The organism is Geodermatophilus sp. SYSU D01180 (genome assembly GCF_054050415.1).
This window is the reverse complement of record NZ_JBJGZH010000008.1, coordinates 1-54,452: the sequence shown is the minus strand read 5'-3', so window position 1 is coordinate 54,452 and position 54,452 is coordinate 1. Positions and strand designations below refer to the sequence as shown.

General features: G+C 76.6%; 59 protein-coding genes and 2 tRNA genes (1 of these 61 running past the window's edge). 27 read left to right on the top strand and 34 right to left on the bottom strand.

Annotation, left to right across the window (positions count from 1 at the left end):
- On the bottom strand, nt 1-780 hold the 5' portion of the coding sequence (sepH, locus tag ACI8AA_RS09595; RefSeq protein ID WP_457044242.1) for a septation protein SepH. 99 nt of this gene lie to the left of the window's left edge; the window shows 780 of its 879 coding nt (coding positions 1-780); its start codon is at nt 778-780; its stop codon lies beyond the left edge, outside the window.
- Between the two features lie 153 nt (nt 781-933).
- On the opposite strand from sepH, the gene ACI8AA_RS09590 reads away from it, so the two are divergent.
- Nucleotides 934-2,175, top strand: a complete 1,242-nt coding sequence (locus ACI8AA_RS09590; protein WP_457044241.1) for an osmoprotectant NAGGN system M42 family peptidase — start codon at nt 934-936, stop codon at nt 2,173-2,175.
- A gap of 70 nt (nt 2,176-2,245) precedes the next feature.
- On the opposite strand, the gene serC is transcribed toward ACI8AA_RS09590, so the two are convergent.
- Both serC and ACI8AA_RS09580 read right to left on the bottom strand, forming a co-directional pair.
- Nucleotides 2,246-3,361, bottom strand: coding sequence for a phosphoserine transaminase (gene serC / locus ACI8AA_RS09585; protein ID WP_457044240.1), 1,116 nt, complete (start codon nt 3,359-3,361; stop codon nt 2,246-2,248).
- Nucleotides 3,362-3,399: 38 nt separating this feature from the next.
- Nucleotides 3,400-4,530: a citrate synthase 2 gene (locus tag ACI8AA_RS09580; RefSeq protein ID WP_457044239.1), complete on the bottom strand. Its 1,131-nt coding sequence runs from the start codon at nt 4,528-4,530 to the stop codon at nt 3,400-3,402.
- A gap of 162 nt (nt 4,531-4,692) precedes the next feature.
- Here ACI8AA_RS09580 and pdxH point away from each other — a divergent pair, with 162 nt between their 5' ends.
- Both pdxH and ACI8AA_RS09570 read left to right on the top strand, forming a co-directional pair.
- Entirely contained in the window at nt 4,693-5,340 is a 648-nt protein-coding gene (pdxH, locus tag ACI8AA_RS09575; protein WP_457044238.1) for a pyridoxamine 5'-phosphate oxidase, read from the top strand.
- The gene (locus ACI8AA_RS09570; RefSeq protein WP_457044237.1) at nt 5,337-6,653 is read left to right on the top strand and encodes an MFS transporter; all 1,317 of its coding nucleotides are present in this window, start codon (nt 5,337-5,339) and stop codon (nt 6,651-6,653) included. The genes pdxH and ACI8AA_RS09570 overlap by 4 nt, the downstream gene beginning before the upstream one ends.
- Here ACI8AA_RS09570 and ACI8AA_RS09565 read toward each other — a convergent pair.
- Nucleotides 6,650-7,327, bottom strand: a complete 678-nt coding sequence (locus tag ACI8AA_RS09565) for a UdgX family uracil-DNA binding protein (protein WP_457044236.1) — start codon at nt 7,325-7,327, stop codon at nt 6,650-6,652. The two genes, ACI8AA_RS09570 and ACI8AA_RS09565, sit on opposite strands and share 4 nt — an antisense overlap.
- An 84-nt stretch (nt 7,328-7,411) precedes the next feature.
- Nucleotides 7,412-7,864: an SRPBCC family protein gene (locus tag ACI8AA_RS09560; protein ID WP_457044235.1), complete on the bottom strand. Its 453-nt coding sequence runs from the start codon at nt 7,862-7,864 to the stop codon at nt 7,412-7,414.
- Nucleotides 7,865-7,996: 132 nt separating this feature from the next.
- Here ACI8AA_RS09560 and ACI8AA_RS09555 point away from each other — a divergent pair, with 132 nt between their 5' ends.
- The 3 genes from ACI8AA_RS09555 (at nt 7,997) to ACI8AA_RS09545 (ending at nt 11,061) form a co-directional block, all read left to right on the top strand.
- Nucleotides 7,997-8,926 (top strand): ABC transporter ATP-binding protein, encoded by a 930-nt coding sequence (locus ACI8AA_RS09555; RefSeq protein ID WP_457044234.1) that lies wholly within the window; start codon nt 7,997-7,999, stop codon nt 8,924-8,926.
- Nucleotides 8,923-10,095, top strand: a complete 1,173-nt coding sequence (locus ACI8AA_RS09550; RefSeq protein ID WP_457044233.1) for an ABC transporter permease — start codon at nt 8,923-8,925, stop codon at nt 10,093-10,095. The genes ACI8AA_RS09555 and ACI8AA_RS09550 overlap by 4 nt, the downstream gene beginning before the upstream one ends.
- Before the next feature lie 105 nt (nt 10,096-10,200).
- Complete coding sequence (locus ACI8AA_RS09545) at nt 10,201-11,061, top strand: tetratricopeptide repeat protein (RefSeq protein WP_457044232.1); 861 nt, start codon at nt 10,201-10,203, stop codon at nt 11,059-11,061.
- On the opposite strand, the gene ACI8AA_RS09540 is transcribed toward ACI8AA_RS09545, so the two are convergent.
- Nucleotides 11,058-11,966, bottom strand: coding sequence for an SMP-30/gluconolactonase/LRE family protein (locus tag ACI8AA_RS09540; RefSeq protein WP_457044231.1), 909 nt, complete (start codon nt 11,964-11,966; stop codon nt 11,058-11,060). The two genes, ACI8AA_RS09545 and ACI8AA_RS09540, sit on opposite strands and share 4 nt — an antisense overlap.
- A 57-nt stretch (nt 11,967-12,023) precedes the next feature.
- Between ACI8AA_RS09540 and ppc the strand changes: the two genes are divergently transcribed.
- The gene (ppc, locus tag ACI8AA_RS09535) at nt 12,024-14,831 is read left to right on the top strand and encodes a phosphoenolpyruvate carboxylase (RefSeq protein WP_457044230.1); all 2,808 of its coding nucleotides are present in this window, start codon (nt 12,024-12,026) and stop codon (nt 14,829-14,831) included.
- Between the two features lie 11 nt (nt 14,832-14,842).
- Here ppc and ACI8AA_RS09530 read toward each other — a convergent pair whose 3' ends face one another.
- Complete coding sequence (locus tag ACI8AA_RS09530) at nt 14,843-15,781, bottom strand: glycosyltransferase (protein ID WP_457044229.1); 939 nt, start codon at nt 15,779-15,781, stop codon at nt 14,843-14,845.
- 67 nt (nt 15,782-15,848) lie between these two features.
- On the opposite strand from ACI8AA_RS09530, the gene ACI8AA_RS09525 reads away from it, so the two are divergent.
- A complete protein-coding gene (locus tag ACI8AA_RS09525; RefSeq protein WP_457044228.1) occupies nt 15,849-16,913 on the top strand; it encodes an inositol monophosphatase family protein in 1,065 nt (354 codons plus the stop codon).
- Here ACI8AA_RS09525 and ACI8AA_RS09520 read toward each other — a convergent pair.
- The gene (locus ACI8AA_RS09520) at nt 16,910-18,316 is read right to left on the bottom strand and encodes an FAD-dependent oxidoreductase (protein WP_457044227.1); all 1,407 of its coding nucleotides are present in this window, start codon (nt 18,314-18,316) and stop codon (nt 16,910-16,912) included. The two genes, ACI8AA_RS09525 and ACI8AA_RS09520, sit on opposite strands and share 4 nt — an antisense overlap.
- A 74-nt stretch (nt 18,317-18,390) precedes the next feature.
- Here ACI8AA_RS09520 and ACI8AA_RS09515 point away from each other — a divergent pair, with 74 nt between their 5' ends.
- Entirely contained in the window at nt 18,391-18,699 is a 309-nt protein-coding gene (locus tag ACI8AA_RS09515; protein WP_456928114.1) for a putative quinol monooxygenase, read from the top strand.
- A 63-nt stretch (nt 18,700-18,762) separates the two neighbouring features.
- On the opposite strand, the gene ACI8AA_RS09510 is transcribed toward ACI8AA_RS09515, so the two are convergent.
- The 7 genes from ACI8AA_RS09510 to ACI8AA_RS09480 all read right to left on the bottom strand — a co-directional run bounded on the left by ACI8AA_RS09510 (nt 18,763) and on the right by ACI8AA_RS09480 (nt 22,675).
- Nucleotides 18,763-19,572: an Fpg/Nei family DNA glycosylase gene (locus ACI8AA_RS09510; protein ID WP_457044226.1), complete on the bottom strand. Its 810-nt coding sequence runs from the start codon at nt 19,570-19,572 to the stop codon at nt 18,763-18,765.
- Nucleotides 19,565-20,938 (bottom strand): cryptochrome/photolyase family protein, encoded by a 1,374-nt coding sequence (locus tag ACI8AA_RS09505; RefSeq protein ID WP_457044225.1) that lies wholly within the window; start codon nt 20,936-20,938, stop codon nt 19,565-19,567. The genes ACI8AA_RS09510 and ACI8AA_RS09505 overlap by 8 nt, the downstream gene beginning before the upstream one ends.
- Nucleotides 20,939-20,986: 48 nt before the next feature.
- Complete coding sequence (locus tag ACI8AA_RS09500) at nt 20,987-21,307, bottom strand: GNAT family N-acetyltransferase (protein ID WP_456941788.1); 321 nt, start codon at nt 21,305-21,307, stop codon at nt 20,987-20,989.
- A gap of 123 nt (nt 21,308-21,430) precedes the next feature.
- Nucleotides 21,431-21,601, bottom strand: a complete 171-nt coding sequence (locus ACI8AA_RS09495; protein WP_457044224.1) for a hypothetical protein — start codon at nt 21,599-21,601, stop codon at nt 21,431-21,433.
- Nucleotides 21,602-21,647: 46 nt separating this feature from the next.
- The gene (locus tag ACI8AA_RS09490) at nt 21,648-21,944 is read right to left on the bottom strand and encodes a hypothetical protein (protein WP_457044223.1); all 297 of its coding nucleotides are present in this window, start codon (nt 21,942-21,944) and stop codon (nt 21,648-21,650) included.
- A gap of 75 nt (nt 21,945-22,019) precedes the next feature.
- A complete protein-coding gene (locus ACI8AA_RS09485) occupies nt 22,020-22,544 on the bottom strand; it encodes a hypothetical protein (RefSeq protein WP_457044222.1) in 525 nt (174 codons plus the stop codon).
- Nucleotides 22,545-22,602: 58 nt separating this feature from the next.
- Nucleotides 22,603-22,675, bottom strand: a tRNA-Arg gene (locus tag ACI8AA_RS09480).
- Between the two features lie 95 nt (nt 22,676-22,770).
- On the opposite strand from ACI8AA_RS09480, the gene ACI8AA_RS09475 reads away from it, so the two are divergent.
- The 6 genes from ACI8AA_RS09475 (at nt 22,771) to ACI8AA_RS09450 (ending at nt 26,362) form a co-directional block, all read left to right on the top strand.
- A complete protein-coding gene (locus ACI8AA_RS09475) occupies nt 22,771-23,094 on the top strand; it encodes a hypothetical protein (protein WP_457044221.1) in 324 nt (107 codons plus the stop codon).
- A gap of 44 nt (nt 23,095-23,138) precedes the next feature.
- Nucleotides 23,139-23,576 carry an SRPBCC family protein gene (locus ACI8AA_RS09470; protein ID WP_457044220.1) on the top strand — a complete coding sequence of 146 codons (438 nt, stop codon included), beginning with the start codon at nt 23,139-23,141 and terminating at the stop codon, nt 23,574-23,576.
- A 41-nt stretch (nt 23,577-23,617) separates the two neighbouring features.
- Nucleotides 23,618-24,472, top strand: coding sequence for an NAD-dependent protein deacetylase (locus ACI8AA_RS09465; RefSeq protein WP_457044219.1), 855 nt, complete (start codon nt 23,618-23,620; stop codon nt 24,470-24,472).
- The gene (locus ACI8AA_RS09460) at nt 24,469-24,768 is read left to right on the top strand and encodes a biopolymer transporter Tol (RefSeq protein ID WP_457044218.1); all 300 of its coding nucleotides are present in this window, start codon (nt 24,469-24,471) and stop codon (nt 24,766-24,768) included. The genes ACI8AA_RS09465 and ACI8AA_RS09460 overlap by 4 nt, the downstream gene beginning before the upstream one ends.
- Before the next feature lie 31 nt (nt 24,769-24,799).
- On the top strand, nt 24,800-25,762 hold the full coding sequence (locus tag ACI8AA_RS09455) for an MSMEG_6728 family protein (RefSeq protein ID WP_457044217.1): 963 nt from the start codon (nt 24,800-24,802) through the stop codon (nt 25,760-25,762).
- Nucleotides 25,763-25,951: 189 nt separating this feature from the next.
- Nucleotides 25,952-26,362 (top strand): nuclear transport factor 2 family protein, encoded by a 411-nt coding sequence (locus tag ACI8AA_RS09450; RefSeq protein ID WP_457044216.1) that lies wholly within the window; start codon nt 25,952-25,954, stop codon nt 26,360-26,362.
- A gap of 230 nt (nt 26,363-26,592) precedes the next feature.
- Here the strand turns inward: ACI8AA_RS09450 and ACI8AA_RS09445 are convergent, their stop codons facing one another.
- The 3 genes from ACI8AA_RS09445 to ACI8AA_RS09435 are packed head-to-tail and all read right to left on the bottom strand — an operon-like array spanning nt 26,593 to nt 28,231.
- A complete protein-coding gene (locus tag ACI8AA_RS09445; protein WP_457044215.1) occupies nt 26,593-27,456 on the bottom strand; it encodes a phosphotransferase family protein in 864 nt (287 codons plus the stop codon).
- A complete protein-coding gene (locus ACI8AA_RS09440) occupies nt 27,453-27,872 on the bottom strand; it encodes a PaaI family thioesterase (RefSeq protein ID WP_456928127.1) in 420 nt (139 codons plus the stop codon). The genes ACI8AA_RS09445 and ACI8AA_RS09440 overlap by 4 nt, the downstream gene beginning before the upstream one ends.
- Nucleotides 27,869-28,231 (bottom strand): VOC family protein, encoded by a 363-nt coding sequence (locus ACI8AA_RS09435; RefSeq protein ID WP_387987966.1) that lies wholly within the window; start codon nt 28,229-28,231, stop codon nt 27,869-27,871. Before ACI8AA_RS09435 ends, ACI8AA_RS09440 begins: the two co-directional genes overlap by 4 nt.
- An 89-nt stretch (nt 28,232-28,320) precedes the next feature.
- On the opposite strand from ACI8AA_RS09435, the gene ACI8AA_RS09430 reads away from it, so the two are divergent.
- Nucleotides 28,321-29,019 carry a YbaK/EbsC family protein gene (locus ACI8AA_RS09430; RefSeq protein ID WP_457044214.1) on the top strand — a complete coding sequence of 233 codons (699 nt, stop codon included), beginning with the start codon at nt 28,321-28,323 and terminating at the stop codon, nt 29,017-29,019.
- Here ACI8AA_RS09430 and mscL read toward each other — a convergent pair.
- The 3 genes from mscL to ACI8AA_RS09415 form a co-directional block, all read right to left on the bottom strand.
- A complete protein-coding gene (mscL, locus tag ACI8AA_RS09425) occupies nt 29,016-29,408 on the bottom strand; it encodes a large conductance mechanosensitive channel protein MscL (protein WP_457044213.1) in 393 nt (130 codons plus the stop codon). The two genes, ACI8AA_RS09430 and mscL, sit on opposite strands and share 4 nt — an antisense overlap.
- 12 nt (nt 29,409-29,420) lie before the next feature.
- Complete coding sequence (cpaB, locus tag ACI8AA_RS09420; protein ID WP_457044212.1) at nt 29,421-30,038, bottom strand: Flp pilus assembly protein CpaB; 618 nt, start codon at nt 30,036-30,038, stop codon at nt 29,421-29,423.
- 85 nt (nt 30,039-30,123) lie between these two features.
- Nucleotides 30,124-30,459 (bottom strand): FmdB family zinc ribbon protein, encoded by a 336-nt coding sequence (locus tag ACI8AA_RS09415; RefSeq protein WP_457044211.1) that lies wholly within the window; start codon nt 30,457-30,459, stop codon nt 30,124-30,126.
- A 208-nt stretch (nt 30,460-30,667) separates the two neighbouring features.
- On the opposite strand from ACI8AA_RS09415, the gene ACI8AA_RS09410 reads away from it, so the two are divergent.
- Nucleotides 30,668-31,699 carry a class I SAM-dependent methyltransferase gene (locus ACI8AA_RS09410; RefSeq protein ID WP_457044210.1) on the top strand — a complete coding sequence of 344 codons (1,032 nt, stop codon included), beginning with the start codon at nt 30,668-30,670 and terminating at the stop codon, nt 31,697-31,699.
- Nucleotides 31,700-31,756: 57 nt separating this feature from the next.
- Here ACI8AA_RS09410 and ACI8AA_RS09405 read toward each other — a convergent pair whose 3' ends face one another.
- Nucleotides 31,757-32,554: a bestrophin-like domain gene (locus ACI8AA_RS09405; RefSeq protein ID WP_457044209.1), complete on the bottom strand. Its 798-nt coding sequence runs from the start codon at nt 32,552-32,554 to the stop codon at nt 31,757-31,759.
- 222 nt (nt 32,555-32,776) lie between these two features.
- Here ACI8AA_RS09405 and ACI8AA_RS09400 point away from each other — a divergent pair, with 222 nt between their 5' ends.
- A complete protein-coding gene (locus ACI8AA_RS09400) occupies nt 32,777-33,229 on the top strand; it encodes an SRPBCC family protein (RefSeq protein ID WP_457044208.1) in 453 nt (150 codons plus the stop codon).
- Nucleotides 33,230-33,237: 8 nt separating this feature from the next.
- Here ACI8AA_RS09400 and ACI8AA_RS09395 read toward each other — a convergent pair whose 3' ends face one another.
- The 3 genes from ACI8AA_RS09395 to ACI8AA_RS09385 form a co-directional block, all read right to left on the bottom strand.
- Nucleotides 33,238-34,137 carry an alpha/beta fold hydrolase gene (locus tag ACI8AA_RS09395; protein ID WP_457044207.1) on the bottom strand — a complete coding sequence of 300 codons (900 nt, stop codon included), beginning with the start codon at nt 34,135-34,137 and terminating at the stop codon, nt 33,238-33,240.
- 74 nt (nt 34,138-34,211) lie between these two features.
- Nucleotides 34,212-34,619: a YkvA family protein gene (locus tag ACI8AA_RS09390; RefSeq protein WP_457044206.1), complete on the bottom strand. Its 408-nt coding sequence runs from the start codon at nt 34,617-34,619 to the stop codon at nt 34,212-34,214.
- A gap of 26 nt (nt 34,620-34,645) precedes the next feature.
- Nucleotides 34,646-36,727: a SpoIIE family protein phosphatase gene (locus ACI8AA_RS09385; protein ID WP_457044205.1), complete on the bottom strand. Its 2,082-nt coding sequence runs from the start codon at nt 36,725-36,727 to the stop codon at nt 34,646-34,648.
- Nucleotides 36,728-36,874: 147 nt separating this feature from the next.
- On the opposite strand from ACI8AA_RS09385, the gene ACI8AA_RS09380 reads away from it, so the two are divergent.
- Nucleotides 36,875-37,378, top strand: a complete 504-nt coding sequence (locus ACI8AA_RS09380; protein WP_457044204.1) for an SRPBCC family protein — start codon at nt 36,875-36,877, stop codon at nt 37,376-37,378.
- Here ACI8AA_RS09380 and ACI8AA_RS09375 read toward each other — a convergent pair.
- Entirely contained in the window at nt 37,345-38,625 is a 1,281-nt protein-coding gene (locus tag ACI8AA_RS09375; protein ID WP_457044203.1) for an aminotransferase class I/II-fold pyridoxal phosphate-dependent enzyme, read from the bottom strand. The two genes, ACI8AA_RS09380 and ACI8AA_RS09375, sit on opposite strands and share 34 nt — an antisense overlap.
- 229 nt (nt 38,626-38,854) lie before the next feature.
- Between ACI8AA_RS09375 and ACI8AA_RS09370 the strand changes: the two genes are divergently transcribed.
- A complete protein-coding gene (locus ACI8AA_RS09370; RefSeq protein ID WP_457044202.1) occupies nt 38,855-39,349 on the top strand; it encodes a MarR family winged helix-turn-helix transcriptional regulator in 495 nt (164 codons plus the stop codon).
- A 266-nt stretch (nt 39,350-39,615) separates the two neighbouring features.
- A complete protein-coding gene (locus ACI8AA_RS09365) occupies nt 39,616-40,017 on the top strand; it encodes a VOC family protein (protein ID WP_457044201.1) in 402 nt (133 codons plus the stop codon).
- Nucleotides 40,018-40,021: 4 nt separating this feature from the next.
- Here ACI8AA_RS09365 and ACI8AA_RS09360 read toward each other — a convergent pair whose 3' ends face one another.
- From ACI8AA_RS09360 to ACI8AA_RS09345, 4 genes are read right to left on the bottom strand one after another with little or no spacing between them, the layout of a single operon-like run.
- On the bottom strand, nt 40,022-41,542 hold the full coding sequence (locus tag ACI8AA_RS09360; RefSeq protein ID WP_457044200.1) for a carboxyl transferase domain-containing protein: 1,521 nt from the start codon (nt 41,540-41,542) through the stop codon (nt 40,022-40,024).
- Nucleotides 41,539-42,717: a CaiB/BaiF CoA transferase family protein gene (locus ACI8AA_RS09355; protein ID WP_457044199.1), complete on the bottom strand. Its 1,179-nt coding sequence runs from the start codon at nt 42,715-42,717 to the stop codon at nt 41,539-41,541. The genes ACI8AA_RS09360 and ACI8AA_RS09355 overlap by 4 nt, the downstream gene beginning before the upstream one ends.
- A 21-nt stretch (nt 42,718-42,738) precedes the next feature.
- On the bottom strand, nt 42,739-44,097 hold the full coding sequence (locus ACI8AA_RS09350; RefSeq protein ID WP_457044198.1) for an SLC13 family permease: 1,359 nt from the start codon (nt 44,095-44,097) through the stop codon (nt 42,739-42,741).
- 42 nt (nt 44,098-44,139) lie between these two features.
- Complete coding sequence (locus ACI8AA_RS09345; RefSeq protein WP_457044197.1) at nt 44,140-44,733, bottom strand: 5-formyltetrahydrofolate cyclo-ligase; 594 nt, start codon at nt 44,731-44,733, stop codon at nt 44,140-44,142.
- 57 nt (nt 44,734-44,790) lie between these two features.
- Between ACI8AA_RS09345 and galU the strand changes: the two genes are divergently transcribed.
- The 5 genes from galU (at nt 44,791) to ACI8AA_RS09320 (ending at nt 48,790) form a co-directional block, all read left to right on the top strand.
- The gene (gene galU, locus ACI8AA_RS09340; protein WP_457044196.1) at nt 44,791-45,708 is read left to right on the top strand and encodes a UTP--glucose-1-phosphate uridylyltransferase GalU; all 918 of its coding nucleotides are present in this window, start codon (nt 44,791-44,793) and stop codon (nt 45,706-45,708) included.
- Nucleotides 45,709-45,739: 31 nt separating this feature from the next.
- Nucleotides 45,740-47,134, top strand: coding sequence for a molybdotransferase-like divisome protein Glp (gene glp / locus ACI8AA_RS09335; protein ID WP_457044195.1), 1,395 nt, complete (start codon nt 45,740-45,742; stop codon nt 47,132-47,134).
- A gap of 10 nt (nt 47,135-47,144) precedes the next feature.
- Entirely contained in the window at nt 47,145-47,753 is a 609-nt protein-coding gene (locus ACI8AA_RS09330) for a GNAT family N-acetyltransferase (RefSeq protein ID WP_457044194.1), read from the top strand.
- Between the two features lie 177 nt (nt 47,754-47,930).
- Entirely contained in the window at nt 47,931-48,644 is a 714-nt protein-coding gene (gene sepX / locus ACI8AA_RS09325) for a divisome protein SepX/GlpR (RefSeq protein ID WP_457044193.1), read from the top strand.
- A gap of 72 nt (nt 48,645-48,716) precedes the next feature.
- Nucleotides 48,717-48,790 (top strand) — tRNA-Ala (locus ACI8AA_RS09320).
- A gap of 77 nt (nt 48,791-48,867) precedes the next feature.
- On the opposite strand, the gene ACI8AA_RS09315 is transcribed toward ACI8AA_RS09320, so the two are convergent.
- Both ACI8AA_RS09315 and ACI8AA_RS09310 read right to left on the bottom strand, forming a co-directional pair.
- Entirely contained in the window at nt 48,868-49,662 is a 795-nt protein-coding gene (locus ACI8AA_RS09315) for an ArsR/SmtB family transcription factor (RefSeq protein WP_457044192.1), read from the bottom strand.
- 195 nt (nt 49,663-49,857) lie between these two features.
- Nucleotides 49,858-51,390 (bottom strand): dolichyl-phosphate-mannose--protein mannosyltransferase, encoded by a 1,533-nt coding sequence (locus tag ACI8AA_RS09310; RefSeq protein WP_457044191.1) that lies wholly within the window; start codon nt 51,388-51,390, stop codon nt 49,858-49,860.
- A gap of 54 nt (nt 51,391-51,444) precedes the next feature.
- Between ACI8AA_RS09310 and rsmI the strand changes: the two genes are divergently transcribed.
- Complete coding sequence (gene rsmI, locus ACI8AA_RS09305; protein ID WP_457044190.1) at nt 51,445-52,281, top strand: 16S rRNA (cytidine(1402)-2'-O)-methyltransferase; 837 nt, start codon at nt 51,445-51,447, stop codon at nt 52,279-52,281.
- A gap of 74 nt (nt 52,282-52,355) precedes the next feature.
- Here the strand turns inward: rsmI and ACI8AA_RS09300 are convergent, their stop codons facing one another.
- Nucleotides 52,356-53,228 carry an endonuclease domain-containing protein gene (locus ACI8AA_RS09300; protein WP_457044189.1) on the bottom strand — a complete coding sequence of 291 codons (873 nt, stop codon included), beginning with the start codon at nt 53,226-53,228 and terminating at the stop codon, nt 52,356-52,358.
- A 126-nt stretch (nt 53,229-53,354) separates the two neighbouring features.
- Nucleotides 53,355-54,449, bottom strand: a complete 1,095-nt coding sequence (corA, locus tag ACI8AA_RS09295) for a magnesium/cobalt transporter CorA (RefSeq protein ID WP_457044341.1) — start codon at nt 54,447-54,449, stop codon at nt 53,355-53,357.
- Between the last annotated feature and the right edge of the window lie 3 nt (nt 54,450-54,452).

The following is a 54,452-nucleotide window of genomic DNA, read 5'->3' as shown; positions in this document are numbered from 1 at the left end:
GACGGTGTCGTGCTCGGAGACGTCCTCGTCCTCGGCGGGGTCGGTGCGCCGCTCGCCCGGGCCGGTGCGCGGCTCGTCGGCCGGCGGGACGGGCCGCTCGGTGGTGGGCCGCTCGGCGGCCGGCCGCTCGGGGGCGGCGGCGCTGCGGTGCACGGGCAGCGCCGGCCGCTCGGCGGGCACCCCGGGGACCACGCGGACCAGCCGGGTGCCCTCCGCGAAGTCGCGGGTGGCGGCGTCCAGGGGGCTGACCGCGCGGCCGGCGAGGTCGTAGGCCCACTGCGTGGTGCCCTCCTTGGTCCCGGCGCGCCAGGCGGCGGTGACCACCCAGGTGCCGTCCTCGGAGCGGGCGGCGTCCCAGCGGACGGCGTCGAGGTCGGCGCCGAGCAGCCGCAGCCGCTCGGCCATGAACTGCTGCAGCGGCTCGCCGGAGGTGCCCTCCGACAGCCGGACCCGGGCCTGCCGGGCCTGCTCGGCCATGCGGGCGCGCTCCTGCAGCACCGTGTGCGCGAAGCGCATGATCCGCTCCACCCGGGTGCCCGAGGCGGCCGCGACCTGCTCGGGGGTCTCGCCGGCGCGGATGCGGGACTGGATCACCCGCGGCGACAGGCCGCCGTCGGACTCCATCTGGCCCAGCCGGCGGGTGTCCCCGCGGGCCGCGGCGCGCACCCGGTCGTCGATCGGCAGCTCGAAGCGCTCGCCCTCGTCGCCGTCCCCGCCGTCGAGGGCGAGGACCAGGCTGCGGCCGTCGTCGGACAGGCCCACGAGACGCAGCGAGCGCACGGGACCTCCTCGGGCGGACGGCGGGACGACGGGGACCCCTCGTCACAGGGGACCACGCGCGAGGCTATCCGCGGCAGCCGGGTCCGTGCCGGACGTGCTCCGGCGTGGCGGGCCGCGGGGGCGTCCGCCGGGACCGCCTTAGACTCGACCTCCATGCTGACCGGTCCCCGGGACGACGCCGGCCTCGTCCGCGACGACGGCGAGCTCAACCCCCGTTTCCTGCCGAGTCCGGTCGACGCGGGACAGAAGCGCCTGCCCATCGACATGGACTACGTCCAGCGCGTGCTGCTGGAGATGCTCGACATCCCGAGCCCTTCCGGGCGCACCGACCACGTGATGCAGCTCATCGGCGGTGAGCTGCGCGCCCTGGGCATGGACTTCGAGGTCACCCGCCGCGGCGCGCTGCTGGCCGAGCTGCCCAGCGCCTCGCCCGGCGCCGACCGGACCGTGGTGGTGCACGCCGACACGATCGGCTGCATGGTCAGCGGGCTCAAGGACAACGGCCGGCTGGCGATCGTGCCGGTGGGCACGCACAGCGCCCGCTTCGCCGAGGGCGCGCGGGTGATCATCTTCTCCGACGACGTGTCCGGCGACTACCGGCACACCGGGACGATCCTGCCCAACAAGGCCAGCGGGCACCGCTTCGGCGACGAGGTCGACGAGCAGGGCGTGGGCTGGGACCACGTCGAGGTCCGGGTCGACGAGGTGGTGCACAGCCGCGCCGACCTCGAGCGCCTGGGCATCCAGGTCGGCGACTTCGTGGCCATCGACCCGCAGCCGGTGATCACCTCCAGCGGCTTCGTCAACAGCCGCCACCTCGACGACAAGGCCGGCATCGCCGCCGCGCTGGGCGCGTTCAAGGCGATCATCGACTCCGGCATCCAGGTGCCGGTGACCGCGCACCTGCTGGTCACCATCGCCGAGGAGGTCGGCCTGGGGGCCAGCCACGGCCTGGACGCCGACGTCGCCGAGCTCGTCTCCATCGACACCTCGGTGGTCGCGCCCGGGCAGGCGTCGTCCGAGCAGTGCGTGAACATCGCGATGCAGGACTCGACCGGGCCGTTCGACTACCACCTGACCCGGCACCTGATCGACCTGTGCCGGGTGCACGAGGTGCCGCACCGCCGCGACGTCTACAAGTACTACCGCTCCGACGCCGCCTCGGCGCTGGAGGCCGGCGCCAACACCCGCGCCGCGCTCATCGGGTTCGGCATCGACGGCAGCCACGGCAACGAGCGCACCCACCTCGAGGGCATCCGCAGCACCGCCGAGCTGATCGCGCTCTACCTGCAGACGGACCTGACCTTCCGCAGCTGGGACCGCCGCCCGTCCGGCGACCTGCGGGACTTCCCGAGCACCGCCGTCCAGCCGGCCGACGGCGAGCAGGCCCGCTGAGTGAGGACCCCCCTGCCCCCCACCGCTCGCACGCTCGCGGCGGGCCCCTGCAGGGGGGCGGAAAGCACCGCTACAAGCGCTCGACGACGAAGTCGATGCAGGCGGTCAGCGCGCTGACGTCGTCGGGGTCGACGGCGGGGAACATGCCGACCCGCAGCTGGTTGCGGCCGAGCTTGCGGTAGGGCTCGACGTCGACGACGCCGTTGGCCCGCAGCACCCTCGCGACCTCGGCGGCGTCGACGGACGGGTCGAAGTCCACCGTGCCGACGACGAGGCTGCGCTGCTCCGGGTCGGCGACGAACGGCGTCGTGTAGGGCGTCTTCTCCGCCCACCCGTAGAGCCGGCTCGAGGACTCCCGGCTGCGGGCGACGGCGCCGGAGAGCCCGCCGAGGCCGAGCATCCAGCGGACCTGGTCGGCGAGCAGGAACAGCGTCGCGACGGCGGGGGTGTTGTAGGTCTGGTCCTTGGTGGAGTTGTCCACGGCGATCGACAGGTCCAGGAACCCGGGGATCCACCGCCCCGACGCCTTGACCTCCGCCACCCGCTCCAGCGCCGCCGGGCTCATCAGCGCGATCCAGAGCCCGCCGTCGGAGGCGAAGGACTTCTGCGGCGCGAAGTAGTAGGCGTCGGCCTCGGCGACGTCGACCGGGAGCCCGCCGGCGCCGCTGGTGGCGTCGACCAGCACGAGCGCGTCGTCGTCGGCGCCGTGCGGGCGCACCACCGGCGCCATGACCCCGGTCGAGGTCTCGTTGTGCGCCCACGCGTAGGCGTCGACGCCCTCCTGTGCCGCCGGCAGCGCCAGCGTGCCCGGCTCCCCGCGCGTGACGACCGGCTCCTCGAGGAACGGCGCCTCGGCGACCGCGGAGGCGAACTTCGCGGAGAACTCGCCGTAGGTGCCGTGGGCGCTGCGCCGCCGGACCAGCCCGAGCGCGGCGGCGTCCCAGAAGGCCGTGGAGCCCCCGTTGCCCAGCACGACCTCGTACCCGTCGGGCAGGTCGAACAGCTGGGCCAGCCCCTCGCGGACCTGCCGGACCAGGCCCTTGACCGGGGCCTGGCGGTGCGAGGTGCCCATGAGCGCCGCGCCGTCGGTGGCCAGCGCCCGCAGCGCCTCCGGGCGGACCTTCGACGGGCCGCAGCCGAACCGCCCGTCGGCGGGCAGCAGGTCGGCGGGGATGGTGGTGCTCATGCCGGTGGGTGCTCCTCGACGGGCGGTGCGGCCGCGGATCAGGCGGGGGCGGCCTCGTTGACGGCCTTGACCGTGATGGTGTCGAAGCCGTCGACCTCCTCGGGCTTGCGCGCGGCGGGCCCGACGTAGCGGGCCGACGGGCGCACGAGGCGGCCGGTCTGCTTCTGCTCCAGGATGTGCGCGCACCAGCCGGCGGTGCGGGCACAGGTGAACATCGACGTGAACATGTGGCTCGGGACCTCGGCGAAGTCGAGGACGATCGCCGCCCAGAACTCGACGTTGGTCTCGATCGGCCGGTCCGGGCGCCGCTCGCGCAGCTCCTTGAGCGCGGCGTTCTCCAGCGCCAGCGCGGCCTCGAAGCGCGGGGCGCCGAGCTCCTTCGCGGCCTTGCGCAGCGTGCGGGCGCGGGGGTCCTCGGCCCGGTAGACCCGGTGCCCGAAGCCCATCAGGCGCTCCTTGCGGTCCAGCAGGTCCTTGACGTACTTCTCCGCGTCGCCGGACTGCTCCACGCCGTCGAGCATGTGCAGCACCCGCGAGGGGGCGCCGCCGTGCAGCGGGCCCGACATCGCGCCGATCGCGCCGGACATCGCGGCGGCGACGTCGGCGCCGGTGGAGGCGATGACGCGGGCGGTGAAGGTGGAGGCGTTCATGCCGTGCTCGGCGGCCGACGTCCAGTAGGCGTCGACGGCGGCGACGTGGCGGGGGTCGGGCTCGCCGCGCCAGCGGACCATGAACCGCTCGACGATCGTCGAGGCCTCGTCGATGCGGCTCTGCGGCACGGCCGGGACGCCGATGCCGCGGGCGGACTGGGCGACGTAGGACAGCGCCATGACCGCGGCGCGGGCCAGCTGGTCGCGGGCCTCCTCGTCGCTGATGTCCAGCAGCGGGCGGTAGCCCCAGAACGGGGCGAGCATCGCCAGCGCGGCCTGGACGTCGACGCGGACGTCGCCGCTGTGCACCGGGATCGGGAACGGCTCGGCCGGGGGCAGGCCGGGGCCGAACTTGCCGTCGACCAGCAGCGCCCAGACGTTGCCGAAGGTGATCTTCCCGACCAGGTCCTCGATGTCGACCCCGCGGTAGCGGAGCGACCCGCCGTCCTTGTCGGGCTCCGCGATCGTGGTCTCGAAGGCGATGACGCCCTCCAGGCCGGGTACGAAGTCGTCGGCCATCTCGCATGCTCCTCTGCGCGCGCGGACCTCGTGCCCGCACGTTCAGCGGCGCACGACTGCACCGCGACACTAGGCCCCGCGGCCGCCTCCGTTCCATCCGGGGCTGCCGCCCAGCGGGAGCCGCCCGGCGCCCGGTCCCCGGCGCGGTGTCAGCATGGCGGGGTGGCCGACCTCTCCCGCATGCGCAGGGACTACGACCGCCCGGGGCTGCGCGAGGAGGACCTCGCGCCCACCTGGGTCGAGCAGTTCGACGCCTGGTTCCGCGACGTCGTCGCCGCCGACGTCCCCGACCCGAACGCGGTGGTCGTGGCCACGGCCGACGCCGACGGCGCCCCCGACGCGCGGGTCGTGCTGATCAAGGGCTACGACGAGGCCGGCTTCGTCTTCGGTACCAGCTACGCCTCGACCAAGGGCGCGCAGCTGGCCGCCAACCCCCGCGCGGCGCTCGTCTTCCCCTGGCACGCGCTGCAGCGGCAGGTGCGGGTGACCGGCACCGTCGAGCGGGTCGGCGAGGCCGCCTCCGACGACCTGTGGGACCCCCGCCCGCGGGAGGCCCAGCTGGCCGCCGTGGCCTCGGTCCAGTCCACCGTCGTCGACTCCCGGGAGGAGCTCGAGGCGCGGGTGCGGCTGCTCGACGAGGAGACGACGACGGAGAAGGTGCCGCGGCCGCCGGCCTGGGGCGGCTACCGCGTGGTGCCGCAGACCGTCGAGTTCTGGCAGGGCGGGCCCGGGCGGCTGCACGACCGGCTGCGCTTCGTCCGCGACGACGAGGAGGGGGGCGGCTGGATCCTCCAGCGGCTCGCCCCGTGACGGAGGACCCCGCTGCCCCCCGCACCTCGCAGGCCCGGCGCAGGCCCCTGCAGCGGGGCCGCGCACGCCGCCGCGGCTGGGCGCTGGACACCAGCCCGCTGCGCAACCCCGGCTACCGGCGGCTGTTCTGGGGGCTGACCGCGACGACGGTCGGCCAGCAGATGACGCTGGTCGCCGTCCCGGTGCAGGTGTACGCGATCACCCGCGACTCGCTGCTGGTCGGCGTCACGTCGATGGTGTCCCTGGTGCCGCTGGTGGTCTTCGGCCTGCTCGGTGGGGCGATCGCCGACGCGATGGACCGGCGGAAGCTGATGCTCGTCACGGGCGTCGGCTCGGCGGTGACCAGCGCGCTGCTGGCCCTCCAGGCGCTGCTGCCCGGCGGTGGCGACCTCTGGCTGCTGTGGGTGCTCGTGGCCGCGGTCTCCGGGTTCACCGCGGTCAACCAGCCCGCCCGCAGCGCGGTGATCCCCGCGCTGGTCGGGCCGGGGGGCGTGGCGGCGGCGAACGCGCTGGCGATGACCGTGCGGCAGGTCGGCGTCATCGTCGGCCCGCTGGTCGCCGGCCTGCTCATCGCCCTGGGCGACCTGTTCGTCGCCTACGCCGTCGACGCCGTCACGCTGCTGGTGGCCGTCGTCCTGGTGCGCGGCCTGCCGCCGCTGCCGCCGGGCGGGAACACCGGGCCGCTGCGGCTGGGCGCCGCCGTCCGCGGGGTGGGGGAGGGCTTCGCCTTCCTGCGCACCCAGCCGGTGCTGCTCATGACGTTCGTCGTCGACGTGATCGCGATGCTGTTCGCCTGGCCGCAGGCGGTGTTCCCCGAGCTGGCCGCCGACCGCTACGCGGGCTCGGCCAACGCCTACGGGTGGCTGTTCGCCGGCATCTCCATCGGCGCGCTGCTCATGGGCCTGACCTCCGGCTGGGTGTCGCGGGTCGACCGGCAGGGCGCGGTGGTGCTCGCCGCGATCGTCGTGTGGGGCCTGGCGATCATCGGGTTCGGGCTCGCGCAGTCGCTGTGGCTGGCGGTGTTCTTCCTCGCCGTCGCCGGGGCCGGGGACATGGTCAGCGCGGTGCTGCGCTCGTCGATGCTGCAGACCGCCGCGCCCGACGAGATGCGCGGGCGGATGCAGGGCGTGTTCATCGTCGTGGTGGCCGGCGGGCCGCGGCTGGGCGACCTGCGGGCCGGCGCGGTGGCCAGCGCGGCGGGCGTCGGCGTCGCCATGGTCTCCGGCGGCGTCATCGTCGTCGTCGCGATGGTGGTGGTCGCGCTGCTGGTGCCCTCGTTCCGGCTGTTCCGGGCGTCCCGGGTCGTCGTCTAGGCGAGGGCGCCGGCGACGACGCGGAGGTCCGCGACCAGCGCGTCGAAGGCCGCGGCACGGGCCTCGTCCGGCGTCCGCAGGATCGCCGAGGGGTGCGCGGTCGCGAGCATCCAGGTCTGGGCGGGGGCGTCCTCCTCCGGCTCGTCGTCGCTGGCCTCGGCGCGCGCGACGCCCGGCGGCGTCCACGGCATGAGCTTCCCGCGCTCCTGGGTGATCCGGAAGGACGGCGAGATGAGCGCCTTGGCCGCCGTCGCGCCCAGGCAGACGACGACCTCGGGCTTGAGCACCTCGAACTCCGCCTCCAGCCACGGCCGGCAGGCGCGCAGGTGCTCGGCGCCCGGCGACTGGTGGATCCGCCGCTTGGGCGTCGGCGTGAAGCGGAAGTGCTTGACCGCGTTGGTGACGTAGGCGTCCTTCCGCTCGATCCCGGCGTCGGCCAGCGCCCGGTCCAGCAGCCGGCCGGCCGGGCCGACGAACGGCTCGCCCCTGCGGTCCTCCTGGTCACCGGGCTGCTCGCCGACGAACACGATCCGCGCGGTCTCCGGACCCTCCCCGAACACCGTCTGGGTCGCCGGCTCCCACAGCTCGCAGGCCCGGCAGCCGGCCGCCGCGCGGCGCAGCCCGTCCAGCCCGACGCCCGTCGGCGGGCTGGCGGGGACGTTCTCCTGGCTCATGGGCCTGATGACACCGCAGCGGGGGCCGGAGCGCGAGGGGAGCCGCGCGCCGGCGGCGGGCCGCCCCGGCCGCCCGGGACCCGCTCAGCCCGGCCCGGCCGCGAGGGCCTCCTCCAGCCGGTCGAGGCTGTCCGACCAGCCGGCCCGGTGCAGGTCCTCCCGCTCGCGCGTGGCGAACCCCTCCTGTGTCAGGGACAGCACGGTCTCCCCGCCGCGGGCCGCGAGGACGAGCGTCACCACCGTCTCCCGGTCGTCGGGCGCGGGCTCCTCGTACCGGAAGGTGTAGGAGAGCCCGCGTCCCGGGTCGACGGCCAGGAACCGCCCGGTCAGGTGGAACGGGGCCGCGCCCGGCGGCCGCATCGTCAACCGGTAGCGGCCGCCCACCCGCAGGTCGACCTCGGCGCCGGGCAGCGTGAACCCCCGCGGCCCCCACCACCGCGCGAGCTCGCCCGGCTCGGTCAGCATGCGGAACACCCGCCCGGGGGGCGCCCTCAGCACGCGGCGGAGGGTCAGGCGCAGTCCGTCGTCCCGGTCCACGGCCCGACGGTGCCAGCCCCGGGCGCAGCAGTGGGGGCCGCGCGCGGCGGACGACGTCCCCGCTCGCTGCCGGGACGTCGTTGTCCCGCCCGATAGCGTCGGCGCGCACGGGGATCTTGGATCGGAGGGGCAGTGCTCGAGTTCGACGGGCTCCACAAGAGCTACGGCGACAACCGCGTGCTGGAGGGCGTCGGCTTCGCCGTCGCCCCCGGCTCGATGTTCGGTTTCTGCGGGTCCAACGGGGCCGGGAAGACGACGACCATGCGCATCGCCATGGGCCTGGCCCGGGCCGACGCGGGCGAGGTGCGCTGGCGCGGCCGGCCGCTGGACGAGGAGACCCGGCGGCGCATCGGGTACATGCCGGAGGAGCGCGGGCTCTACCCGAAGATGCGGGTCGGCGAGCAGCTGGCCTACTTCGCCCGGCTGCACGGCATGGACGCCGCCGCCGCGGCCCGCGCCGCCGACGAGTGGTCCGGGCGGCTGGGCCTGGGCGGGCGCCGCGGCGACCCCGTCGAGAAGCTGTCGCTGGGCAACCAGCAGCGGGTGCAGCTGGCCGCCGCGCTGGTCAGCCGGCCCGAGGTGCTGATCCTCGACGAGCCGTTCAGCGGCCTCGACCCGGTCGGCGTCGACGCGCTGGCCGAGGCGCTGCTCGAGCAGTGCCGGGCCGGGGTGCCGGTCGTGTTCTCCAGCCACCAGCTCGACCTGGTCGAGCGGCTGTGCGACTCGGTGGGCATCCTCGCCCGCGGCCGCATGGTCGCCACCGGCACCGTCGAGGAGCTGCGCCGCCGGGAGGCCGGCCGGCTGCTGCGGGTCGTCGTCCCCGACGCCGCGCCCGGCTGGGCCGCCGCCGTGCCCGGCGTCCGGGTCGTCTCCGAGCAGGCCGGCGACACGCTGCTGGAGCTGGCCGCGGACGCCGACGACCAGCAGGTCCTCGCCGCCGCCCTGGGCACCGGCCGGGTCACCCACTTCGCCTGGCGGGAGGCCACGCTGGTCGAGCTGTTCCGCGAGGCCGTCGCCGACCCGGCGCAGCAGGCCGCCCGGCGCGAGGAGGTGGCCGCGTGACCGCGCCGCTGTCCAGCGGGCGGCTGGTCCGCCTGGTCGCCGCCCGCGAGGTCTCCACCCGCATCCGCGACAAGACGTTCATCGCCAGCTCGGTGCTGATGATCGTGCTGATCCTCGGCGTGCTGGTCTTCCAGGTCGTCGTCAACTCCGGCGAGGACACCAGCCGGGTCGGGGTCGTCGGCGACCCCGGGCAGGTGGGCCAGGCCCTCGAGGCCCAGGGCGAGGCGCTCGGCGTCGACCTCGAGGTGGTCCGGTTCGACACCGACGACGCCGCGCGCGCCGCCGTCGAGACCGAGGAGGTCGACAGCGCCCTGGTCGGCGCGGCCGCCGCCCCCGAGCTGGTGGTCCGCGAGCCCGACACGACGCTGGAGGCGGTCGTGTCCGGCGCGGTCGGGGCGGTCGCGCTCACCGACGTGCTCGCCCAGGCCGGCGTCGACCCCGCCGACCTGCCGCAGCTGTCGGTGACCGCGCTCGACGACGACGGCGACGGGCAGAACGTGGTGGTCGCGATCGTCGGCGTCGTCGTGCTCTACAGCCTGCTCATCCTCTTCGCCCAGTTCGTCGCGCAGGGCGTCGTCGAGGAGAAGTCCAGCCGGGTGGTGGAACTGCTGCTGGCCACGATGCGGCCGTGGCAGCTGCTGGCCGGGAAGATCCTCGGCCTCGGCGTGCTCGGCCTCGCGCAGATCGCCGTCATCGCCGCGATCGGGGTCGGCGGCGCGCTGGCCTTCGACGTGGTCGACCTGCCCGGCGAGCTGGTGGGCACCGTGCTGTGGCTGCTGTTCTGGTTCGTCCTCGGCTACGCGCTCTACGCCTCGCTGTTCGCCGTCGCCGCCTCGCTGGTGAGCCGGCAGGAGGACCTCGGCAGCGTGCTGACCCCGGCGTCGCTGGTGCTGGTCGCGGGGTTCATCGTCGCCGTCCAGGCGGCGAGCGACCCGGACGGGTCGCTGGCCGCGGTGACCTCCTACGTGCCGGGGCTCTCGCCGATGGTCATGCCGGTGCGCCAGGCGGCCGGCGACGTCGCGCTCTGGGAGGTCGGCCTGGCCGTCGTCCTCATGCTCGTGGCGATCGCGCTGGTGGTCCGGCTGGGCGGCCGGGTGTACTCCGGCGCCCTGCTCCGGACCAGCGGGAAGACCAAGCTGCGGGAGGCCCTGCGGGCCGGGCAGGCCTGAGCACCGGGCGGGGGGACACCCGCCCGGACGAGCACCGGACACGTTGGGGTGACCTCACCCCTGCGGAGGGCGTGCGCCCAGGTCAGCGCGGCCATCATCGGCGCCATGACCGAGGACCTGGACGCGCGCCTCTGGCGGCTGCAGGCCTCCGAGGACGCCGACGAGCTGATCGAGCTGGGCTGCGACCTCGCCGACGCCGGCCGGCAGACCGACGCCGAGTGGTGCTTCCGCCGCGCGGCCGAGCTCGGCGACGTCACCGGCTACTACGACCTGGGCAACAGCCTCGCCGCGCAGGAGCGCTGGACCGAGGCCGCCGAGGCCTACGAGGTGGCCCTGGCCGGCGGCGAGGACGACGCCTGGCGCAACCTCGGGCTGGTGCTCGAGCAGCTCGGCGACCTCGCGGGGGCCATGGCCGCCTACCGCGGTGCCGCCGACGCGGGCGACACCGAGGGCGGCCTGCAGCTGGCCTTCCTGCTGCGCGAGCAGGGGGAGCGCGACCAGGCCCTGTCCGTCGCCGAGGAGCTGGCCGCGAGCGGCGACGCCGAGGCCGACGCCGTCGCCGCCTGCTGGCAGTGGTGCGCGACCCTCGACCCGGCGCTGGAGGACCGGCTGCGCGCCGGCGCCGCCCACTTCGCGGCCGCCCGCGCCGACCTGGCCGCGCTGCTGCTGCAGACCGGCCGCCCGGAGGAGGCCCGCTCGGTGCTCGAGCGCGGCGCCAAGCTCGGCGAGCAGGTGGCGTGGCTGCCGCTGGGCAACCTCTACCGCGAGCTGCTCGCCGACGACGAGGCCGCCGAGGAGGCCTACCGCGCCGGGATCCAGGCCGGCGACGCGTACTGCCACCACAACCTCGGCGTGCTGCTGGCCGACCGCGGCGACCTGCCCGGCGCCGCGGAGGAGTTCGAGCGGGGCGCCGCGGCCGGCGACCGGCTCGCCGCCGCCGCGCTGGCGCTCCTCCAGGACAGCTAGTCCGCCTGGCGGAGGCCGGCGAGCGGGCCCCGGTAGGGGTTGGCCGGCGCGCCGGTGACGCCGGGCCGGACGGTGAACAGCCGCCCCGCCTCGGCCTCGTCGCCGTCGCCGTGCGCGGTGCTGATGACCAGCAGGCCGCGGTCGGGTCCGGCGAAGGCGCAGCTGGAGGTGTGGGCCACCGGCACCTCGACGACGGCGAGCAGCTCGCCCTCCGGGGACCACCGGCGCACCTGGCCGCCGCCCCACATCGCCGTCCAGAGGCAGCCCTCGTCGTCGACGGTGAGCCCGTCGGCCACGCCGTCGGGGCCGCCGGTCTCCAGCAGCACCCGCCCGCGGCTCCACGCGCCGGAGGACGGGTCGTGGTCGAAGGCGTGCACCAGGCCGGGGCCGGAGTCGGCGAGGTAGACGGTGCGGTCGTCGGGCGACCAGCCCAGCCCGTTGGAGACGGTCAGCCCGTCGCGGACGGTCGTGACGGTGCCGTCGGTGTCCAGCCGGTAGAGGGTGCCGGCGCCGGGGCGCTGGTCGAAGGCCATCGTCCCGGCGTAGAACCGGCCGGCGCGGTCGCACTTCGCGTCGTTCATGCGGGTGCCGCCGTCGTCCGGGCCGCCGCCCTCGCCGGCCAGCTCCAGCAGCACCCGCGCGGTGCCGTCGTCGGCGAGGTGGGTGAACCCGGCGCCGGCGGCGGCCAGCCACCCGCCGCCGGCGGCCGGGACGACGGCGCCCACGGTGTCGCCGGCGTGCAGCGAGCCGGCGTCGGCGAGGCTGTCGCCGTCGAGGACCGCCCGGCGGACCTGACCGGCGCTGATGTCGACCCAGAGCAGCTCGGAGCGGGCGTCGTCCCAGGTGGGGCCCTCCCCGTGGCCGGCGGGGGCGGGGGCGGCGGGGGTGGCGCGCAGCGTCAGCACGCGGGGGAGCTTCCCCCGGGACACCCGCCCGTCACATCGGGGGCCGATACTGCCCGCATGTCGGAAGCCACCGTCGACGTCGCCGACCTGCGCCTGCCCGGGCGCGACCCCGAGGGGGACGGCCGGGCCGACGACGCCCCGCTGCGCGAGGACATCCGGCTGCTCGGCCGGGTCCTCGGCGAGGTGATCCGGGAGCAGAGCGGCGACGACGTCCTGGACCTGGTCGAGTCCACGCGCGTGCAGGCCTTCGCGCTCCGCCGCTCCGAGACCGACCGGGCGGAGGTCGCCGCCCGCATGGGCGACCTCGACGTCCGCGCGGCCAACCACGTCATCCGCGCGTTCAGCCACTTCTCGCTGCTGGCCAACCTGGCCGAGGACCTGCACCACGAGCGCCGCCGCCGGCATCACCGCCGGGCCGGGTCGCCGCCGCAGCCGGGCAGCCTCGCGGCCACCTTCGCGCTGCTGGACCGGGCGGACCTGGACCCCGACGTCGTCGCGCGGGAGCTGGCCGGCGCGCTGGTGGTCCCGGTGGTCACCGCGCACCCCACCGAGGTGCGCCGCAGGACGATCTCGCAGGTGCAGCAGGAGGTCACCGAGCTGATCCGGGAGCGCGACCGGATGGCGCCGGGCGAGGTGGACGAGGCCGCCTGGTCGGCGCAGCTGGAGCGGGCGGTGCTCACCCTCTGGCAGACGGCGCTGCTGCGGCTGTCCCGGCTGCGGCTGGCCGACGAGATCGACGAGGCGCTGCGCTACTACGACCTGTCGCTGTTCCGGGTGGTGCCCGAGATCAACGCCGACCTGCGCCGCGCGCTGCGGGAGCGCTGGCCGCACGCCGGCCTGCCGACGCAGCCGGTGCTGCAGCCGGGCTCGTGGATCGGCGGCGACCGCGACGGCAACCCGTTCGTCACCGCCGACGCCGTCCGCCGGGCCAGCACCCGGCAGGCCGAGACCGCGCTGGCCCACCACCTCGGCGAGCTGGTGCAGCTGTACCGCGAGCTGTCGATGTCCGACCGGCTGGTCACGCCGACGCCCGAGCTGGCGCACCTGGCCGAGGCCTCCCGCGACGACTCGCCGTTCCGCGCCGACGAGCCCTACCGGCGGGCGCTCAACGGCGTGCACGCCCGGCTGGCCGCCACGGCGAAGCGGGTCCTCGGGCGGGTGCCCGGCGTGCCGCCGATCGCCGAGCTCGACCCCTACGACACCCCCGACGAGCTGCTCGCCGACCTCGCCGTCGTCGACGCCTCGCTGCGCAGCCACGGCGCCGGCGCGCTGGCCGACGACCGGCTGGCCCGGCTGCGCGACGCCGTCGAGGTGTTCGGCTTCCACCTCGCCGGGCTGGACATGCGGCAGAACTCCTCGGTCCACGAGGAGGTCCTCGCCGAGCTGCTGGCCTGGGCCGGCGTCTGTCCCGACTACGCCGCCCTCGACGAGGCCGCGCGGGTGGAGCTGCTGGCCGGGGAGCTGCGGATGCGCCGGCCGCTGGTGCGCCCGGGTGCGCAGCTGTCGGAGCTGGCCCGCGGGGAGCTGGACCTGCTGGAGGCCGCCGCCGGGCAGGTCGCGCTGCTCGGCCCGCGGGCGATCCCGAACTACGTGATCAGCATGTGCGAGTCGGTGAGCGACGTGCTGGAGGTCGCCGTCCTGCTCAAGGAGGTCGGCCTGCTCGACCCCGACGGCGAGGACGGCCCCACCTGCCCGGTCGGCATCTCGCCGCTGTTCGAGACGATCGCCGACCTGCAGGGCGCCGGGGAGACGATGACCGCCGTCCTCGCCCAGCCGGTGTACCGGGCGCTGGTCGCCAACCGCGGCGACGCGCAGGAGGTCATGCTCGGCTACTCCGACAGCAACAAGGACGGCGGCTACCTCGCCGCCAACTGGGCGCTGTACCGGGCCGAGCTGGCGCTGGTCGAGGTGGCGCGGCGCGAGGAGATCCGGCTGCGGCTGTTCCACGGCCGCGGCGGCACCGTCGGCCGCGGCGGCGGCCCGAGCTACGAGGCGATCCGCGCGCAGCCGCCCGGCGCGGTGGCCGGCGCGCTGCGGCTGACCGAGCAGGGCGAGGTCATCGCGGCCAAGTACGGCGAGCCCGACCTCGCCCGCCGCAACCTCGAGGCGCTGGTGGCGGCGACGCTGGAGGCCACGCTGCTCGACGTCGAGGGCCTCGGCGACGGCGCGGAGGACGCCTACGCGCTGCTCGACGACCTCGCCGCCCGCGCGCAGGCGGCCTACCGGGCGCTGGTGCACGAGACCCCGGGGTTCGTGGAGTGGTTCCGCGCCGCGACGCCGATCCGCGAGCTGGCCGAGCTGAACATCGGCAGCCGCCCGCCCTCGCGCAAGGCCGGTGACCGGATCGCCGACCTGCGGGCCATCCCGTGGGTGTTCAGCTGGTCGCAGGCGCGGATCATGCTGCCCGGCTGGTACGGCACCGGGTCGGCGCTGGAGTCCTGGATCGGGGACGACCCGGCGCGGCTGGCCCGGCTGCAGGAGCTGCACCGGCGGTGGCCGTTCTTCCGGACGGTCCTGTCGAACATGGGGATGGTCCTGGCCAAGACCGACCTCGACCTCGCCGCCCGCTACGCGGGGCTGGTGCCGGACGAGGAGCTGCGGGCGCGGGTGTTCGACCAGATCACCGCCGAGCACGAGCGCACCTGCCGGGTGCTGCTCGCGGTCACCGGTGACGACCACCTGCTGGCCGACAACCCGTCGCTGGCCCGGTCGATCCGCAACCGGTTCCCCTACCTGGAGCCGCTGCACCACCTGCAGGTGGAGATGCTGCGCCGGCGCCGGACCGGGGACGACGACGAGCTGGTGCGGCGCAACATCCAGCTGACGATCAACGGGATCGCGACGGCGCTGCGGAACTCGGGCTGAGCCGGGAGGGCTCAGCGACCCGGGCCGAGCTCCGTCACCGGCAGGCGGTGGCGGTCCAGCCAGGCGGCCAGCCGGGCGCCGTCCCAGGGGCGGCGGCGCCGGGCGGCGGCCATCACCAGCCCGCGCGGCAGCTCGGCCAGTGCCAGCGCGATGCCCGCGGCGCCGGGGGCGTCGCCGTCGCGGAGGTGCTCGAGGACCGGGCGTCCCCGCCGGGCGAGGAAGGCCGCCGTCTCCCGGACCGGCCGGTCGGCGTGCTGGGGGAGGAGCACCTGGACGGTGCGGGCGTAGTGCCACTCGCGCAGGAACACCCCGCGGGCGGTGCGCCCGCCCTTGCCGTGCCGGAAGACGGTGTCGGGCACCCGCAGCAGCAGGTGCCCGGCCGCGCGCAGCCGCCGGGAGGCGTCGCGGTCCTCGTTGTAGAAGAAGTACAGGGGGTCGAAGCCGCCGGCGGCGAGGAACTCCGCCCGGCGCACGACCAGCGCGGTGCCGGCCAGCTCCTCGGCCGGGAACGGCGGTCCGGGCGGGTCGTCGTCCTCGCCGGGGCCGTGCACCGCGGGCGCGGCCCAGACCGCCCGCGGCTCGGCGTCGAGGACCGCGGCCAGCCGGCGCAGCGTGCCGGGGTCGGGCTCGCCGTCGGAGTTGACCAGCGCGACGTAGCGGCCGGCGCAGGCGTCGAGGGCGAGGTCCACGGCGCGCGCCCAGCCGAGGTTGCGCGGGGAGGACAGCACCCGGTGCTCGGCGTCGGGGTGGCAGTCGCGCAGGAGGGCGCGGGCGGCCGCGGAGGTCGCCGGTGCGGCGGCGTTCTCCACCAGCAGCGCCCGGCCCCGCCACCCCCGTCCCGTCGCCGCCGCCACCGCGGCGTGGTGCCGGGCGAGCATCTCCGGCGCCTCCCGGTGGACGAGGAACACGACGTCGACGTCGTCGAGGGAGGTGCGCGCGGGGGCCGTCACCGTGGCGCCCTACCCCGCGCCCGCCGGTGGCCTACCGTGCCGGGGGAGCACTGACGGCGGGGGGACCGTGGCGGACACGATGCGGGTGGCGGCGTCGGGGGAGGACCTGCGCGCCGCGGCCCGGCTGCTGGGCGTCGGCCCGGCGGCCCTGGCGCCCGAGCTGCTCGACCCCGGCGCCCGGCTGCTGGTCGGCGACGACGCCGCCGCGCACCTGCGGCGCCGCTGGACCGACGAGGGCACGACCGAGGCCGTCGTCGTGCACCGCTCCACGCACGTCACCGGCCGGTCCGCGCTGCTCGCCGTCGCCGCGGCCTGGGGCTGCTCGCAGGTCCGCGACGCCGGCACCGGCCGGGTGGTCGAGGTGGCGCCCCCGCCGGACGACGCGCCGCTGACCGCGCGGTTCGCGCACCTGGCCGCGCTGGCCGCGACGCGGGTCGAGGTGGCCGTGGCGCTGGCCCGCGACACCGGCCGCGACCGGCGCAAGGACGACGGCAGCTGGTCGATGGCCGCCGACGAGGCCGCGCACGCCGCCGCGGCCGGGACGCTGGCCCCGCTCGGCGTGCCCGTGCTGTCGGAGGAGCGGCCCGACCCCGCCGTGTCCGACGACGACCCGTGGATCGTGCTCGACCCGCTCGACGGCACCGGCAACTTCCGCGCCGGCCTGCCGCCGTGGGCGTTCTCGGCGGCGCTGGTGCACCGCGGCAGGGCGGTGGCCGGGCTCGTCGTCGACCTGTCCTCGGGGCGCCGCTGGGCCGGGACCGCGGACACCGGCGCGCAGCGGGACGGCGTGCCGGCGCGGGTGCGGGAGGGCAGCACCGTCGTCGCGCCGTCGGGCCGGACCGTGCGGGTGCCCGCGACAGCGCACCGCGTGCGGGTCACCGGCTGCACCGCCGTCGACCTGTGCCTGGTCGCCGACGGGTCGGCCGGCGCCTGGCACGACCTGGACCGCAGCGGCACGCACGTGCACGACGTCGCCGGCGGGCTGGCCGCGCTCGCCGCCGCCGGCGGGGTGGCGCTGACCCCGGACGGCGACCCGCTCCGCCTGCGGCCGGACACCGAGACGCTGATCCGGTTCGTCGCGGCGGCGTCGACGCAGGGCGCGCGGGACCTGATCGCCGCCGTGCGGGACTAGCGCGCGGCGGCCGCCCGCACCGCGGCCAGCAGGGACTCGCGCTCGTGCAGCGTGGTCCGGGCGCGGCCGCGGGTGGCGCCCAGCGCGACCTCGGCGGCGTCGATGGCCCGCCAGTCCTCCAGCAGCACCGGCTCGGCGCCGCGGGCGCGCAGCGTGCGCACCAGGTCGTCGCGGTCGCCGTGCGCGCCGATCACCCCGGCCTCGGCGTCGGCCAGCAGCGAGGCCACGGTCTCGCGGGCGTCGTGCTTGTTGGTACCGACGACGCCGGTGGGCCCGCGCTTGATCCACCCGGCCACGTACTCGCCGGGGGAGCGGGCGCCGTCGCGCAGCACCCGCCCCTCCTCGTTGGGCACGGTGCCGGTGCGCGGGTCGACCGGCAGGCCGGGCAGGCCCTGCCCGCGGTAGCCGACCGAGCGGACGACGAGGTCGGTGGGCAGCACCTCGGTCTCGCCGGTGCCCACGGCCCGCCCGTCGCCGTCGACGGCGGTGCGCTCCACCTCGATGCCGGTGACCCGGCCGGTGCCGAGGATGCGCACCGGCCGGCGGTAGAAGCGCAGCCACAGCCGGCCGCGGCCGGGCTCGGGCCGGTGGCCGGCCCACTCGCGCAGGACGGCGAGGTTGCGGCTGGCGTTGCGGTCGCCGGCCAGGCGCTCCTCGGCGGCCGGGTCGAGGTCGAGGTCGGCCGGGTCGACGAGCACGGTCGTCCGCTCGAGCCCGTCGAGCTCGCGCAGCTCCATCGTGGTGAACGACGCCTGCGCCGGACCGCGGCGGCCGAGCACGGTGACCTCCTCGACCGGCGTCGCGGCGAGGGTGTCGAGCACGTGCTGGGGCATGTCGGTGGGCTCGAGCTCCTGCGGGGAGCGGGAGAGCACGCGGGCGACGTCGAGGGCCACGTTGCCGACGCCGACGACGACGGCCCGCCGCGCGCCCGCCAGCGCCGCCTCCACCCTCGCGCGCTGGGCGTCGGGGTGGCCGCAGTACCAGGCGACCAGGTCGGTGGCGGCGAGGCTGCCGGTGAGGTCCTCGCCCTCGATCGCCAGCGCCCGGTCCAGCGCCGCCCCGTAGGTGTAGACGACGGCGTCGACGTGCGCGCGCAGCTCCTCGAGCGAGACGTCGGTGCCCACCTCGACGTTGCCGACGAACCGCACGCCGGGGTCGTCCAGCGCGCGGTGCAGGGTGTCGCGGATCGCGCGCATCTTCGGGTGGTCGGGCGCGATGCCGTGCCGGACCAGGCCGAACGGGGTGGGCAGCCGGTCGAGCAGGTCGACGGTCACCGGGACCGGTGCGCGGCGGGTCAGCGTCTCGGCGGCGTAGATGCCGGCCGGGCCGGCGCCGACGACGGCGACCCGCAGCGGCCGCTCGCCGTCCGGGGCGGGGGATCCGTCGTCGGCCACGACTGGCATCCTGGCCCGGCCGGGGCGTGGTGCGCCAGATCACCGCCCGGCGAGCCCACCACCCACCGCAGAGGGGACCGCCCGTGTCCGTCGTCGTCGTCGCCACCATCAGCCCGAAGCCCGAGCACGTGGACGAGGTCCGCCAGGCCGTGCTCGAGACGGTGCCGCAGGTGCACGAGGAGCCCGGCTGCGAGCGGTACGCGCTGCACGAGGGCCGCGGGGTGTTCGTCATGGTCGAGCAGTGGGAGAGCCCCGAGGCGCTGGCCACCCACGGCAAGGCCGAGCCGCTGACCGCGCTGTCGGCGAAGCTCGAGGGCAAGCTCACCGAGCGCCCCGCCGTCCAGGTGCTCACCGCCCACCCCGCCGGCGACGCCGCCAAGGGCGCCCTCTAGACGAAGGACCCCTCTGCCCCCCCACCGCTCGCACGCTCGCGGTGGGCCTCTGCAGAGGGGCCGTCAGACCGCCTGGCAGACGGGGCACCAGTGGAGGTTGCGGCCGACCATCTCCTCGGTGCGCACCTCGGTGCCGCAGATCCGGCAGGGCAGGCCGGTGCGCCGGTAGACGTAGTGCGCGTCCTCGCGGCGCACCGCACCCGAGCGGCGGGAGCGGTCGGCCGGGTGGGTGGTCACGATCCGGCCCATCCGGACGCCGGCGCGCATGAGCACCACCAGGTCGTCCCACAGCGCCTGCCACTCCTGCGCGCCGACGTCGCGGCCCAGCCGGAACGGCGAGATCCGGTGCCGGAAGAGGATCTCGGCGCGGTACACGTTGCCGACGCCGGCCAGCACCGACTGGTCCATCAGCAGCGCGCCGACCGCCGTCCGGCTGCGGCCGACCTTCGCGTACGACAGCGGGCCACCCCGGCGGGTGCGCAGCGGGTCGGGGCCGAGCCGGTCGAGGATCGCGTCGACCTCGGGCCGGGGGAGGACGTCGCACGCCGTCGCGCCGCGCAGGTCGGTCCACACGCCCTCGCCCTTGGGCCCGTCGGCCACCCAGCGCATCCGCAGCGCGCCGCGCGGGGCGGGCGGGTCGCCGACGCCGGTCGTGTAGGTGCCGTAGAGGCCCAGGTGGACGTGCAGCACGTCGCCGCCGAAGTCGGCGAACAGGTGCTTGCCGTAGCTGGTGACCTCCTCGAGCACCCGCCCGTCGAGCAGCGCGGCGCCGGCGGCGAAACGGCCCTGCGGGCTGGTGACGTGCACCGGCCGGCCGGCGAACAGCTCCGACTGCTCCCTGGCCAGCCGGTACAGGGTGTGGCCCTCAGGCACCGCGCACCGCCCGGTAGCGGGCCAGCGCCACCTGGCGCTCCTCGGCGTGGTCGACGACCGGCAGCGGATAGCCCTCCGGCGGGCCGCCGGGCATGGTCCACGGCTCGTGCACGTACCGGTCGGGGACGTCGCGCAGCTCCGGCACCCAGCGCCGCACGTAGACGCCGTCGGGGTCGAACTGCCGGCCCTGCCGGGTCGGGTTGAACACGCGGTGGTACGGCGAGGGGTCGGTGCCGGTGCCGGCCACCCACTGCCAGCCGTGGTGGTTGCTGGCCAGGTCGCCGTCGACGAGGTGGTCGAGGAAGTACGTCGCCCCCCGCCACCAGTCGACGTGCAGGTCCTTGGTGAGGAAGGACGCGAGGATCATGCGCACGCGGTTGTGCACCCAGGCCTCGCCGCGCAGCTGCCGCATCCCGGCGTCGACGATCGGGTAGCCGGTGCGCCCCTCGGCCCAGGCGGCGAAGTGCTCGTCGGCGACCGGGCCGGTGTCGTACTGCATGCGCTTCATGTCCGGGTCGAACGGCTCGTGCGCGGTGTCGGGGCGGTGCCACAGGACGTCGGCGTAGAAGTCGCGCCAGATCAGCTCGCCGACGAAGCGCTCCACCGCCTCGCCGTGGTCCCCGGCCAGCGCCTGCGCCTCGGCGACCAGCGTCCGGGGGTGGACGGTGCCGTACTTGAGGTGCGCCGACAGCCGGCTGGTGCCGTCGGTGCCGGGGGTGTCGCGCGACGTCGCGTAGCCGAGCAGCCGCTGGTCGCGGAACAGCGCCCAGGCGTCCAGCCCGGCGCGCTCGCCGGCCGGGGGCAGCACCGTGCCGTCGAGGTCCTGCGCCGGCGGCAGGTCCTCGGAGCGGACGCCGTCGGCCCACACGACGTCGTCCGGGCAGGGGGCGGGGGAGTGCAGCCCGCGCGCCCGCCAGGCCCGCGCGAACGGCGAGTAGACCCTGAACGGCGTCCCGTCGCCCTTGGTCAGCCGGCCGGGGGTGACGCCGTAGGGCGAGCCGGTGCGGACGAGCGGGACCTCGCCCAGCGCCCGCTCGACCGCCGCGTCCCGCGCCCGCCCGTGCACCCCGGCGTCGAACGACACGTGCACGCTCGCCGCGCCCGTCTCGCGGACGAGGTCGGGGACGACGCGCGCCGGGTCCCCGGAGCGGACGACCAGCGCCCCGCCGGTCTGCCCGCGCAGGTCGGCCAGGCAGCCGCGCAGGAACTCCCGCCGCGGTCGCCCCGACGGCCCCCACAGCCGCGGGTCGACGACGAAGACGGGCACCACGCTGCCGTCCCGGCCGGCCGCCTCGACCGCGGCGACCAGCGCCGGGTGGTCGCGCAGCCGCAGGTCGCGGCGGAACCAGAGCAGGGCTGTCGGCACCCGCGCCAGGTTAGGTCGCCCGGCGCGGGGCCGCAGGTCAGCGCCGGGTCAGCGGTCGGCGGTGGCCAGGCCGAAGTGGGGCTTGTCGTCGTCGGCGACGAGGTCGAGCGTCTCGGGATGCTGCTGGATGTAGTGGCGCACGAAGGAGCAGTAGGGCAGGACGTGCAGGCCGCGCTCGCGGGCGGCGTCGAGGACGCCACCCACCAGGACCTTGCCGAGTCCGCGTCCCCCCATGCTGGGGTCCACCTCGGTGTGCGGCAGGGCCATCGTGCCGTTCTCGACGTGGTAGCTGGCCAGTCCGACGACGCGCTCGCCGACCCGCACCTCGAACCGTCCCCGCTCGGGGACGTCGACCACCGTGGTCTCCATCGTTGCGTTCCCACCTCCGCTATGCCCCGGCGCCGTTGCCGGGGGCACGACGTGCATCTGGAACGGTAACGCCTCGGAGGCCGGGAGGTTTCCTGCACGAACGGGTGTCCGCCGGACGATTCGTCAGCCGGTGCCGCCCCACAGCGCCAGGACGGCGCCCGCGACGAACGCGATGGGGGCGAGGCGGAGCACGCTCGGACCCCACGGGTCCTCCGGCCGGGAGGCGTGCGCGACGGCGACGGCGAGGCCCCCGACGGCGACGGCCAGGACCAGTGCCACGACGAGGAACTCCATGACGGCCTCCCTGCTCGCTCGTGGTACGGGTACCACGAGGTGGCCGTCAGGGGCGGGGGTTCGTGCGCGTCCACCCGCGGTCGTCCCGGCGGGCGCCGAGCGCGGCGCGGCAGCGGCGGCACACGGCCTGCACCTCCTCGGCGTGCCGGCCGGACTCGGGCTGCACGTCGGCCCAGCTCACGTGCGGGAAGCGGGCCAGCCGGGAGCGGGACAGCGACAGACCGCAGACGGTCTCGTTGCGCCCGCGCTCCCAGGCGTGCACCTCGCCGCTGGGGTAGCGGATGCCGTCGTCGGGGTCGGTCCACCGGCCGGCGGCCGCGACCGCGGCGTTGCGGAGTGCCATGCGTCCCCGGTACCCGCGGTGTCCCCTCGGGCCCACCCGGACCGGCGGACCTCCAGGTGCAGACGCCGCGCCGGCTCAGCGCAGGTGGTCGAGGCGGTCCTGCAGGAGCTCCAGCTCGGCCTGCGCCCGGGCCTGCACGCCGTCGAAGAAGGCCGCCGCGGCGCGCATCTCGCGGTGGACCGCGCCGACGTCGACGCGGTCGGAGCCGAACGCGGTCTGCAGCCGGATCAGGGCGCGGGACGTCACCGCCGTGTCCTCGGCGGCGTCGGGCCACAGCCCGACCAGCACCGCCTGCACGACGCTCCAGTGCGCGAAGACGTCGTCCCCGTCGAGCGTCAGGGACTCCCCGGTGAGCGCCGGCAGGTCCTCGACGACGCCCTGCAGGCAGAGCCGGAGGTGCTCCCGCCAGGCCTCCAGGTAGCGGTAGACCACGAACTGGCCGGCCGGGTCCCCGGCGGTCAGCCGGGCGTACAGCAGGGCCGTCTCCTCGAGGACGCCCTCCCGCTGCTCGTAGCAGCCCTGCGGCCCGTCCCAGGACAGCGGCACGAGGAGCGCGTCCGACGGCGCTGCAGGTCCCACCGACTCCGCGTCGTCCACCATGCTCCGGAACGGTAGAGGGCGTCCGGCCGCGACCGGAACGCCGGACGCCCGGCACGGGTGCCCCCGGCAGGATTCGAACCTGCGACACACGGTTTAGGAAACCGATGCTCTATCCCCTGAGCTACGGGGGCTCGTCGGCGCAGCGCCGACCGGGGTGTGCGGAGCCGAGGCTACCGGGACGACCGGGAGGGGCCCGCGCAGCGTCCCCGGTGTCTACCGTCAGTGTGTGTTGCTCGCAGTGGTCGAGATCGTGCTGCTGCTGGTGCTCGTCGCCCTGCTACTGTCCCGCATCGGCGTCTGGACCGCGGGCCGGCGGGCCGCCCTCCCGCGGGCCCGGTGGGCGCCGGCGCACGACGAGGTCGACGGGCAGACGCGGGTGCTGCTGCGCCGCTCGTACCCGGGCCCCGACGGGGCGCCGGTCGTGCTCGAGGACCGCGTGTTCGCCACCTTCCCGTCCGACGACCCCGCCTGGGAGGCCCGCTTCACCGAGGCGATGGCCGGCGCCCGGTTCCGCTGCTCCTACCTGGACGCCGAGGACGCGGCCGGCTGAGCCCCCGCGGCGGGGCTGGCGCCGGCGAGGGCAGGATGGCGGCCATGGGACAGGTCGTGGCCACCGCCGAACGCGTCGTCCGCGCCCCCGCCGAGCGGGTGCGGGCGGCTCTCGCCGACTACACCGGCACCCGGCGCGAGGTGCTGCCCGAGCAGTTCAGCGACTACCGCGTCGAGGCCGGCGGCCAGGGCGCGGGCACGCGGGTGCACTGGCGGTTCGCCGCGACGTCGAAGCGGGTGCGCGAGCAGGACGTCGAGGTCACCGAGCCCGACGGCGCCCTCGTCGAGACCGACACCCGCTCCTCGATGGTCACCACCTGGACCGTCACCCCGGCCGACGCCGGCAGCAGCACCGTGCGGGTGCGCACCACCTGGAACGGCGCCGGCGGGATCGGCGGCTTCTTCGAGCGCACCTTCGCCCCCAAGGGCCTGCGCCGCGTGTACGACGACCTGCTCGGCCGCCTGGAGGGCCGGCTCGCCTGACGACGGCGGCGCGGCGGGCGGTCACGGAGGACCATGGGCCGGTGACCGCCGCCCTCCCCGCCGTCCAGACCGCGGACGGCCTCGACGAGCTGGCCGGCCTGGTCGCCGACGGAGACGTCCTCGTCCTCTCCGGCGCCGGCCTGTCCACCGACTCCGGCATCCCCGACTACCGCGGCGCCACCGGCTCCCTGCGCCGGCACACGCCGATGACCTGGCAGACCTTCCGCCGCGACCCGCGCGGGCGGCACCGCTACTGGGCGCGCAGCTACGTCGGCTGGCCGCAGATGGCCGCCGCCCGCCCCAACGCCGGGCACTCCGCCGTCGCCCGGCTGCAGCGCGCCGGCCTGCTCGCCGGCGTCGTCACGCAGAACGTCGACGGGCTGCACCAGGCCGCCGGCGCCCGGGACGTCGTCGAGCTGCACGGTGGGCTGGACCGGACGGTCTGCCTGGCCTGCGGGGACGTCGCCCGGCGGGACGAGCTGCACCGCCGGCTGCGGGCCGCCAACCCGGCCTTCGGCCCGCGCGCGGACGAGGTGAACCCCGACGGCGACGCCGAGCTGCCCGACGAGGTGCTCGACGGCTTCGTGATGGTCGGGTGCACCGCCTGCGGCGACGGGCCGCTCAAGCCCGACGTCGTCTTCTTCGGCGAGACCGTGCCGCGCGACCGCGTGGACACCTGCTTCCGGATGCTCGAGGACTCCGCCGGCCTGCTCGTCCTCGGCTCCTCGCTGACCGTCATGAGCGGCTACCGGTTCGTGCTGCGCGCCGCCGAGCTCGGCATCCCGGTGGCGGTGGTCAACCTCGGCCCCACGCGCGGCGACGCGAAGGTCGACGTGAAGGTGGACGCCCCGCTCGGCGAGGTGCTGCCCGAGCTGGCCCGCCGCTGCGGCGCGTGACCCGCCGCGAGGTCGAGCACACCGACGACGGCCGCTGGGTCGTCGTCGACGGGCGGCGGTGGCGGAAGGCGGACCCGGCCCTGCCCGACGACGTCCGCGCCCGGCTGCTCTCCCACCTGGGCACGGCGCGCGCGGCGGCGCGCACGGCCCCCGACCCCGCGGCGCGGCGGGCCGCCCGGGACCGCGTGCAGCTGGCCAAGACCGGGCTGGGGGAGCGCGGCCCGGCCTGGTGGGAGCAGGACGACGACGCCCGCCGCGCCCGCTGGGAGGCGGCCCTGGAGGCGCTCGGCGGTTGACCGCCCGCCCGGCCGGGCAGGAACCGCCGCGATGCAGACCTTCCTGCCGGTGGCCGACTTCGAGGAGAGCGCGCGGCTGCTGGACTCACCGCGCCTCGGCAAGCAGCGGGTCGAGACGCTGCAGGTGCTGCGCGCCCTGGAGCTGCCCGACTACGGCTGGGCCTCGCACCCGGTCGTGCACATGTGGCGCGGGCGGACGGCGGCACTGGTCGCCTACGGCCTGGCGATGGTGCGGGTCTGGCGCGAGCGCGGGTTCGCCGACAGCACGCACACGCTGATCGCCGAGTTCGCCCCCGACGTCGAGGGCGTGACGCAGGACGAGCTCGCCCGCGCCGGGATGCTGCCCTCCTGGGTCGGCGACGAGGCGCTGCACCTGTCGCACCGGTCGAACCTGCTGGCCAAGGAGCCGGACTTCTACCGGCCGCGGTTCGCCCCGCTGTTCGGCGCTGAACCCGACGACCTGCCCTACGTCTGGCCCGGTCCCGACGACGTCCCGCCGGCGGCCGGGCCCGAGGGCACCCGGGTGTGGGTGGTGCGGCCGCGGGCGCACAACGAGCTGGGCGCGTGCCTGGCCGCCGGCGTGGTCGGGCTGGGCACCCAGTCGGGGATCGACGTCGACGCCACGGGCCTCTCGCCGGCCGAGCTGCGCGCGCTGGCCAAGGAGATCTCCGGGCGCCGGCCGAGCAAGGACCTGCGGCAGCTGTCCACCTTCCTCGACGAGATCCGCCCCGGCGACCCGGTGGCCCTGCCCGTCGAGCACGGCGCCGGCCTGCTCGTCGGCGAGGTGCTCGGCGACTACCTGTTCGACGGCCGCGAGCTGCTGCCGCACCGCCGCCCGGCCCGCTGGGACCACGTGGTCCCGCGCGCCGCGGCCCGTCCGCCCGCGACGCTGCAGGACCCGCGCGCGCTGTTCTCCGTGGTGCTCGACCCCGACGTGCTGCCGCCGTCACTGGCCGGCACCACCTACCGCGAGCCCGCGCTCCCGCTGGTCTGAGGGACGGTCCTGGGGATCTCCTGCGACGGGACTCCTGACCCTGTCCCGAAGCGGTCCACCAGGGGACAACTGGCGGCCTGACCGTCAGGCGCGTCCGGGCGGGTCGAGCTCGACCCGCCCGGCAACGGGCACCCGTCGAGGACCTGGGGGCAGGCCCTCCGCGACCCCGGACACGAGGGGAGAGGTGGGATGGTGGCGGCGATCCGGCTGCGGGACGCGATGAACGCCCACGACCTCGAGGCGTTCCTCGACTGCTTCCACGAGGACTACAGGAGTGAGCAACCAGCACATCCCGGCCGCAGCTTCGGTGGCCGTGAGCAGGTCCGGGCCAACTGGTCGGCACTGTTCGCGGGGGTGCCGGACTTCTCGGCGAGGCTGCTCGGCCACTGCCAGGACGATGATCGCGAGTGGTCCGAGTGGCGCTGGACCGGCACGCGAACGGACGCCGCCGCGCTGGCCGTGGCGGGGGTGATGGTCCTCGGTGTCCGCGACGGCCGCATCGCGTGGGGGCGCCTCTACATGGAGCCCGTGGCGGATGAGGACGAGGGCATCGAGGCGGCCGTGCGGACGCTGGCGGGCAGGGGCCCCGAGGACGACTGACGGGCTCGTGGGACCGGTGTCGCCGCCCTGACGTGGGTACCGGAGGCGAGGCGATGACCGTGTGAGGAACCGGGCTCAGCACCAGCAGCCGTCGGCGGCGCCAGAGGACTCTCGGTCCTCCGGAGCATCTCCGAGGCAGTCGTCGCTCGGCGCGGGACAGCTGGGGTGACCCCGCTGCTGACGACCAGGTCGCGGGTTCCCCGGTCCGCCTCGAGCGACGAGGCAGTGGCTCAGTTTCCGCAGGACGGGCCCTGGTCGACCAGGCCGGCGAGGGCCGCCGCGGCCTGCTCCCGACGCTCCGGGTGGTGGGCGGCGACGACGGTCCACCAGGCCGCGGCGTGCAGCCGGCGCAGCTCCAGCCACGGCGCGAGGTCGGCGTCGGACGGGCCGCCGGTCGCGTCCAGCGCGGCCCGGCCGTCCAGCCGGGAGGTGAGCCGCAGGCAGGCGAGGTCCCACTCCGGCGGCCCGGCGCAGGTGTCCTCGAGGTCGGCCCACCGCCAGCCGTCCGGCGTGGCCAGCAGGTTGCCGGGGTGCGCGTCGCCGTGCAGCGCCTGCACCCGGCCGCCCGGCCGGGGACGGAGGGCCTCCACCCGCTCCGCCACGTGGGCGCGGACGGCGGGCCCGACGCCCCACGCGCCCGCCCGCTCGCCGAAGACCGCGAGGTCGTCGAGCGGGGTGTCCAGCGGGCTCCCGGTCACCGGCAGGCCGGCGAGCACCTCGTGCAGGTCGGCGAGCGCGGTGGCCACCTCGGCCGGGGCCGGCGACCGCGCCACCACCTCCACCCGGGTCCAGAAGGTGAGCGTCAGCCCGTCGTGCACGTGCGGCCCGGGCGGCAGCAGGTCGCTCGGCGGGACGACGGCGGCGCCGGCCGCGGCCAGGGCGCCGGCCAGCGCGACCTCCCGGCCGAACGGGCGGCCCGGGTCGGGGCGCAGCAGCGGTGTCAGCGTCGCCACCCGCGCCACGACCGGCGCCGGGGCCAGGTGGACGACGACGTTGACGCCGTCGTGCAGCACCCGCGGCCCGTTGGACCGGAGGCCGTGGGCGGCGGCCACCGCGGTGGCGGCGGCCGCCGCGCGCCGGGCCCGGTCGCTCACGCCCCCGGGAACGGCACGTTCTGCAGGCGCACCTGGCCGCGGGCGACGAGCTTGCCGTCCTCGGCGCGGGTGAGCTGCACCAGCCACAGCTGCAGGGTGCGGCCCTGCTGCACGGGCTCGGCGACGACGTCGAGCCGGCCGGCGGTGACCGGCCGCAGGAAGTCGGTGCTGTTGTTCACCCCGACGGCGAACTGGCCGCGGTCGGCGACGGCGGTGCTGGCGCCGATCGACGCCGCCGACTCGATCACCGCGCAGTAGACGCCGCCGTGCACGACGCCCCACGGGGTGTGGTGGTCCGGCCCGAGCTCCACGGTGCCGGTGACCCGGGTGCCGCTGACCTCGGCGACGTCGAACCCGGTGGCCGCGACGAACGCGCTGGCCCTGCTCCGGTCGACGTCGGGCACCTGCGCGCTCACGCGGCGTCCCACACCAGGCAGAACGGGTGGCCCACCGGGTCGGCGTAGACGCGGAAGTCGCCCCCGCCGCCGGGCAGCTCCCGCGCGCCGAGGGCGAGCACCTTGGGCTCGGCCTCGTCGACGTCGGTCACGTAGACGTCGAGGTGGAACTGCTGCGGGCGCTGCGGGTCGGGCCAGTCCGGCGGGACCAGGTCCGGCGCCTGCTGGAACGCCAGCCGGTGCCCGCGGCCGCTGACCACCACCCAGTCGTCGCCCGGGCCGCCCTTGCTCACCTCCAGCCCCAGCAGCTCGGCGTAGAAGGTGGCGAGCGCGTGCGCGTCGGGCGCGTCGATCACGACGGAGTGCAACTGGCCGATCATGGGCCCCATCCTGGCCGGTCGGCGCCGTCCCCACCGCCCGTGATCGGGCCGTCGGTCGCAGGGATCCGGCCAGGGGGCAGGATCGGGACGTGCCCGACCCGACCGACCAGCCCCCCGTCCTCGGCTCGCTGACCTGGGTGCCCGCCGCCTCGCGCGCCGACCTGCTCGCCGACCCGGTCGCGGCCGCGCTGGCCGGCCTGCCCGGGCCCGCGTGGGTCGCCCCCGTCGACGACGCGCTCGCCGACACGGCCGCGTTCACCGAGGCGTACGGGGTGCCGCCGGAGGCCTCGGCCAACTGCGTCGTCGTGGCCGCGCGCCGGGCGGGGCAGACGACGCTGGTGGCCTGCGTCGTCCTCGCGACCACCCGCGCCGACGTCAACGGCCTGGTGCGGCGGCACCTGGGCGCGCGCAAGGCGTCGTTCGCGCCGCAGGACGTCGCCGTCGCCGAGAGCGGGATGGCCTACGGCGGGATCACGCCGATCGGGCTGCCGGCGTCCTGGCCGGTGCTGGTCGACGCCGCGGTGGCCGCCGCGGGGCTCGTCGTCGTCGGCTCGGGGACCCGCGGCGCGAAGCTGGCCGTGCCGGGGCCGCTGCTGGCCGGGCTGCCCTCGGCGGAGGTCCTCGACGGGCTCGGGGTGCCGGTGGTCGAGGCGCCCCCGCCGGCGCCGGCGGCCCCGGCCGAGCGGGCACCCGACGACCGCGACCTCGGCTGGGGCGAGCGCCCCGACGACCGCGACCCGGACCGCCGCTACCTGGAGGACCGGCCGCCGCACTGGGGCTCCGACTAGGGGCGCGGATCGCCCTGCCGCTCCCGGAGCAGGTCGCGGATCTGGGCGAGCAGCTCCACCTCGGTCGGCTCCGCGGGTCCGGCCTCGACGCCGCGCCGGCGCCGCTCGGCGATCCGCTTCATCGGCAGCACGACGACGAAGTAGACGACCGCCGCGGTCAGCACGAAGGTGATCACCTGGCTGACGAACGCGCCGTAGGCGAACGTCTCGCCGTTGACGGTGAACTCGCCGCCGACGCCGCCGCCTCCGGTGACCAGCGCGATCAGCGGGGTGAGGAACGAGTCGGTGAACGCGGTGACGACCGCGGTGAACGCGGTGCCGATGACCACCGCGACGGCCAGTTCGACGACGTTGCCGCGCAGCAGGAAGTCCTTGAAGCCCTTGAGCACCCGGCCATCCCCTCACGGCGACCGCGGCAGGCTCAACGTCAGCGTGGCGGTGGTGGCCGCAGCGGCGAGAGTGGCGGCCGTGGCCTCGTCGACGGCGAGCACGAGCAGCCCGCCGTCGTCCCCGCCGGACCGGGGCGCGGCCAGGACCAGCGCGCCGCGGGCCACCGCCTCGGCCCGCGCCGCGCCCGGCGCGGTGGCCAGCACGTCGACCCGGTCCCCGGCGGCGGCGAGCCCCGCGACGGCGAGGTCGGCCAGCCGGACGGGCGCCGCGACCTGGCCGGCCGACAGCAGCGCCGTCAGGCCCGGGCCGAGCAGGCGGACGTCGGTGACCGGCTCACCGGCCCGCAGCGGCGCGGCCAGCACCCGGCCGGCCAGCTGCGCCGGGTCGGCCACGACGCCGGCCGGGACCGCGCCGGCCGGCAGCTCCGCGGTGGCGAGCAGGTCGGCGCCCAGCACCGTCCCGGCCGCCAGGTCGCCGGCGGCGGTGACCACCGGTGTCCCGGCGGGCGGGGGCGCGACCGGGGCCGGCGGCGGGCGCAGGGCGAGCAGCAGCGCGCCGACGGCGAGCGCCGCCGCCAGGCACCGGCGCAGCAGGAGGGCGGGGGAGCGGGGACGGCGGAGGCGGACCACCGGCCCAGGCTGGGCGCCCGGGGGCCCGGGCGGCGCCGGGGCGGGGGAGCTGTGGAGCGGCCGTCCGGCTGTGGACGGCCGGGGCTCAGCTCGCGGCTGCCTTGCTGCCGCCGCCCGTCGACGAGGACGAGGAAGACGACGAGGACGAGGAGCTGCTGCTGGACGACGTCGAGGAGGACGACGACGAGTCCGAGGACGACGACGAGGTGGCCTTCGACGAGTCGCCGGTCGACGAGCTCGACCGGCTGTCGGTGCGGTAGAAGCCCGAGCCCTTGAAGACCACGCCGACCGAGCCGTAGACCTTGCGCACGGGGGCGCCGCAGGTCGGGCACTCGGCCACGGCCGCGTCGGTGAAGGACTGCACCACCTCGAACTGGTGCTTGCCCTCGGGGTCGGTGCAGACGTACTGGTACGTGGGCACGGCGTGGCACTCCTGGTCGAGCGGGGGTGGGACGGGTCCGGCGCCGGCGGCGGCTGGCACTCGGGGCCCTCGACTGCCAATGATGCGCCACGCCGCGACCCGCCGTCCACGGATGTCGGCGAGTGTCACGTCCGCGGCGCGCGAGCGCGGGATCGCGGTGGGGGCTGCGAGCGCTACCGTCGCGCTCCCGGGGCCGAGGAGGTGCCCGATGGCGAGGATGCCCGACCCGAGGGTGCTGGCCGAGGTGCTGGGCGGCGGGAACCTCCGTGCGCGGCTGCGCGCCGCGCGGGACGGCCTGGCCGGGGTGCGCCTGCAGCTGGTCGCCGCCGCGCTCGACCTGGGCCTGCTCGACGCGCTCGGCGAGGGCCCGGCCGGCACCGAGCAGCTGGCCGGGCGCCTGGGTGTGGCCGACGGGGACCTGCTGGCCGCCCACCTCCGCGTGCTCGCCGCCGCGGGGGTGGTCGCCGGGGAGGACCCGTGGCGGCTCACCCGGTCCGGCCGCGCGGTCGTCGGCGACGACGTCGTGCGCGCGTCGTACGAGGGCTTCGGCGGCTACCACACCGAGCTCTACCGGGACCTGCCGGTGCAGCTGGGCGGTGGCCCGCGGCGGCGCGACACCGCGGAGAACGGCGAGGTGATCGCCCGGATGTCGGCGGCGATCTCCCCGCTGGTCCGCGCCCACCTGGCCCGCACGGTCGCCGAGCGCCGGCCGCGCCGGGTGCTCGACGTCGGGTGCGGTGCCGGCCTGTACCTGGCGGCGATGCTCGAGGCGGCCCCGGACGCCACCGGCATCGGCGTGGACGTCGACCCCGACGCCGCGGCGCTGGCCCGGCGGGCGCTGAGCGAGCGGGGCCTGGCCGACCGGGCCGGCGTCGAGGTGGTCGACATCCGGAGGGCGCTCGCCGCCGGTCGCCCGGGCGCCCTCGCCGCCGGCATCGACCTGGCCCTGCTCGCCAACGTCGTCCACTACGTGCCGGTCGACGAGCGGGTGGACCTGCTGCGCGCGGTCGCCCGCCTGCTCGCACCCGGCGGCGCCCTCCTGGTCGTCACCACCGTGGCCGGGCCGCAGCTGTTCAGCCGCCACCTGGACCTGCTGCTGCGGGCGCAGGAGGGCCGCATGGAGCTGCCCGCCGTCGACGTGCTTCTCGGTCAGCTCCGCGAGGCGGGCCTGCACCCGCTCCCACCGGAGCGGATCGGCCCTCCGGGCGCCGCGCTCAGCGCGGTGACGGCGATCCGCTGAGGACGCCGGGCACCGAGGTCCGGCGCACACGGTGACCGCGGAGCCGGCGCGCGTCGGTTAGTCGCCGTCCGCCGGGCCGCCGAAGTCGTCGAGCACGCGCTCGAAGGCCGTGGGGTGCACGGCGACGTCGCCGGCGAACGGGAAGTTGAACCCGACCGCGACGAACAGGAGGACGCCGATGAGCACCGCGAGGCTGCCCACCATCACCAGGTGCAGCGCGGTGCGCTCCAGGCCGAACAGCAGCGCGAAGCCGACCGTGACGAGGGCGCCGACGACCAGGGCGATCCACAGGCTGGCGGGGATCCCGCTCTCGACGAAGTCGAGCCGCTGGCTGCGCAGGCTCACGAGCTCGTTCAGCTGGTCCACCTCCGCGCCGACGAACTCCTGCTGACCGGGCGTGGTGACGGGGGTGCCGGCGAGCACGTCCGCCATCTCCTGCAGGACCTCGCCCGCCTCGGGGTCCCCCGGGTGTCCGTCGGCCATGGCCGGCCACGAGTCCTCGACCACCTCGGTCGCGTACCGCAGGACCAGGTCCCGCATCTCCGCCTGCGACTCCGCGGGCAGGCCGACGCTGTCCCGGTAGAGGGTCCGCAGGGCGCTCGCCTCCTGGCCGACCACCTCCTCGGCCCGGGTGAAGCTCTCCCAGGCGACGATGACGACGAAGGCCAGCAGCACCGCGTAGATGACACCGACCACCGCGATGATGAAGCCGACGACGTCGTTGTGCTCGCCCCGTGCCAGGGCGGGCCAGCGGCGCCGGATCCCCACCTGGACGAGCAGGACCAGCGCGGGGAAGACCACCACCAGCCCGATGAAGACGAGCCATCCCGGGGCGGAGAGGATGCTCCGGACCATGCTGCCTCCCGGCGCTGCTGATCCCGGGCGCTCGGGATCGCGTCGTGGTCCAGGGCAGGGTCGCACTCCCCGCCGGGGGCGGGAACCCGATCCGGCCCGGCCCGCGGTCCCGTCCGCGGGCGCCGGTGGGCGCCGGCCCGCGGCGGGACGGACCGTCGGACCCCGGTGGCAGGGTGTCGGTGCCGCCACGGCGGCGGCAGCACGGCGAGGGGGCGGGGCGGCATGCGGGACGTGGAGGTCCGCCGGCACGTGGCGGCACCGGCGGAGCGGGTGTGGGCGGTGGTCACCGACCTCGCGGGGTCGCCGCAGGTCGTCCGGGGCATCGACGCGGTGGAGGTCCTCACGCCGGGGGAGTTCGGCGTCGGGACGCGGTGGCGGGAGACCCGCGCCATGCTGGGACGCTCGGCCACCGAGGAGATGACCGTGACCGCGGTGGAGCCGCAGCGGTCGTACACCACCGAGGCGGTGCGGCCGGGCGTCCGGTACCTGTCCACGGTCGCGGTGACGCCGGCCGGCGAAGGGGGCAGCGACCTGGCGATGACGTTCGGGGCCCGGCCGACGTCCACGGTCACGCGGGTCCTCGGGGCGCTCACCGGCCCCCTCGGCCGGCGCGCGGTGACCCGGGCGATCGAGGCGGACCTGGCCGACCTCGCCGCGGCGGCCGAGCGGTCCTGACGCCCCGGTCAGCGGCCGACGAAGCGGAGGACGGCGTCGGCCACGACCGCGGGGGCGTCCTCGTGCACCAGGTGGGAGGCGCCCGGCACGACGACCTGCTCGGCGGACGGCAGCAGGTCGGCGAGCCAGTCGGCGAGCGCCCGCGTGACCGCCGGGCTGCGCTCGCCGGTGAGCAGCAGGGCCGGCGCGCGCACGGTGCGCAGCTGCGCCTCGGTCACCGGCGGGAAGCCCGCGCGGAACTCGGCCTGCAGCGTGTCCGCGCTCTCCCGCATCTGCTGCCGGCGCTCCGGGCCCATCGCCGCCAGTGCCTGCCGACCGAGCACCCCGCGGGCGAAGAGCTCCAGCGCCCGCGCGGGGTCGCCGCGCCGGTAGGCCCAGGCCATCGGGGCGGACGTGCGCAGCCCGAACCCGAGCACCGCGAGCGTCGCACGCGGCCGGCGGCGCAGCGCGCGCGCCAGGTCGGCCGGCCGCGGCCGGGGTCCCGGGCCGAGCACCAGCGGCAGCAGCGGCGGCTCCTCCAGGACCAGGCCGCGGACGACGTCCGGGTGCTCCAGCGCGGTGAGCAGGCAGACGTACGCGCCCCACGAGTTGCCGACCAGGTGCGCCGGCGCGGCGTCCAGCGCCCGCAGCAGCGCCACCAGGTCCGTGACGTGCACCGGCATCGGGTCCGGCGCGCCGGCGGAGACCGGTGCGTTGGGGCGGGCGAAGCGGCGGCTGTAGGCGACCACCCGGCACCGCGCGCCGAGCGGCCCGAGCTGGGCGGACCAGGTGCGCAGGTCGCCGAGCCCGCCGTGCACGAGGACCACCGGCTCGCCGGCGCCTGCCTCCCGGTAGGCCAGCGAGGCCCCGTCGACCGTCACGTGCCGCAGCGTCCCGAACCCGCTGCCCGGCTCCTGGATCACGGCCATGCCCGCTCCTCGGTCCCGCGGGCACACCAGCGTCCTCGCGGGCCGGCCCGGGAGGCAACCGGCGCGGCCGCGGCTCAGCCGGGCAGGCGCGCCACCCGGCGCAGCGCGGCCAGGCCGGCGTCCGTGCCGGGCCAGTGCCGGGCGACCGCGCCGGCGCCGGCGCGGCGGACCACCGAGCGCAGCACGAGGGCCACGGCGACCGCGTCGTCGGCGTACCCGATCACCGGGACGACGTCGGGCACCAGGTCCAGCGGCAGCGCCAGGTAGCCCAGCAGCAGCCACAGCCGCACGCGGACCCCGCGCGGCAGCGAGCGGTCGGCGGCCAGCCGGCGGACCAGCCGGAGCACGTCGGGCAGCAGCCGCACCAACTCCCGCGCCCGCAGGTCGTCGGGCCGGGCCGCCCAGAGCGCCGCGACCAGTGCCAGCCAGCACAGCAGCAGGCCCCCGACGATCCCGGCCACCGTCCACGCCCACCCGGGCACCGCGTCCTCCTCGCGCCGGCGCGACGCTACGTCGCGGGCTGCGGCTCCACCACCTCGGCCGGGAGCGAGGTCCTCGGCGTCACCACGGCCGCGGTCGGCTGCAGCCGCAGGCACAGGAGCACGACGTCGTCGTGCAGCAGCTGCCCGCCGGTGAGCTCGGCCACCACCGCGTCGCACCACGTCTGGAGGTGGGCGCCGTCGAGCCGGGCGGCGACCGCCGCCAGGCGGGCGAGGCCGGTGTCGAGGTCGGCGTCACGCCGCTCGACGAGCCCGTCGGAGTACCAGACCAGCGTCGAGCCGGGCGGGACCTCGACCTCGTCCTCCGCGCGGGGCCCGCTGGCGGCCGACAGCGGCCGCGACCGCCCGCCGGTGAGGTACCGGGCGTCGCGGCCGGTGACCAGCAGCGGGGGCGGGTGGCCCGCGCAGGCGTAGCGCAGCCGGCAGGTGACGGGGTCGTACTCGCCGTAGCCGATGGTGGTGAGCGCCGCGCCGGGGATGGCCGCCGACGCCCGGTCCAGCGCCTCGAGGACCGCGGCGGGCCCGTCGTGCGGCGCGGCGGCCAGCACGCTCAGCGCCGAGTGCAGCCGCCCCATCGCGGCGGCGGCCCGCAGGTCGTGGCCGACGACGTCGCCGACGGCGAACCCGACCCGCCCGAAGGGCAGCGGGAAGGCGTCGTACCAGTCACCGCCGATGTCGTGCTGCTGGTCGGCCGGGCGGTAGCAGCCGGCGAGCGCCGCGCCGGGCAGCTCGGCAGGGACGGCCGGGAGGAAGGCGCGCTGGAGCTGGTGGGCGGCGTCCCGCTCCTCCTCGTACAGCCGGGCCCGGTGCAGCGCGGGGCCCATGAGCTCGGCCAGCGTGCGCGCCGTGGCCTCGACGTCGTCGTCGGCCTCGTCGTCGGCGAACCGGACGGCGAGGGCCCCGAACGTCGTGCCGGCGACCCGGGCGGGCAGCGCCAACCCGGCCGGGGAGCGGGTCCGGACGGCGGCGCCGCGGCGGGCGGCGGTCGCCAGCGGGGAGGGGTCGGCCAGCGGCAGCCCGCTCTCCCCGTCCCCGTCCGTGGACCACACGCGCAGCCGGCCGCCGTCCCGGTCGACCACGCCGACCGCGCCCGAGTGGGCGAGCAGCGCGATGCCGGAGCGGACCAGCACCGCGGCGATCGCGTCGGTGGTCGCGGCGGTCGCCAGGCCCGCGGTCACCTGCTGCAGCGCCTCCACCCGGTGCCGCGCGGCGGCCTCCCGGCGGGACACCGACCGCGCCCGGTCGCGCTCGCCGATCTCCACGGCCAGCAGCCAGGCGCTCAGGACCGCCACGGCGATGAACGCCTGCAGGGCGGCGGCCTCCACCTGCGGGGTGTCGTGGAACGAGGCCCACGGTCCGCGCCCGACCACGGTCAGGAGGTTGGCGGTGACCGCGAGCACGAGGCCGGCCTCGGTGACGAGGGCGACCCCGTACCGGACGGCCAGCCAGGTGAGCCAGGGGATGGTCAGCCAGGCCACCGGGACGCCGACCGGCCAGAAGACGGCCGCGGTCACGACGGCGGTCAGGAGCAGCAGCGCCGCCCGCCGGGCCGCGGCCGGCCCGCCCCGGCCCAGCCGCCAGGTCAGCACGGCCCCGCCCACGGTCAGCGCGCCGAGCCCGTCGCCGGCCCAGAACGGGACGAGGCCGTCGAGCACGGCGGGGCCCTGCGACAGGTGGATCGTCAGCGAGCCGACCAGCCCGCCGACCAGCGGGCCGGCGAGCACGCCGCAGAGCAGGAAGGCGGTCAGGTCGCGGCGGCGGCCCAGGTCGGGGACCGGCGCGAACCGGCGCAGCAGGAGGGCGCCGACGAGCGGCTCGGCGGTGTTGGCCAGGGCGAACCCCCAGGAGGCCACCGGGCCGATGCCCATGGCCCGGTCGATCACCACCTCGACCAGCGCGGCCGTGGCCAGGACCCAGGGCCACCGGCGCCGGTCGCTGAGCACCAGGGCGGAGAGGGTGACCCCGGCCGGCAGGAACAGGACGGCGCCGGTGCTCGACGCCTCGAACAGCAGGAACGAGGTGAGGGAGCCGGCGGTGTACCCCGCAGCGACGGCGAGGACGAGCCGCCAGGGCACGGACAGGCGCGTCATCCCGGCCTCCGACCAGTGGAGGGGCCCCGCGCGCCTGTTTCGACGGAGGCTGCCTCGTGCACGACCCTGGCAGGTGCGGGGCCGGAGCGGTAGGGGTGATCGTCGCGGCTCTGGTCCGCGGACGCCGGCCGGTGCACCATCCCGCGGGTGAGCCTGCGCATCCCGCCGTCGGTGTCGGTCGAGGTCGAGGTCGGGGCGCCGCCGGAGGCGGTGTGGGCGGTGCTCGCCGACCCGACCCGGGTGGGGGAGTGGAGCGGCGAGTGCGTCCGGGCGGCCTGGCTGCCCGGCTCCTCGGCGGTGGTCCCGGGCGCGCGCTTCCGCGGCTGGAACCGGTCGGGCTGGTCGTGCTGGGCTCGGGTCTGCGAGGTGACCGAGGTGGACCCCGGGCGGGTGCCGGCCTGGCGGACCGTGCCCACGGGGCCCTACCGCGACCGGACGCACTGGCGGGTCACCTTCGCGCCGGCCGGCACCGGCACCCGGATCGGGCAGCGCTACGACCTCACCGGCATGCCGGCGGCGGCGGAGCGGGTCGCGGCGCTGCTGCTGCCCGCGCACCGCGACCGCACCGCCGGCCTGCGGGCCGACCTCGAGCGCCTCGGCCGGGTGGCGGGCGCGGGTCAGGCGACGGCGAGCTCCCCGCCGAGCTCCTGACCCGCCGTCCCGGCGTCCCGGGTGGAGCGGACGGCGGCGGCCACCGAGCCCGCCGCGGCCTGCAGCTGCTCGGCGGTGTGCGTGGCCATCACCGACAGCCGCAGCACCCCCCTGCCGCGCGGCACGGCGGGGTAGGCGACGGCGTTGCAGTACACCCCGGCCTCGTAGGCGGCCCGCCACGCGGCGGCGGTCGCCTCCTCGCTGCCGGTCGGGACCGCGACGACCGCGCCGCTGCCGGGCAGCGGCGGGGTGCCGGCGACGGAGAGCTCGACGCGCAGCCGGGCGCCGTTCTCCCGCAGCCGGTCCTGGCGCCCGGGCTCCTCGCGGAGGATGCGCAGCGCGGCCAGCGCCGCGCCGACGCCGGCCGGCTCGTTGGCGGCGCTGAACACGTAGGGCATGGCGCTGGCGCGGATGCCGTCGGCCACCGCCTTCGACGTCAGCACCGCCCCGCCCACGCTGGCCAGCGACTTGCTGAACGCCAGCGTCACCGCGTCGACCCGGTCCAGGACGCCGCAGTGCTCGGCCGCGCCGCGGCCGTGCTCGCCGAGGACGCCGAGGCCGTGCGCCTCGTCGACCACCAGGCGCGCGCCGTGCGCGGCGCACAGCTCGGCGAGGCCGGCCAGTGGCGCGGTCTCGCCGGTCATCGAGTAGACGCCGTCGACGACGACGACCGCGCCGGCCTGCGGGTCGAGCCGGTCCAGCCGCCGGGCCAGCGACTCGAGGTCGTTGTGCCGGAACCGGACCACGGTGCCGCGGCTGGCGGCTGCCCCGGCGTGCACGCTGGCGTGGGCGTGCGCGTCGACCAGCAGCGCGTCGCCGGGACCGCAGGCGGTGGACAGCAGCGCGACGTTGGCGTTGACCCCCGAGGAGGTCAGCACGGCCGCCTCGACGCCGTAGTGGTCGGCGAGCTCCTCCTCCAGCTGCAGGTGCAGCCGCGTGGTGCCGTTGAGGACGCGGCTGCCCGAGGTGCTCGTGCCGAACCGGCGGACCGCGGCCACGGCGGCCTCGACGACCCGCGGGTCACCGGCCAGGCCGAGGTAGTTGTTGCTGCCCAGGTTCACCCGCGGGACGCCGTCGTCGTAGACGGTGACCGGCTCCGGGGCGCCCGCCGTCGGGACGCCGTGGGTGCCCACCCCGGCGCGGTCGTGCTCGCGCAGCAGCGCGGCGAGGGGGTTGCCGAGCAGGGGGGCGAAGGCGTCGCGCCGCCCGGTCGCGCGGGTCGGGGCGGGCTTCTCGCCGTGGGGCACGAGGTCTCCGTTCAGGTGGTGCAGTTCAGGAACCGGCCGGTCCGCCGGTCGCAGCACACCCTCGGTGGCCGGTGACGCTCGGTCAACGGTGCATCGGCTCACAGTCCGGGCGGGTGACACCCTTCCCCCAGGCGGGCGTCACGCGGTGGTCGGCCGCTCAGAGTGCGTACCACCGGATCCGGTGGCGGGCGGCTCATCCGGGTGACGACGCGCCGGTACCGTCGCCGCCGTGACCGCGCGCTGGCTCGACGACACGCAGCAACGGGCCTGGCGCGCCTGGCTCACCCTCGCCGAGCTGCTCCCGCGCGAGCTCGACGCCCAGCTCCAGCGCGACGCCGGCCTCTCGCACGCCGCCTACGTCGTGCTGGCGATGCTGTCCGAGGCGCCCGGCCGCAGCCGGCGGATGAGCGACCTCGCCCGGCGGGCCAACCAGTCGCAGAGCCGGCTCTCGCACACCGTGGCGCGGCTGGAGGACCGCGGCTGGGTCCGCCGCGAGCGCTCGCCCGAGGACGGCCGCGGCAACGTCGCCGTGCTCACCGACGCCGGCTGGGACCTCGTCCGCAGCGTCGCGCCCGGGCACGTGGACGCCGTCCGGGGCGCGCTGTTCGACCCGCTCACCGCCGAGCAGACGGAGCTGCTGCGCGAGGTGCTCGAGACCGTCGTCGAGCACCTGGACCCCGACCGCTCCCGCCGGGTGCCGCACGGCGGGGACGCGACCGGCTGAGGCGCGGGAAGCCGGGCCGGTCCCGGCGGCGACCGCGGCCCTCCCCCACCGGGCACGTGCCGGACGCCCTCACGGTCCGCCGAGGGGGCGTCCCGCGTGTGGTCACCGCGCACCTGCGGGGGAGTCGCCGCCTGCGACGTGCTCCGCACCGCGACCTCCCCGCAGTTGCCGGGCGGACGCGGCCAGGCGGGACTCGCGCCCGCGATCCACCCACAGGGGCCGCTGGTCCCTGTCGGGACCGGCCGGGCGCGACTAGCTTGCGCGCCATGGGAGCGCGCCTGGCCGCCTACCTCAGCTACCGCGACGCACCGGCCGCCCTGGCGTGGATGGCGGCGCTCGGCTTCACCGTGGTCCGGCGGGCCGACGCCGACGACGGCACCGTGGCGCACGCGGAGGTCCGCTGCGACGACGTCGTCCTGATGGTCGCCAGTGACGACGCCGGCTACGTGCGCCCGCCGCTGCTCGGCCGGTCCACCGGGTCGGGGCTGTACCTGGTGCTCGACGACGCCGCCGACGTCGACGACCGCTTCGCCCGGGGCGTCGCCGCCGGCGCGACGCCGGTCATCGCCCCGGAGGACACCGAGTGGGGCACCCGGCGGGCGCGGCTGGTCGACCCCGGCGGCCAGGAGTGGAGCTTCGGCACCTACGCCCCGGGCGTCGCCTGGTAGGTCCTCAGCGGCCCAGCCGGCGGTAGCGGTGCAGGCGGCTGCGGTGCCGCTCGGCGTCGTCGCGGCCGAGCAGCCCGGCCAGCTCCTCGCCGAGCACCCGGCCCAGCCGGCGGCAGAACCCGACCGGCTCGTCGGCGGCGTCGGGCCGCTCGGGCACCACGCGGTCGACGATCCCGGCCCGCCACAGGTCGGTCGCCCGCACGCCCTGCGCGGCGGCCATCTCCGGCGCCCGGTCGACGGTGCGGTGCACGATCGCCGCGGCACCCTCCGGCGGCAGCGGGCCCAGCCAGCCGTTGGCCGCGGCGAGCACCCGGTCGGCCGGCGCCAGCGCCAGCGCGCCGCCGCCGGTGCCCTGGCCGAGCAGCACCGCGAGCGTCGGCGCCCGGAGCGTCACCAGGTCCTCCAGGCAGCGGGCGATCTCCGCGGCCAGCCCGCCCTCCTCGGCCTCCACCGAGAGTGCCGCGCCCGGGGTGTCGATGAGCGTCACCAGCGGCAGGTGCAGCTCGGCGGCCAGCCGCATGCCGCGCCGGGCCTCGCGCAGCGCCGCCGGGCCCAGCGGCGCCGACAGCGACTGCCCGCGCCGGTCCTGCCCGAGGACGACGCACGGCGCGCCGCCGAAGCGGGCCAGCGCCAGCAGCAGGCCGGGGTCCTTCTCGCCGGCGCCGGTGCCCGAGAGCCCGACGACGTCGGTGGCCGCCGTCCGCAGCAGCCGCCGCACGCCCGGCCGGTCGGGCCGCCGGGACGCGGTGACGACGTCCCACGCGCTGCGGCCGTCCTCCGGGTCGTCGTCCTCGGTGCCGTCCTCCGGCGTCGGGCGCTCGGCGTCGCGGACGTCGGCGTGCCAGGTGCGCCGGGCCGACAGCACCGACAGCGCCCGGTCGGCGAGGTCCGCGACGTCCTCGTGCGGCACGACGGCGTCGATGAGGCCGCGCTCGGCGAGGTGGTCGGCGGTCTGCACGCCGGGCGGGAACGGCTCGCCGTAGAGCGCCTCGTACACCCGCGGGCCGAGGAAGCCCACCGCCGCACCGGGCTCGGCGATGGTCACGTGCCCCAGCGACCCCCACGAGGCGAGCACCCCGCCGAACGTGGGGTCGCGCAGGTAGACCAGGTAGGGCAGGCCCGCGGCCTTGTGCCGGGCGATCGCCGCGGTGATGCCGACCATCTGCAGGAAGGCGACCGTGCCCTCCTGCATCCGGGTGCCGCCGGACACCGGCGCGGCCAGCAGCGGCAGGCCCTCCTCGGTGGCCCGCTCGATCCCGGCGACCAGCCGCTCGGCGGTGGCCACCCCGATCGAGCCGGCGAGGAAGCCGAACTCCCCGGCGACGACGGCCACCCGCCGGCCGCGCAGCCGGCCCTCGCCGGTGACCACGGCCTCGTCCTGGCGGCTGCGCTCGGCCGCGGCGCGCAGCTCGGCGGCGTACCGCGGGTCGACGTCGCGGGGGCCGATCGGCGCGTCCCAGCTCCGCCAGGAGCCGGGGTCGAGGACCAGGTCGCGCAGGCTGCGGGCGTCCAGCCGACGGCTCACTGCGCCAGCCAGGCGCGGACCGCCTCGTCCGACCCGCCGAGCACCGGGGGAGCGGCGTGGTCGCGGCGGGTCGTCTCGGTCTCGCCGTCGGGACCGGCGGCGAAGAACCGCAGCGGCGGGCCGGGCAGCTGCAGCCGGCCGAGGGTGGCGTGCTCGACGTCGACCAGCAGGCCTTGCGAGAGCGTCTGCTCCCAGCCGTAGACCTCGTCGATCGTGCGCACCTTGCCCGCCGGGACGCCCGCGGCGGCCAGCCGGGCGAGCAGCGTCTCGGCGTCGACGTCGGCGAAGGCCCGCTCGAGCAGCTCGATGACCTGCTGCCGGTTGCCCACCCGCTCGCCGTTGGTGGCCAGGCCCGGCGCCTCCGGGTCCAGGTCGAACTCGGCGCACAGCCGCCGCCACAGCGACTCCGACCCGCAGGACAGCTGCACGCTGCCGCCCTTGCAGTGGAACAGGCCGTACGGGGCGATCGAGGGGTGGTGGTTGCCCTGCGCGCGGCCGACCTGACCGCCCACCGTCCACGCCGTCCCCTGGAAGGCGTGCACGCCGACGACGGCGGCCAGCAGCGAGGTGCGCACGACCTGGCCGCGGCCGGTCCGCTCGCGCTCGTGCAGCGCGGCGAGCACGCCGTAGGCGCCGTACATGCCGGCCAGCAGGTCGCCGATCGGGACGCCGACGCGCTGCGGGTCGTCCGGGCCGGGGCCGGTCAGCGACATCAGCCCGGCCTCGCCCTGCGCGATCTGGTCGTAGCCGGCGCGGCCGCCTTCCGGGCCGTCGTGGCCGAAGCCGGAGATGGACAGGGTGACCAGCCGCGGGTTGAGCTCGGCCAGCACGGCGGTGCCGAAGCCGAGGCGCTCGAGCGTGCCGGGGCGGAAGTTCTCCATCAGCACGTCGGCCCGGCGGACCAGCTCGCGCAGCAGCTCCTTGTCGCCCTCGTCCTTGAGGTCGAGGGTGATCGACTCCTTGTTGCGGTTGGCCGAGAGGAAGTACGTCGACTCCCGGTCGCCGGCCTCGGGCTGCACGAACGGCGGCCCCCAGCCGCGGGTGTCGTCCCCGCCGCCGGGGTTCTCCACCTTGATCACCCGGGCGCCGAGGTCGCCGAGCATCATCGCGGCGTGCGGCCCGGCCAGCGCGCGGGTCAGGTCGACGACGAGCACGCCGTCCAGTGGTCCGGTCACGGGGCCTCTCCCTGTCGGGGTCTAGAACCAGCCGGGGACGACGACGAACACCAGCCAGGCCAGCAGCGGTCCGGCGGCCACGACGATCCCGGCGTAGACGAGCATCTGCTTGTAGAACCGGTCCCGGTCCACCCCCTGCGCGTTGGCGAGGACCAGCGCGCCGTTGGTCGAGAAGGGGCTGACGTCGACGATCGTCGACGACACGGACAGGGCCACCACCACCCCGACGGCGCCGATGTCCCCGCTCTGCAGGAACGGCACCGCCAGCGCGATGGCGACGCCGATGATCGCGGTCGACGACGCGAACGCCGACACCACCCCACCGATGTAGCAGAGCAGCAGCGCGATCAGCAGCGGGGCGCCCAGGCCGATGACCGCCTCGCCGATGTAGTCGATCGTGCCCGCCTCCTGCAGCACGAAGACGTAGCTGAGCACCCCGGCGATCAGTAGCACCGTGGACCAGCTGATCTGGCTGACCGCGTTCTTGTGCCGGGCGGCGGCGAACACCGCGAGCACGGTGGCCACGGTGATCGACACGAAGCCGATGTCGAGGTCGAACACCAGCGCGAGGACGGCCACGGCGGCCAGCCCGACCAGGGTGAGGACCTGGTCGAGGGTCACCCGCTGGGGCGCCGTCCCGCCGTCGCCGGTGCCGCCGCCGGGGCCGCCGGTGTCGTCGGGCCCGACGGCGGGACCGGGCGGGGCGCCGTGCCCGGTCACCACGGGCTCCTCCGCGGGCACGGCGCGCGCGGGGGCCGCGACCGGCACCCGGCGGCCCAGCAGCTGCCGGCCGCCGAACACGAGGAAGAGGACCACGCCGATGGCCAGGTTGAAGAACAGGCTGCCCAGGAAGACCGCCACCGGGCTGGAGGGCAGCCCCTCGGCGTCGACGATCTCGTTGACCGTGACGCCGTAGACGCTGATCGGCGAGAACCCGCCGCCCTGCGCGCCGTGGACGACCATCATCCCCATCAGCAGCGGGTGGATGTCGTAGCGCGCGGCGAAGCCCAGCGCGATCGGCGCGACGATCGCCACCGCGGCGGGGGAGAGGGCGCCGATCGCCGTCAGCAGCGCGGTGACGGCGAACATGATCCACGGGATCGCCGCGACGTAGCCGCCGACCAGCCGCACCGCGGACCGGACCAGCAGGTCGACCGTGCCGTTGTTCTGCGCGATCGCGAACAGGTAGGTGACGCCGATCAGCGTGACGACCAGCTCCGCCGGGAACCCGGTGAGGATGTCGTCGGTGGTCAGGCCCACCGACAGCGTCCCCACGAGGAAGGCGGCCGTGAACGCCAGGGCGCCCATGTTGATCGGCAGGAACGTGGCGATCGCGAAGATGACGACGAGCGCCAGGATCGTGACGATCTCCGGGGACACGGGAACTCCTCGACGTCGGCGCTGACGGACGCGCCCACCGTGTCACCTACCGGCCGGTATCTCCTGCCAGCCGCCGGAGGGGGTGACGACGGCGGTCACCGGGCGGTCGTGGTCGAAGGCCGGCAGCCGGTCGACCAGCTCGTCGTCGAAGACCAGCGCCGCGACCACCGCGCCGGGGCGGACGTGCTCCAGCGCGCGGTCGTAGTACCCGCCGCCCCGGCCCAGCCGCACGCCGGTGCGGTCCACCGCCAGGGCCGGGACGACGACCACCTCCGCCGTCCCCAGCGCCGTCGGCCCCAGTCGCGGGCCCACCGGCTCCAGCAGCCCGAAGCGGCCCGACGCCAGCCGGCCGGTGTCGACCGCCCAGCGCAGCTCGGCGCCGCTGTCCGGGACCACCGGCAGGAGCACCCGGGTCCCGAGCTGGGTGAACGCCGCAGGCAGCCGCCCGTGGCCGGGCTCGGTCTCGTCGGGCACGAAGGCGGCGAGCAGTCGGACCCCGGCCAGGCGCTGCAGGAGCGCCGCGGCGACCGCGGCGGCGGCGGCGGCGCGCTCGGCGGGGGGACGGGCCCGGCGGCGGGCGACGACCGCCTCGCGCAGCGCTGCCTTGGCCGCGTCGCCGTCCTGCGCGGAGGTCACCCGCGAAGGCTAGTGGCGGGAGACCCGGCCGCGACGGGCTGGATAGGCTCCCACCCCATGTCGACCCCGACGCCGCGTCCGGCGCGCAAGGCCGTCATCCCCGTCGCGGGGATGGGGACCAGGTTCCTCCCCGCCACCAAGGCGGTGCCCAAGGAGCTGCTGCCCGTGGTCGACCGGCCGGCGCTGCAGTACATCGTCGAGGAGGCCGCCCGGGCCGGCCTCGCCGAGGTGCTCATGGTCACCGGCCGCAACAAGGCGGCGATCGAGGACTACTTCGACCGCACCCCCGAGCTCGAGACCGCCCTGGAGAAGAAGGGCGACGCCGACCGGCTGGCCGCCGTCCACGAGTCCACCGAGGTCGCCCAGGTGCACTTCGTCCGGCAGGGCGAGGCGCGCGGGCTGGGCCACGCGGTGCTGCAGGCGGCCGCCTTCGTCGGCGACGAGCCGTTCGCCGTCCTGCTCGGCGACGACCTGATCGACGCCCGCGACCACCTGCTGGAGCAGATGCTCGCCGTCCAGGCCGAGCACGGCGGGTCGGTGATCGCCCTGCTCGACGTCGGCCGGGAGAACATCGACAAGTACGGCGCGGTCGCGGTCGAGCCCGGCTCGTCCGACGGCGTGGTGACCGTGACCGGCCTGGTGGAGAAGCCGCCGGTCGACGAGGCGCCGAGCAGCCTGGCGATCATCGGCCGCTACGTGCTCGCCCCCGAGGTGTTCGGGGTGCTGCGCGAGACCGCACCCGGCCGCGGCGGGGAGATCCAGCTGACCGACGCGCTGGCCACGCTGGTCGAGCGCGGCGAGCCGCTGCACGGCGTGGTCTTCGACGGCCGCCGCTACGACACCGGCGACAAGCTCGACTACCTCAAGGCGGTCATCCGGCTGGCCGCCGAGCGGGAGGACCTCGGGCCCGCGCTGCGCTCCTGGCTGACCGAGTTCGTCGCCGACCTGCCCGCCGAGGGCGCGTCGCAGGCCTGACCCGCTCCCCGCAGGGGGGACGATCGCAGCGATGAGCGAGAACGGCACGCCCGGGGCGCGGGACACCACGGCGCTGGACCTCCGCAGCGGGGCCACCCTCGACCCCCCGACGGCGCCGCGGCTGGCGGTGCACACCACCGCCGCGATCGGCCCCGACGCGCCGCTCCCGGCCCCGCCGGCGGCCGCCGAGCCCGAGGCGCCGGTGCTGCGCACGGTCGAGACGCACCTGGACGAGATCCTCGCCGCGGTGCCGCAGCCGGAGCCGATCGAGCTCGCCGTCCTCGACGCCCAGGGCCTGCTCTGCGCCGAGGAGGTGGTCAGCGCCCGCGCGCTGCCCGCCTTCGACCAGGCCGCGCTCGACGGCTACGCCGTCCGGGCCGAGGACGTCGCCGCCGCCACCCCGGACGCGCCGGTCGAGCTGGCCGTGGTGGGAGAGACCGTGGCCGGTGCCGCGGGCCCGACCGCGCTCGCGCCCGGGCTGGCGCAGAAGGTGACCGCCGGCGCGATGCTGCCCACCGGCGCCGACGTCGTCGTCCCGGCTGTGTGGACCGACCGCGGGCTGGTCCGGGTGCAGGTGCACGGCGCGCCGGAGGCCGGCAGCTACGTCCGGCGGGCCGGCGACGACGTCTCGCCCGGCACCGTCGCCGTCCGCACCGGCACCCCGATCGGCCCGGCGCAGATCAGCCTGCTCGCCGCCGTCGGGCGCGACCGGGTGCACGTGCGGCCCCGGCCGCGGGTCGCCGTCCTGTCCGCCGGCAGCGAGCTGGTCGACATCACCGCCCAGCCCGCGCCCGGCCAGGTGGTCGACGTCAACACCTACGCCCTGGCCGCGGCCGCCCGCGACGCCGGCGCGGCCGCCTACCGCTGGGGGATCCTGCCCACCGACCGGCGCCGGTTGACCGAGGTGCTCGAGAGCCAGCTGCTGCGCAGCGACCTGGTGCTCATCGCCGGCACCTTCGCCGAGGAGGGCGACCTGGTGCAGGAGGTCCTCGCGGAGCTGGGCCCCATGCGCTTCCGTCAGGTGACGATGCACCCGGGACCGGTGCAGGGCTTCGGCCGGCTCGGCCGGGACGAGGTGCCGGTCATCTGCGTGCCGGGCGAGCCGGTGGCCGCGCTGGTGTCCTTCGAGGTCTTCGTGCGCCCGGCGATCCGCTCGATGCTGGGCAAGCGGCAATTGTTCCGCCGCACCGTGCAGGCGATCTCCGCCGAGCGGCTGGTCTCCCCGCTGGGCTACCGGCAGTACCTGCACGGCCAGGTCATGCGCCACCCCGACGGCGGCTACGTCGTCGAGCCGCTCGGCGACGGCGACGAGGCGATGCTCGCCCGGATGGCGAGGGCCAACTGCCTGGTCGTCGTCGACGAGGACGTCACCGAGGTCGCCGAGGGCGGGCTCGTGACGGTCATGCCCCTGCTGCTGGGCGGCTGAGCTGGACCCGGTGCAGCACCCGGGCTGGCCCGCCCGCCTGGCCCACGGCCCGGTCGAGCTCCACCCGCTCCGCCGCGGCGACGCCGCCGAGTGGAGCCGGCTGCGGCTGGCCAACGAGTCCTGGCTGCGGCCGTGGGAGCCCTCGGCCGGGGGGGCCTGGTCGGTGCGGCACACGCCGGCGGCCTACCGCGCGATGCGCCGCTCGGTCGCCCGCCGCGCCCGGGCCGGGGCGGCACTGCCGTTCGCCGTCCGGGTGGACGGGCGGCTGGCCGGGCAGGTCACCGTGGACAACATCGTGCGCGGCGCGCTGCGGTCGGGGTCGCTGGGCTACTGGATCGACCGGGAGGTGGCCGGGCGGGGCATGGCCTCGCTCGCGGTGGCGCTGGTCTGCGACCACGCGTTCGGACCCGGCGGGCTGCACCGGCTGCAGGCCGACATCCGCCCGGAGAACGGGCCGAGCCGGCGGCTGGTCGAGCGGCTGGGGTTCCGCGGCGAGGGGCTGCTGCGCCGGTACCTCGACATCGACGGCGACTGGCGCGACCACCTCGCCTACGCGCTGCTGGCCGAGGACGTGCCGCAGGGCGTGCTCGGCCTCTGGGCCGCCCGCGTACCCCGCTGACGGGTCTCTATCACGTTCACGCTTCGTGAGCAGTCGACTACGTGTCGACGCGCCGCTTGGCAAACCCCTTCCGTCACACGACTCATCGCGCGACACGCCCAGGAACCTCCCTCTAGCTGGGGATTCGCGTGCATAACCTGCCGCGGCAAGTGACTCGTGTGACGGGTGGTGTTCTCGATGGGGTCAGGCGTGCTTCTCGCCGCGCTGGTCGTGCTGTGGTTCGTCGTGCTGGTGCCGATGGTGGTGACGCGCGGCGACTCCCCGGCGACCCGCGCGGAGGTCACCCGGGGCCGGACGCTGCAGCGCCGGCGCGTGGGTGACCCGGTCCGCTCGGCGGAGACCGAGCGCGTCGCGGTGGACCGCGAGCTGCTGCGGCAGACCGGCGAGCTGCGGATCGACGTGCACGCCGTCCGGCGGCGCACGCTGGCCGGGCTGCTGGCACTGACGCTGCTGGCGCTGGCCGGCGCACTGACCCTCACCCCGTGGCTGTGGGTGGCCCAGGGGGTGCTCGACGTCGCGCTGGTCGGCTACCTGGTGGTGCTGCGGGCCGCCGCGCGCCGGGAGCGGGCCGCCGCCCGCCGGGCCGCCCGCGCCGCCGCCCGCTCGACCGCCCGGCCGGCCGCCCGCCCCGCGCCGCAGCCGGCGCCCCGGGTGGCCGAGCCGCTGGTCGCCGAGCCGGTGCTCGCCGACGACGAGCCGGTGCACCCGACCGTCGGCCTGCCGCACCCGAGCCTGCCGCTCGCGCCGGTGCACCCGCTGCGCCCGGCCCGCGTGGTGGCCGCCCGTCCGGTGCCGGCCGGCTGGCAGGACAGCGCCGTCGTCGGCCTGGACGACGACGACATCGGCTTCGCCGACATCGACCTGTACCAGCCGCGCGTGGTCAACGGCTGAACCGGCGACACCCGGGTGCCACCCCGCTGGTGGCACCCGGGGGCGCGGGCGGTAGTCTTGGGCCCGCAGTCAGGGGCTGTAGCGCAGTCCGGTAGCGCACCTCGTTCGCATCGAGGGGGTCAGGGGTTCAAATCCCCTCAGCTCCACCCAGACCGCACCACTGCCGACGCCGTCGGGGCCACCCGCCCCGGCGGCGTCCGCCGTTCCGGGACCCGTACGCCGGTCAGGCGGGGGTCGGCGCCATCTCCCACGGCGCCTCGGGCAGCACCTCGCCGGTCTCCAGCAGCGACTTGAGGTTGGCGCACACGGCGGGCCAGCCCTGCGACACCTGACCCAGCTCGGTCTCGCCGGCCAGGTTCTCGTGCGTCACCGTCAACCGGACGATGCCGCCGTGCTCCTCGACGAGGAACGTCACGACCGAGTCCCCGCCCGGGGGCTCCACCCCGTCGGCCTCCCCGAAGGTCATCACCAGGCGCCGCGGCGGGTCGGTCTCGAGCACCCGGCCGCCGGCGTCGGCGGCCCCCGACCCGTCGGTGCGCCGGTGCTCCCAGCGCGAGCCGGGCCGCCAGTCCGAGACGTTCGCGTGGCCCCAGAAGCGGGCCGTGAGGTCGGCGTCGGTCAGCGCGTGCCAGACCTGCGCGGCCGAGGCGCGGATGTACGTGACGTAGACGTAGCTCGGGACCCGCTCGCTCATGGCGTGCTCCTCTGCTGCGGTGCGGATGGCGGACAGCGCCTGCAGGCGCGGCCGGTCGAACGCCGCGATCCACCGCCGCTCGATCTCGGCGATCGGGACCGGGTTGAGGAGGTGCAGCCGCTCCCGGCCGCGGCGGACCGGGGTGACCAGCCCCGCGGCGACGAGGACGTCGAGGTGCTGCGTGGCCGACTGGCGCGCCATGCCGGTGCCCGCGCACAGCTCGCCGAGCGTCTGACCGTCGCGCTCGCGCAGGCGGTCCAGCAGGAGCCGCCGGGTGCGGTCGGCCAGCGCCTTGAAGACGGCGTCCTCGCCTCCGGGCTGCACGTCGTCGATCGTGCAGGCATCTACCTGCATGTGTCAACGCGCAGACCCGGGGGACGCGACGGCCCCGGGCTCGGAGGGCGCTCAGGCGCGGGCGCGCCCCGCGGTGACCTCGCTGTCGACGAGCCGGTCGTCGACGGTCGGGGCGCTCACGCAATCAGTTGCGCGCCCCAACTGTCTACCGCGGCGACGGGCCCCTCAGAACCAGGACGGGAACCACATGCGCAGCAGCCAGTCGGCGTGCGACAGCGGGCGCCCGGCGAGCACCGGGTAGAAGAAGACGAAGGTGCCGGCCACCACGGCGACGTAGCCGCTGACCGCGGCCAGGCCGGCGCTGCGCCGCCACTCGGGGGCGCCCGGGCGGCCGAGGACGTCCTGCAGCACCAGGGTCACGGCCAGCACGAAGAACGGCAGCACCGGCGCCATGTAGAAGACGAACATCGTGCGCTCGGGGTTGAGGAACCAGGTGCCCCAGCCGGCGGCGACCGTGACGGCCACCAGCAGCGCGGCCGGGTCGCGGCGGGCGACGATCCGCCAGGCGGTCCAGGCCAGCGCGGGCGCGAACGCCAGCCACAGCGTCGGCGTCCCGACCATGAGGATGTAGCGGACCACCTGGTCGCCCGCGGCGTCGGTGAGCCCCTGCGGGTTCCACAGCAGGATCGGCCGGCCGTTCACCAGCCAGGTCCAGGGCCCCGACTCCCACGGGTGCGGCGTGGACAGGCCGTTGTGGAAGGTCCACCACTCGGCGTGCATGTGCCACCAGGAGCGCAGCGCGTCGGGGACCCACGGGAACGCCGTCTCCGGGTTGCGCTGCGCCCACCAGCGTCCCTGCGCCGTCTCGCCGAGGAACCACCCGGCGAAGCTCGCGACGTAGGTGAGCACCGGGACGGCGGCCAGCGCCCAGGTGGCGCCGGGCAGGCCGCGGCGCAGCGCCGTCGCCGTCGGCCTCGGGACCCCGGCCTCCCGCCACGCCTGCCGGTCCCACCACAGCGACAGCACGGCGCAGAACGCCAGGAACCAGATGCCGCTCCACTTGACCGAGCAGGCGCAGCCGAACAGCAGGCCGGCGGCGATCCGCCAGCCCCGCGGGCCGAGGCGGGACCCGGTGGCGGGGACCGGGAGCGAGCCCGCGACCCGGGCGCGCACCCGGTCCCGGTCGGCCACCAGGCAGGCGACGGCGGCCAGCACGAACAGCTGCAGGAAGACGTCGAGCAGGCCGATCCGGGAGACGGTGAACGCGAAGCCGTCCAGCGCCAGCAGCAGCCCGGCGACCAGGCCGAGCAGCGTGGAGCCGGTCAGCCGCCGGGCCAGCCGGGTGAGCAGGACGACGGCGAGCGCGCCCGCCACCGCCGAGGGGAACCGCCAGCCCAGGCTCGTGTAGCCGAACACCTGCTCACCGGCGGCGATCAGCCACTTGCCCAGCGGCGGGTGGACGATGAACGTGTAGCCGCGGTTGTACTCGTGGCCCCAGACCAGCAGGTCGTGCGCCTCGGGCGGGTAGTAGGCCTCGTCGAACAGCAGCGTGTCGGGGTAGCTGATGCCGACCAGCCGGCTCACCAGCGCCGCGACGCCGAGCACCGCGGCCAGGACCCAGGACAGCAGCCGGTCGCCGGGCAGCGGCGGGATCCGGTCCACCCGCGGGCGGGGCACCGGCCAGCGGCGCGGGGGACGGGCGGGGACGTCGTCCGGCGGGTCCCCGGCGCCCGTGCGCTCGGGAGCCAGGACCGCCATGCGCCTCAGGGTATGTGGGAGGACCGTGCGCCCCGGCGTGACAGGCTCGTCGTCGTGACCGGACGGCTCGTGCTCGGTGGTGCGCCCCTCGGCCAGCCCGGCGACGTCGGCCCGCGGCTGCGGCGCGTCATGGCCGAGGCCGACGTGCTCGCCGTCGAGGACACCCGCCGGCTGCACCGGCTGGCCACCGACCTCGAGGTCACGCTCACCGGGCGGGTGGTCACCTTCCACGAGTCGGTCGAGCGGGCGCGGCTGCCCGGGCTGATGGCGGCGCTCACCGACGGCGCGACGGTCCTGCTGCTCACCGACGCCGGCATGCCCTCGGTATCCGACCCCGGCTACACGCTGGTGCGGGCGGCGATCGACGCCGGCGTCGAGGTCACCTCGGTGCCCGGGCCGTCCGCGGTGACGACGGCGCTGGCGGTCTCGGGGCTGCCGGTCGACCGGTTCTGCTTCGAGGGGTTCCTGCCGCGCAAGGCGGGGGAGCGGCGGTCCCGGCTGGCCTCGCTCGCCGACGAGCGCCGCACGATGGTCTTCTTCGAGTCGCCGCACCGGCTGGCCGAGGCGCTCGCCGACTGCGCGGCCGCGTTCGGGGACTCCCGGGAGGCCGCGGTGTGCCGGGAGCTGACCAAGACGCACGAGGAGGTCCGGCGCGGGCCGCTGTCCGCGCTGGCGTCGTGGGCGGCCGACGGCGTGCGCGGGGAGATCACCCTCGTCGTCGCGGGGGCGGTGCCCGAGCCGGTGTCGCTGTCGGCCGTCGAGCTGGCCGCGCTCGTGGCGGGGGAGGAGGCCGCGGGCGCCACCCGCAAGGACGCCATCCGCGCCGTCGTCACCCGCACCGGCCTGCCCCGCCGCACCGTCTACGACGCCGTCGTCGCCGCCAAACCCTGAGGGCCGCGGACCCGTTGCGCTGAGAGACACCCATCCCGCGCCCGGATGCGTGCTGGAGGGCGCAGTCCAGGCCCTCAGGCAGCCAGCGCCGCCGCGATCCGGGCGATGAGCTCGGCAGGCCGGTGCAGGTCCGCAGCCGTGACGAACACGACGCGCCAGCCGGCCGCCTGGAGCCGGTTCAGCCGCTGCCGGTCGCGGGCGAACTGGCCCGGCTCGGCGTGCCAGAGCCCGTCGTACTCGACCGCCACCCGCCGATCCGGCCAGGCGAAGTCGACCCGTGCGACGAACCCGCCCGACGCGTCGGTCACCCGGTACTGGGCCACCGGCGCGGGGAGGGCGCCGCGGAGGAGGAGCCGCAGGCGGGTCTCCTGCGGTGACTCGGCCAGCCCGTCGGCCAGCCCGGCCACCGCCCTCGCACGTCGGCACCCCGGGCCCCGCGCGTCCGTGGCGAGTCTGCGGACGCCGGCGAGGTCCGCGCGGCCGGACACGACGAGCTGGTCGACGGCCGCCACGGCGCGGTCCCGCGGGAGGACCGAGGCCAGGCGGAGCGCGGTCGCCTCGGGAGTCGTCACGCGCAGCCCGAGGCGGCGGGTCACGTCGGCCGGCCGGATGACGGCCCGCCGTGCCGCCACGCCCGCGAGCCGGACCTGGTGGGTGCCCGGCCGCAGCGTCACCTCGACGTCGTCCCCTGCGCCGGCCAGGTCGAGACCCCACAGGACCGCTGCACTCCGCCCGGTGACGACGGCGGACGGGAGGAGCAGCGCCGCGGCCCGGGCGCGGAGTTCGTGCGTCGACGGGACGTCGCGGTGGACGTAGACGTCCTGCAGCACCCGCCGCCAGGTGGCCCCACCCAGCTGCCGGCGGGTCAGCGCCCCGGAGGCGACCGCACTCGACCCGCGGAACACACCCGCGCGCAGGTGGTCGGGGACGGCGGGCGCGGGCGGCACCCGGGCACCGTGCCCGACCGCCGGGTGTGGCTGCTGCGGCTGTCCACAGGCTCCGCCGGTTGCGCGCCGGACCACGGAACCCAGGCCGGGGTCAGGTGCTCCTCCGCGCAACCGCGCGCGACCGGGTCAGAGCCAGCCGTTGCGCTTGAAGCCGCGGTAGAGGAGGGAGCAGGTGACGAGGATGACCACCCAGACCATCGCGTAGCCCCAGCGCCACTGCAGCTCGGGCATGTGCTCGAAGTTCATCCCGTAGATCCCGGCGATCGCCGTCGGCACCGCGACGATCGCCGCCCACGCCGAGATCTTGCGCATGTCCTCGTTGTCGGCCATCGACGTGCGCGCGAGCGAGGCCTGCAGGATCGACGACAGCAGCTCGTCGAGCCCGGCCACCTGGTCGCGCACCCGGATCGCGTGGTCGAGGACGTCGCGGAAGTAGGACCGCATCGGGGGCGGCACCGAGTCGACCTGGCGCTCGGCCAGCTTCTGCAGCGGCACCTCCAGCGGCCCGACCGCCCGCCGCAGCGACATCAGCTCGCGCTTCAGCTGGTACAGCCGGCCGATGTCGTCGGTGCGGTCGGGGCTGAACACCGACGCCTCGAGCTCGTCGACGTCGTCCTGCACCTGCTCGGCGACGTCGACGAAGGTGTCGACGACGTGGTCGGCCACCGCGTACAGCACCGCCGACGGGCCCAGGCACAGCAGGTCGCGCTGCTCCTCCAGCCGGTGCCGCAGCTCGGTCAGGTCGTTGTGGTCGCCGTGCCGCACGGTGATCACGTGGTGCGGGCCGAGGAACACCATGACCTCGCCGGTGTCGACCACCTCGCTGGTCGCGGTCAGCTGCTCGTGCTCCACGTACCGCGCCGTCTTGAGCACCATGAACAGGTCGTCGTCGTAGCGCTCGAGCTTGGGTCGCTGGTGGGCGTAGACGGCGTCCTCGACGGCGAGCGGGTGCAGCCCGTAGCGCTCGGCGATCGCGCCCAGCTCGGCCTCGGTCGGCTCGAACAGCCCCAGCCAGACGAAGCCGTCCCGCTCGACGGCGGTCTCCAGCGCCACCATCGGGTCCACCGGCGGCTCCCGGCGCCCCTCCACGTAGACGGCGCAGTCGACGATCGCGTCGACGCCCGCCGCCCGCGTCGTCGCCGGGGGGGGGGCCCCGGCCGGCCGCGGCCGGGGGGTCGGCACGCACCGCCCGGGCCGGGCGTCCGCCCCCTGGTCGGTCACCGG

Excerpts from the sequence above, each read along its gene's own strand:
- ACI8AA_RS09410 (WP_457044210.1), top strand. The coding sequence starts at position 30,668 with ATGGCGAGGATGCCCGACCCGAGGGTGCTGGCCGAGGTGCTGGGCGGC.
- ACI8AA_RS09450 (WP_457044216.1), top strand. The coding sequence starts at position 25,952 with ATGGTGGCGGCGATCCGGCTGCGGGACGCGATGAACGCCCACGACCTC.
- ACI8AA_RS09385 (WP_457044205.1), bottom strand. The coding sequence starts at position 36,727 with ATGACGCGCCTGTCCGTGCCCTGGCGGCTCGTCCTCGCCGTCGCTGCG.
- ACI8AA_RS09500 (WP_456941788.1), bottom strand. The coding sequence starts at position 21,307 with ATGGAGACCACGGTGGTCGACGTCCCCGAGCGGGGACGGTTCGAGGTG.
- sepX (WP_457044193.1), top strand. The coding sequence starts at position 47,931 with ATGGGGTCAGGCGTGCTTCTCGCCGCGCTGGTCGTGCTGTGGTTCGTC.
- ACI8AA_RS09520 (WP_457044227.1), bottom strand. The coding sequence starts at position 18,316 with ATGCCAGTCGTGGCCGACGACGGATCCCCCGCCCCGGACGGCGAGCGG.
- ACI8AA_RS09495 (WP_457044224.1), bottom strand. The coding sequence starts at position 21,601 with ATGGAGTTCCTCGTCGTGGCACTGGTCCTGGCCGTCGCCGTCGGGGGC.
- ACI8AA_RS09365 (WP_457044201.1), top strand. The coding sequence starts at position 39,616 with ATGGGAGCGCGCCTGGCCGCCTACCTCAGCTACCGCGACGCACCGGCC.
- ACI8AA_RS09470 (WP_457044220.1), top strand. The coding sequence starts at position 23,139 with ATGGGACAGGTCGTGGCCACCGCCGAACGCGTCGTCCGCGCCCCCGCC.
- ACI8AA_RS09490 (WP_457044223.1), bottom strand. The coding sequence starts at position 21,944 with ATGGCACTCCGCAACGCCGCGGTCGCGGCCGCCGGCCGGTGGACCGAC.
- ACI8AA_RS09590 (WP_457044241.1), top strand. The coding sequence starts at position 934 with ATGCTGACCGGTCCCCGGGACGACGCCGGCCTCGTCCGCGACGACGGC.
- ACI8AA_RS09545 (WP_457044232.1), top strand. The coding sequence starts at position 10,201 with ATGACCGAGGACCTGGACGCGCGCCTCTGGCGGCTGCAGGCCTCCGAG.
- ACI8AA_RS09400 (WP_457044208.1), top strand. The coding sequence starts at position 32,777 with ATGCGGGACGTGGAGGTCCGCCGGCACGTGGCGGCACCGGCGGAGCGG.
- ACI8AA_RS09565 (WP_457044236.1), bottom strand. The coding sequence starts at position 7,327 with ATGAGCCAGGAGAACGTCCCCGCCAGCCCGCCGACGGGCGTCGGGCTG.
- ACI8AA_RS09310 (WP_457044191.1), bottom strand. The coding sequence starts at position 51,390 with ATGGCGGTCCTGGCTCCCGAGCGCACGGGCGCCGGGGACCCGCCGGAC.
- ACI8AA_RS09455 (WP_457044217.1), top strand. The coding sequence starts at position 24,800 with ATGCAGACCTTCCTGCCGGTGGCCGACTTCGAGGAGAGCGCGCGGCTG.
- ACI8AA_RS09405 (WP_457044209.1), bottom strand. The coding sequence starts at position 32,554 with ATGGTCCGGAGCATCCTCTCCGCCCCGGGATGGCTCGTCTTCATCGGG.
- serC (WP_457044240.1), bottom strand. The coding sequence starts at position 3,361 with ATGAGCACCACCATCCCCGCCGACCTGCTGCCCGCCGACGGGCGGTTC.
- glp (WP_457044195.1), top strand. The coding sequence starts at position 45,740 with ATGAGCGAGAACGGCACGCCCGGGGCGCGGGACACCACGGCGCTGGAC.
- ACI8AA_RS09580 (WP_457044239.1), bottom strand. The coding sequence starts at position 4,530 with ATGGCCGACGACTTCGTACCCGGCCTGGAGGGCGTCATCGCCTTCGAG.
- ACI8AA_RS09485 (WP_457044222.1), bottom strand. The coding sequence starts at position 22,544 with ATGGTGGACGACGCGGAGTCGGTGGGACCTGCAGCGCCGTCGGACGCG.
- ACI8AA_RS09435 (WP_387987966.1), bottom strand. The coding sequence starts at position 28,231 with ATGATCGGCCAGTTGCACTCCGTCGTGATCGACGCGCCCGACGCGCAC.
- ppc (WP_457044230.1), top strand. The coding sequence starts at position 12,024 with ATGTCGGAAGCCACCGTCGACGTCGCCGACCTGCGCCTGCCCGGGCGC.
- galU (WP_457044196.1), top strand. The coding sequence starts at position 44,791 with ATGTCGACCCCGACGCCGCGTCCGGCGCGCAAGGCCGTCATCCCCGTC.
- ACI8AA_RS09395 (WP_457044207.1), bottom strand. The coding sequence starts at position 34,137 with ATGGCCGTGATCCAGGAGCCGGGCAGCGGGTTCGGGACGCTGCGGCAC.